At 65.0% G+C, this 57671-nt stretch carries 43 protein-coding genes and 1 tRNA gene (1 of these 44 running past the window's edge); 23 read left to right on the top strand and 21 right to left on the bottom strand.

What is annotated here, in order from left to right; all coding sequences use genetic code 11:
• Together VKM35_RS10825 and VKM35_RS10830 are read left to right on the top strand one after the other, a co-directional pair.
• Nucleotides 1-1238 (top strand): autotransporter assembly complex family protein (locus VKM35_RS10825; RefSeq protein ID WP_324321032.1); only part of this gene is annotated, 1238 nt, incomplete at its 5' end.
• A complete protein-coding gene (locus VKM35_RS10830; protein WP_324321033.1) occupies nucleotides 1235-4951 on the top strand; it encodes a translocation/assembly module TamB domain-containing protein in 3717 nt (1238 codons plus the stop codon). The genes VKM35_RS10825 and VKM35_RS10830, both read left to right, overlap by 4 nt.
• A gap of 169 nt (nucleotides 4952-5120) precedes the next feature.
• On the opposite strand, the gene VKM35_RS10835 is transcribed toward VKM35_RS10830, so the two are convergent.
• The gene (locus tag VKM35_RS10835) at nucleotides 5121-6956 is read right to left on the bottom strand and encodes an autotransporter domain-containing protein (protein ID WP_324321034.1); all 1836 of its coding nucleotides are present in this window, start codon (nucleotides 6954-6956) and stop codon (nucleotides 5121-5123) included.
• 252 nt (nucleotides 6957-7208) lie between these two features.
• Here VKM35_RS10835 and VKM35_RS10840 point away from each other — a divergent pair, with 252 nt between their 5' ends.
• On the top strand, nucleotides 7209-7733 hold the full coding sequence (locus VKM35_RS10840; RefSeq protein ID WP_324321035.1) for an RNA polymerase sigma factor: 525 nt from the start codon (nucleotides 7209-7211) through the stop codon (nucleotides 7731-7733).
• The gene (locus VKM35_RS10845) at nucleotides 7730-8113 is read left to right on the top strand and encodes a hypothetical protein (protein ID WP_324321036.1); all 384 of its coding nucleotides are present in this window, start codon (nucleotides 7730-7732) and stop codon (nucleotides 8111-8113) included. Before VKM35_RS10840 ends, VKM35_RS10845 begins: the two co-directional genes overlap by 4 nt.
• Nucleotides 8114-8142: 29 nt before the next feature.
• Here the strand turns inward: VKM35_RS10845 and mnmG are convergent, their stop codons facing one another.
• On the bottom strand, nucleotides 8143-10023 hold the full coding sequence (gene mnmG, locus VKM35_RS10850) for a tRNA uridine-5-carboxymethylaminomethyl(34) synthesis enzyme MnmG (protein WP_324321037.1): 1881 nt from the start codon (nucleotides 10021-10023) through the stop codon (nucleotides 8143-8145).
• A 572-nt stretch (nucleotides 10024-10595) separates the two neighbouring features.
• Between mnmG and VKM35_RS10855 the strand changes: the two genes are divergently transcribed.
• The 5 genes from VKM35_RS10855 to VKM35_RS10875 all read left to right on the top strand — a co-directional run bounded on the left by VKM35_RS10855 (nucleotide 10596) and on the right by VKM35_RS10875 (nucleotide 21164).
• Entirely contained in the window at nucleotides 10596-11630 is a 1035-nt protein-coding gene (locus VKM35_RS10855) for a hypothetical protein (RefSeq protein ID WP_324321038.1), read from the top strand.
• 11 nt (nucleotides 11631-11641) lie between these two features.
• Nucleotides 11642-12142 carry a hypothetical protein gene (locus VKM35_RS10860; RefSeq protein ID WP_324321039.1) on the top strand — a complete coding sequence of 167 codons (501 nt, stop codon included), beginning with the start codon at nucleotides 11642-11644 and terminating at the stop codon, nucleotides 12140-12142.
• A gap of 209 nt (nucleotides 12143-12351) precedes the next feature.
• Entirely contained in the window at nucleotides 12352-13572 is a 1221-nt protein-coding gene (locus VKM35_RS10865) for a hypothetical protein (protein ID WP_324321040.1), read from the top strand.
• A 150-nt stretch (nucleotides 13573-13722) separates the two neighbouring features.
• Nucleotides 13723-19038 carry a hypothetical protein gene (locus VKM35_RS10870; protein ID WP_324321041.1) on the top strand — a complete coding sequence of 1772 codons (5316 nt, stop codon included), beginning with the start codon at nucleotides 13723-13725 and terminating at the stop codon, nucleotides 19036-19038.
• A gap of 17 nt (nucleotides 19039-19055) precedes the next feature.
• On the top strand, nucleotides 19056-21164 hold the full coding sequence (locus VKM35_RS10875; protein ID WP_324321042.1) for a hypothetical protein: 2109 nt from the start codon (nucleotides 19056-19058) through the stop codon (nucleotides 21162-21164).
• A 520-nt stretch (nucleotides 21165-21684) separates the two neighbouring features.
• Here VKM35_RS10875 and VKM35_RS10880 read toward each other — a convergent pair.
• Nucleotides 21685-22530 carry a hypothetical protein gene (locus tag VKM35_RS10880; RefSeq protein WP_324321043.1) on the bottom strand — a complete coding sequence of 282 codons (846 nt, stop codon included), beginning with the start codon at nucleotides 22528-22530 and terminating at the stop codon, nucleotides 21685-21687.
• A 113-nt stretch (nucleotides 22531-22643) separates the two neighbouring features.
• On the opposite strand from VKM35_RS10880, the gene VKM35_RS10885 reads away from it, so the two are divergent.
• The 3 genes from VKM35_RS10885 (at nucleotide 22644) to VKM35_RS10895 (ending at nucleotide 25082) form a co-directional block, all read left to right on the top strand.
• A complete protein-coding gene (locus VKM35_RS10885) occupies nucleotides 22644-23582 on the top strand; it encodes a DMT family transporter (RefSeq protein WP_324321044.1) in 939 nt (312 codons plus the stop codon).
• Nucleotides 23579-24532 carry a pyridoxal-phosphate dependent enzyme gene (locus VKM35_RS10890; protein ID WP_324321045.1) on the top strand — a complete coding sequence of 318 codons (954 nt, stop codon included), beginning with the start codon at nucleotides 23579-23581 and terminating at the stop codon, nucleotides 24530-24532. The genes VKM35_RS10885 and VKM35_RS10890 overlap by 4 nt, the downstream gene beginning before the upstream one ends.
• A 118-nt stretch (nucleotides 24533-24650) precedes the next feature.
• Nucleotides 24651-25082, top strand: coding sequence for a PH domain-containing protein (locus VKM35_RS10895; protein ID WP_324321046.1), 432 nt, complete (start codon nucleotides 24651-24653; stop codon nucleotides 25080-25082).
• An 86-nt stretch (nucleotides 25083-25168) separates the two neighbouring features.
• On the opposite strand, the gene bioC is transcribed toward VKM35_RS10895, so the two are convergent.
• From bioC to bioB, 5 genes are read right to left on the bottom strand one after another with little or no spacing between them, the layout of a single operon-like run.
• Complete coding sequence (bioC, locus tag VKM35_RS10900; RefSeq protein WP_324321047.1) at nucleotides 25169-26062, bottom strand: malonyl-ACP O-methyltransferase BioC; 894 nt, start codon at nucleotides 26060-26062, stop codon at nucleotides 25169-25171.
• Nucleotides 26059-26826, bottom strand: coding sequence for a pimeloyl-ACP methyl ester esterase BioH (gene bioH / locus VKM35_RS10905; RefSeq protein ID WP_324321048.1), 768 nt, complete (start codon nucleotides 26824-26826; stop codon nucleotides 26059-26061). Before bioH ends, bioC begins: the two co-directional genes overlap by 4 nt.
• Nucleotide 26827: 1 nt before the next feature.
• Nucleotides 26828-27193, bottom strand: coding sequence for a DUF7079 family protein (locus VKM35_RS10910; protein ID WP_324321049.1), 366 nt, complete (start codon nucleotides 27191-27193; stop codon nucleotides 26828-26830).
• Nucleotides 27194-27203: 10 nt separating this feature from the next.
• Nucleotides 27204-28394: an 8-amino-7-oxononanoate synthase gene (gene bioF / locus VKM35_RS10915; protein WP_324321050.1), complete on the bottom strand. Its 1191-nt coding sequence runs from the start codon at nucleotides 28392-28394 to the stop codon at nucleotides 27204-27206.
• A gap of 7 nt (nucleotides 28395-28401) precedes the next feature.
• Entirely contained in the window at nucleotides 28402-29460 is a 1059-nt protein-coding gene (bioB, locus tag VKM35_RS10920; RefSeq protein ID WP_324321051.1) for a biotin synthase BioB, read from the bottom strand.
• Between the two features lie 43 nt (nucleotides 29461-29503).
• Between bioB and VKM35_RS10925 the strand changes: the two genes are divergently transcribed.
• The gene (locus VKM35_RS10925; RefSeq protein WP_414636631.1) at nucleotides 29504-30235 is read left to right on the top strand and encodes a double zinc ribbon domain-containing protein; all 732 of its coding nucleotides are present in this window, start codon (nucleotides 29504-29506) and stop codon (nucleotides 30233-30235) included.
• Between the two features lie 111 nt (nucleotides 30236-30346).
• On the opposite strand, the gene ubiA is transcribed toward VKM35_RS10925, so the two are convergent.
• A complete protein-coding gene (ubiA, locus tag VKM35_RS10930; RefSeq protein ID WP_324321053.1) occupies nucleotides 30347-31261 on the bottom strand; it encodes a 4-hydroxybenzoate octaprenyltransferase in 915 nt (304 codons plus the stop codon).
• Nucleotides 31262-31353: 92 nt separating this feature from the next.
• Between ubiA and VKM35_RS10935 the strand changes: the two genes are divergently transcribed.
• On the top strand, nucleotides 31354-31584 hold the full coding sequence (locus tag VKM35_RS10935) for a hypothetical protein (protein ID WP_324321054.1): 231 nt from the start codon (nucleotides 31354-31356) through the stop codon (nucleotides 31582-31584).
• Between the two features lie 94 nt (nucleotides 31585-31678).
• Nucleotides 31679-31755: transfer RNA gene (locus VKM35_RS10940), tRNA-Arg, on the top strand.
• A 218-nt stretch (nucleotides 31756-31973) separates the two neighbouring features.
• Here the strand turns inward: VKM35_RS10940 and VKM35_RS10945 are convergent.
• Entirely contained in the window at nucleotides 31974-32486 is a 513-nt protein-coding gene (locus VKM35_RS10945; protein WP_324321055.1) for an AtaL-like protein, read from the bottom strand.
• A 139-nt stretch (nucleotides 32487-32625) separates the two neighbouring features.
• Here VKM35_RS10945 and VKM35_RS10950 point away from each other — a divergent pair, with 139 nt between their 5' ends.
• Complete coding sequence (locus VKM35_RS10950; protein WP_324321056.1) at nucleotides 32626-33186, top strand: DUF1003 domain-containing protein; 561 nt, start codon at nucleotides 32626-32628, stop codon at nucleotides 33184-33186.
• 181 nt (nucleotides 33187-33367) lie between these two features.
• Here the strand turns inward: VKM35_RS10950 and VKM35_RS10955 are convergent, their stop codons facing one another.
• The 6 genes from VKM35_RS10955 to VKM35_RS10980 form a co-directional block, all read right to left on the bottom strand.
• Nucleotides 33368-34228, bottom strand: coding sequence for a type 1 glutamine amidotransferase domain-containing protein (locus tag VKM35_RS10955; protein ID WP_324321057.1), 861 nt, complete (start codon nucleotides 34226-34228; stop codon nucleotides 33368-33370).
• Nucleotides 34229-34259: 31 nt separating this feature from the next.
• On the bottom strand, nucleotides 34260-34745 hold the full coding sequence (locus VKM35_RS10960; RefSeq protein ID WP_324321058.1) for a hypothetical protein: 486 nt from the start codon (nucleotides 34743-34745) through the stop codon (nucleotides 34260-34262).
• Nucleotides 34746-34907: 162 nt separating this feature from the next.
• Nucleotides 34908-35669, bottom strand: coding sequence for a hypothetical protein (locus VKM35_RS10965; protein ID WP_324321059.1), 762 nt, complete (start codon nucleotides 35667-35669; stop codon nucleotides 34908-34910).
• Nucleotides 35670-35717: 48 nt separating this feature from the next.
• Complete coding sequence (locus VKM35_RS10970; RefSeq protein WP_324321060.1) at nucleotides 35718-37148, bottom strand: esterase/lipase family protein; 1431 nt, start codon at nucleotides 37146-37148, stop codon at nucleotides 35718-35720.
• A gap of 215 nt (nucleotides 37149-37363) precedes the next feature.
• Nucleotides 37364-38458: an alkene reductase gene (locus VKM35_RS10975; RefSeq protein WP_324321061.1), complete on the bottom strand. Its 1095-nt coding sequence runs from the start codon at nucleotides 38456-38458 to the stop codon at nucleotides 37364-37366.
• 175 nt (nucleotides 38459-38633) lie between these two features.
• Nucleotides 38634-39038 carry a YchJ family protein gene (locus tag VKM35_RS10980; protein ID WP_324321062.1) on the bottom strand — a complete coding sequence of 135 codons (405 nt, stop codon included), beginning with the start codon at nucleotides 39036-39038 and terminating at the stop codon, nucleotides 38634-38636.
• An 85-nt stretch (nucleotides 39039-39123) separates the two neighbouring features.
• On the opposite strand from VKM35_RS10980, the gene VKM35_RS10985 reads away from it, so the two are divergent.
• The 6 genes from VKM35_RS10985 (at nucleotide 39124) to VKM35_RS11010 (ending at nucleotide 44833) form a co-directional block, all read left to right on the top strand.
• Nucleotides 39124-40212 (top strand): PA0069 family radical SAM protein, encoded by a 1089-nt coding sequence (locus tag VKM35_RS10985; protein WP_324321063.1) that lies wholly within the window; start codon nucleotides 39124-39126, stop codon nucleotides 40210-40212.
• 276 nt (nucleotides 40213-40488) lie between these two features.
• Nucleotides 40489-42384 (top strand): hypothetical protein, encoded by a 1896-nt coding sequence (locus tag VKM35_RS10990; RefSeq protein WP_324321064.1) that lies wholly within the window; start codon nucleotides 40489-40491, stop codon nucleotides 42382-42384.
• Between the two features lie 132 nt (nucleotides 42385-42516).
• Nucleotides 42517-43002, top strand: coding sequence for a ribonuclease domain-containing protein (locus VKM35_RS10995; protein ID WP_324321065.1), 486 nt, complete (start codon nucleotides 42517-42519; stop codon nucleotides 43000-43002).
• Complete coding sequence (locus tag VKM35_RS11000; protein WP_324321066.1) at nucleotides 42999-43433, top strand: barstar family protein; 435 nt, start codon at nucleotides 42999-43001, stop codon at nucleotides 43431-43433. Before VKM35_RS10995 ends, VKM35_RS11000 begins: the two co-directional genes overlap by 4 nt.
• Nucleotides 43434-43538: 105 nt before the next feature.
• On the top strand, nucleotides 43539-44246 hold the full coding sequence (locus VKM35_RS11005) for a UPF0149 family protein (RefSeq protein ID WP_324321067.1): 708 nt from the start codon (nucleotides 43539-43541) through the stop codon (nucleotides 44244-44246).
• A 392-nt stretch (nucleotides 44247-44638) separates the two neighbouring features.
• Complete coding sequence (locus tag VKM35_RS11010) at nucleotides 44639-44833, top strand: hypothetical protein (protein ID WP_324321068.1); 195 nt, start codon at nucleotides 44639-44641, stop codon at nucleotides 44831-44833.
• A 243-nt stretch (nucleotides 44834-45076) separates the two neighbouring features.
• Here the strand turns inward: VKM35_RS11010 and VKM35_RS11015 are convergent, their stop codons facing one another.
• A complete protein-coding gene (locus VKM35_RS11015; protein WP_324321069.1) occupies nucleotides 45077-47125 on the bottom strand; it encodes a M13 family metallopeptidase in 2049 nt (682 codons plus the stop codon).
• A gap of 268 nt (nucleotides 47126-47393) precedes the next feature.
• Between VKM35_RS11015 and VKM35_RS11020 the strand changes: the two genes are divergently transcribed.
• Nucleotides 47394-47870 (top strand): RcnB family protein, encoded by a 477-nt coding sequence (locus VKM35_RS11020; RefSeq protein ID WP_324321070.1) that lies wholly within the window; start codon nucleotides 47394-47396, stop codon nucleotides 47868-47870.
• An 81-nt stretch (nucleotides 47871-47951) separates the two neighbouring features.
• Here the strand turns inward: VKM35_RS11020 and VKM35_RS11025 are convergent, their stop codons facing one another.
• From VKM35_RS11025 to recC, 4 genes are all read right to left on the bottom strand, one after another.
• The gene (locus VKM35_RS11025; RefSeq protein ID WP_324321071.1) at nucleotides 47952-48884 is read right to left on the bottom strand and encodes a hypothetical protein; all 933 of its coding nucleotides are present in this window, start codon (nucleotides 48882-48884) and stop codon (nucleotides 47952-47954) included.
• 74 nt (nucleotides 48885-48958) lie between these two features.
• Nucleotides 48959-50845 (bottom strand): exodeoxyribonuclease V subunit alpha, encoded by a 1887-nt coding sequence (gene recD / locus VKM35_RS11030; protein ID WP_324321072.1) that lies wholly within the window; start codon nucleotides 50843-50845, stop codon nucleotides 48959-48961.
• Complete coding sequence (gene recB / locus VKM35_RS11035) at nucleotides 50842-54474, bottom strand: exodeoxyribonuclease V subunit beta (protein ID WP_324321073.1); 3633 nt, start codon at nucleotides 54472-54474, stop codon at nucleotides 50842-50844. Before recB ends, recD begins: the two co-directional genes overlap by 4 nt.
• On the bottom strand, nucleotides 54471-57671 hold the 3' portion of the coding sequence (recC, locus tag VKM35_RS11040; protein WP_324321074.1) for an exodeoxyribonuclease V subunit gamma. Its footprint extends 96 nt past the window's final position; the window shows 3201 of its 3297 coding nt (coding positions 97-3297); its start codon lies beyond the right edge, outside the window; its stop codon occupies nucleotides 54471-54473. Before recC ends, recB begins: the two co-directional genes overlap by 4 nt.

Below are 57671 nucleotides of genomic sequence, written 5' to 3' on the forward strand. Positions count from 1 at the left end.
CTGCCGACATCGCGCTGGCGTGGCGCAGCGGCGATCGCTACCGTCTCGGCGCAGCCACATTCGAAGGCCAGCAGTTCGAGCCCGGCCTGCTCGATAAACTCGTGCCGTGGAAAATTGGCGAGCCCTACGATCAGGCCCGGCTGTTGCGCCTGCAACAGAGCCTGGTCGATCTCGACTATTTCAATGCCGTCAGCGTCACGCCCGAGCCCGGCAAGGCGCGCGACGGCCAAGTGCCGATCAAGATCGCGCTTGCGCCGGCCAAGCGCAGCATCTACAGCGCCGGGTTGCGCTACGGCACCGACAGCGGCGCGGGCGTGTCGGCACGAGCCGAACGGCGCTGGATGAATCGGCGCGGGCACAAAGCGCTGATCGACATCAATCTCGCGCAGAACAAGAGCGACGCGACCGCGCAGTACCGCATTCCCGCCTTCAAGTGGCTGGACGGCTGGTATGCGATCAGCGCCAGCGCGCGTTCGGAGCAGATCGAGGACAGCAAGACCGAATACGTCGAACTCTCGGCCACGCGCAGCGGCCGCTGGCACAACTGGAACCTGCTCGCCGGCGTGACCTTCAAGCGCGAGCGTTACGATGAGGTCGCGAACGTATTGTTCGGCACCTACGGGTATTCCACGCTGGTGTATCCCTCGTTGTGGGCGCAATGGAAAGAAGCCGACGACCCCGTCTATCCGCGCCACGCCAAAGGCCTGACTGTGGAAGTGCGTGGCGGCAGCCGCGCGCTCGGCTCGGATGTCGACTTCCTGCAGGCGCGCGTCGAGGGCCGCTACATCCGCGCGTTCGGCGCCGACAATCGCCTTCTGCTGCGCGGTGAATTGGGCAGCATCGCCAGTGGCGATTTCGATCTGCTGCCACCGTCGCAACGTTTCTATGCCGGCGGCGACAAGAGCGTGCGCGGCTTCGGCTACAAGGAAATCGGCCAACATTTCGGCAACGTGGTGATCGAGCGCGACGGTCGCACGTTGATCAATCCGGTGGTCGGCGGCAAACACCTCGCGGTCGCCAGCGTCGAGTTCGAACACATGTTCACGCCGACCTGGGGCATGGCGGTCTTCGCCGATGCCGGCGATGCCTACGATAAAAAATTTCAGGCAGCGTTCGCGATCGGCGCCGGCCTGCGCTGGCGTTCGCCGGTCGGCCCGGTGCGTCTGGACATCGCGCGCGGCGATCAGGACGATCGACAAACCCTGCGCCTGCATCTCGTGATCGGGCCGGACCTGTGAAGGCCTGGCGTGTCATCCGCTGGCTGTTTGCGCTCGCGCTGATCCCGTTGCTGATCGCCATCGCCACCGGCGGCTGGCTGCTGCGCAGCGACAGCGGCCGCGACTGGCTGCTGTTACGCGTCAACACGGTATTGCCAGCCGGCGCGACGCTGCGCTGGGAGCATATCGACGGCACCTTGGCCGGACCGCTGGAAATCCGCGGCCTCCATTACGTGGACGGCGATCTGCGTTTCGACGCCGCGCGCCTACGCATCGATCACGGGCTCTGGCCGTTGCTGTCGCGTCGGCTCGACATCCATTCACTGGAACTCGAGCACGCGCAGTTGTCGCTGCCGAAAAACGACAAGCCGTTCGAACTGCCGCGTTGGCCGGACATATTGCCGAAGCTCGACCTGCCGCTCACCGTGACAGTGACGAAACTCTCGCTAAATGATCTGCAGGTATCGCGCGCCGGGCAGTCGCTGATTCATATCGATAGCGTCGATGCCGCTGGTAGCGTGGGCGTCGGCGCGCTCGACCTCGATCATCTCGATCTCGCCAGCGATCGCGGCAGCCTGCATCTGACCGGCACCTATGCACCGCGCGATCATTTCCGCACGCAACTCGCTGGCGACGCGTTGCTGACGGTCGTGGGTGGGTCGCCCACGCGTGCGGTGCTCAAGGCCAGCGGCGATCTCGACGATTTCCGTCTCGCGCTCGACGCCAACGCGCCGGAGCCGTTGACGCTGCGCCTCGCGCTCAAGGACGGCAGCAGTACGCCGCACTGGTCCTTCGAGGGGAAAAGCGAACGCCTGTTGCTGGAATCCTTCGGCCTGCCCGCAGATCAACCGCTTTCCTTCGATCTGCAGGCGACCGGCCAGAGTGGCGACGCGCAGCTGCAGGGCCGGATCAAACGCGGCGAGCTCACCATGGCGATCGCGCCATCGCGTCTGCGCCTCGACGCCGGCGTGATCACGCTCGATCCGTTGCTCGTCGATCTCGTGCAGGGGCGCGTGCGTGTCGCCGGAACGCTGGCGCTGGAAGGCGAAAATCCGCGCTTCGATCTGCGCGTCGGCAGCACGGCACTGCGCCTCGATCCGCAGGCCGGCACTGTCGGTTCGCTGCCGGTGCTGGCACACGGTGATGCGCAGATCGCCGGACTCCTGCGCGACTGGACGCTCAAGGGTGACGCCGGATTCTCCCGTGGTCGCGACAAGGCCACCTTGACACTTGCCGGTCATGGCGATGCGCAGCAATTGAAACTCGATTCCCTGCTCGCGAAATCGCCGACCGGCGTGTTGCAGGGCAAAGGCGAGCTGCGCTGGCAGCCGCGCCTCGCTGCGAATTTGAATGCAACGCTTGCGGGCTTCGATCCCGGCTATTTTTTCCCCGACTATCCCGGTGCGCTTACCGGCAAGCTGATGGCAAACGGCGAGCAACGCGGCGATGATCGCTGGCAGGGCGATCTGCGCGTCGACGATCTCAGCGGCAGTCTGCGGCAGCGCGCGCTGGCCGGACGGGCGCGCCTGCATTGGGATGGCAGCGCCGGCGACGGCGAGATTCGCCTGGGCATCGGCAACAGTCGTGTCGATGCCAGCGGCCGCATCGGCGATCGCGTCGACGTGCAGGCGAATTTCGCACCGCTCGATCTCGCCGATGTTTTTGCCGATGCCAGTGGTCGTGTGCGTGGTCACATCGAGATCAATGGCGCGCGTTCCGCGCCGGGCTATGTCGTCGACCTGCAAGGCGATGAATTGCATTGGGCCGGTCTCGCCAGCGCGACGTTCCGCGCGCAGGGCAGGTTGCCGGCGAGCGGCCGCGATGGCCATCTGCAATTGAGCGCGAACAAGCTGACGCTGGCCGGCGAGAATTTCGACACGCTCGCCGTTACGCTCACCGGCAGCGTGTCGGCACTGCATGCGCGTGGCGACATCGCTGGCGATATCGGCCGGCTTGGCTTCGACGGCAGCGCGAATGGCGCCGGCGAAAACAGGCAGGGGCAAATCCAGTCGTTGCGTCTGGCGCCGAAGGTCGGACCGGTGTGGTCGCTGTCGGCGCCCGCGAAATATCGTTATGCGGCCGGCAGTCTCCGTCTCGATCGCGCCTGCCTGCAGGCGACCGCGCCTGGAGGAAATCTGTGCTTGCAGGCGAACGGCGAACAGGCCGCGTTGACCGGTGAGCATCTGCCGCTGGCTCTGCTCGCGCCGCTGCTCGCCGACCCAACGCTCAAGCCGTTTGGCGAAGCTGCGCTCGAGGGTCACTTCGCACGTCGCGCCGGCGCCTGGGGTGGCACGTTGGCATTGCGTTCGGCCGAGGGCGGACTGCGTCTGGATCCAACGTCGCCGCGCGAAGTGGTGAGTTATTCCGACCTGCATCTTGACGCGCAGCTGCAGGGCGAAAGCCTCGGCGTGAAACTCGCGGCGCAACTGCCGGAGAAGGGCAGCATCTCCGGCGAATTGCACACAGGCTTGCGCGGCGACGCGACGCTCGCTGGCGAGCTGACGCTGGACATCAACCGTCTCGATTGGCTGGAGTTGTTTTCCGTCGACCTGGCCAATCCAAAAGGACGCATCGACGGGCACCTCCTGATCGGTGGGCGCGTCGCGGCGCCGACGCTCAGCGGGCAGGCGAAATTGAGTGCGTTCGTCGGCGAACTGCCCGGTCTCGGCGTCAAATTGCATGAGGGCGAAATCCTCTTGCGCGGCGATGCCAGCGGCCAGACGCGGATCAGCGGCCAAGTGACGTCGGGCGCGGGTCGTTTGCTCGCCGACGGTCTGCTCGATCTCGGCAACAAGGAAAAGCCGCTGCAGCTGCGTCTGCACGGCGACAACATCACCGCCGCCGACACGAGCAATTTCGAGGCAGTGATCAGTCCCGATCTCGATCTCGCCTATGGTCATGACGTGCTGCAATTGCGCGGCGTCGTCACGGTGCCGTCAGCGCGCGTAGATCTCGAGCGTCTCGACAGCAGTCTGTCGGCGTCGCCCGACGTGGTGGTGCTCGATCCACGCGATCCCGCCGGCGTTGGCACGTTCCTGGTCGATACCGATGTCGAGGTGCGCCTTGGCGATCAGGTGCGATTGAAAGGCTTCGGGCTCGACGGCCGCATCGGCGGCGCGCTGCGCCTGCGCGATCAACCCGGGCGCGCGCCGATCGCCAACGGCACGCTGGACGTGCGCGGCAAGTACACCGCGTATGGTCAAGCGCTGCAGATCCGCCAGGGCCGGCTGACTTACGTCAACGCCGCCTACGACAATCCAGTGCTCGATATCCGCGCCGAGCGCGTGATCGAAAACATCACCGTCGGCGTGCGTGTGCGCGGGACGGCGTTGGCGCCGGAAACGGCGGTGACCTCGTCGCCGGCGATGCAGCCGACCGAGGCGCTGTCGTGGCTGGTGTTTGGCCGGCCGCTGACTTCGACCAACGGCGACGAAGCGCGCAGCTTGAGTGCGAGCGCGATGGCCTTGGGCGCGGGCGGCAATCTGATCGCGCAGCAACTCGGCGCGAAGCTCGGCCTCGACCAGGCCGGCATCGCCGAATCGCAGGCGCTGGGCGGTGCGACGCTGTCGATCGGCAAGCGCATCTCACCGAAACTGTTCCTCAGCTACGGCATTTCGTTGATCGGCACCGGCCAGGTGATCACGCTCAAATACCTGATCCGGCGCGGCTTCAACCTGCAGCTTGAATCGGGTACGGAATCGGCAGCTTCGCTCAACTGGCGCAAGGAAAAATGATGGTGCCGTGCTGGCACGCATTCGTCTCGCGGGATTGCGCGCGAATGCGGCATGGCAAGCGTTTGCCGATGTTTGCACCGGCGGCGCTGATACGCGCGTCGGCTTTCCGGTGACACCAACAAGAACGCCGCCCGAAGGCGGCGCTCTTGTTGCGGCGGTTGCGTAACGATCAGAACGTCATGCTGACGCCGACGTTGATCGAGTTGCGGTGCTGGGTGTCGTCGCCGAGGTGGCCGCGGTAGGCGAAGAACGCCTGCGAGTGCTCGTTGATCTGCATGTCGAAACCGAGGTCGGCTTCCACCCAGTTGTTCGACGGCGCGATGCCGTCGAGCTGGAAGTGGCCGTTCATCGAATTCGAACCGGCGAGCACGCTGGTGGCGTCGTTCTTGGTTTCGCCGGCGTAGGCCAGGCGGCCGTACGGGGTGATCTTGTGGCTGCCCATGTTGGCCGCGCCTTCGATCTGATAGCCGACGCGCCAGACCAGCGAGTCACGATCGAAACCGCCGAAGTTCATCGCGGTGCTGTCGCCGCCTTCTTCCGCATAGCTCTTCACCGACACTTTCTGCCAGACGGCATTGGCGAACACGCCGTGATGCAGGTCGCCGGTGCCGAAGTCGTAGCCGCCGCCGAATTCGAGGGCAAGGTGACGGGCATCGGTGTTGCCAGTTTCGTGGCGGGTGGTGGTGTGCAGGACGATGTCGCGACCGATATCGAGGCCGTTGCTGCCGCCCGAGACGATGCCGTCGATGTAGCCATTGCCGAAGGTCTTGGTGGCGTAGACCGAGGCCAGCACTTCCGTGCCGTCGAGCGAGCCGGCACCGAAATCACCGTTGGAACGCGCGACGCTGATCGCGCCGCCGAAGTTCACCGAATCGCTGTAGCGGAAATCGGCGCCAGCGGTGATCGTGGCGAGATTGCTGTCGGTTTCCGGTGAATTGCTGGTGCGGTCGTAGTTCTGGCTGCCGATCTGCAGATTGGCGTAACCGAAGGTATCGCCGTCCGGACGCTCGGTACCGCGCAGGTGGAAGATCTTGTTGTTGATGACGCTGCTGTGGTCTTCATAAACCTGCAGCGGCACTTCGCCGGCAAGCGAGACCTGGCCGGGCGCTTCGATCGTGGCGATCACGACGCTGGCCAGCGTTGCATGGCCGGCTCCCGTCGGATGCACGCCATCGGCGAACAGATAGGTGTTGTTCGCATTCGGTGCCACCAGCGTGGCCGTGCTGCAGGCGACCGAGCTGGGCACGGTGCAGGCCGGGTTGCTGACATTGGTGAAGCCATAGAGGGTCGGGTTGGCCATCACTTCGCTGACCAATGCATAGGTATTGATCGGAATGATGCCGACGCGGGTCAGGCTCAGGCCCTGGTTCAATGCGGCGTTGTAGCTGACCGAGGCGAAGCTCGCGGCGCCCGCAGCGGTGGGACCGGCAGCGACGAACTGCGGCGTCGCGCCAAGATCGGGCAGGTTGAACACCACGATGTAATTCGCGCCCGCGGCCTGCAGGGTCAGCACGTTGGTGATCACCGACGTGGCGACGCCGGCGGTGCCGGCCTGGATCTGCGCCTGGGTGGTCCAGACGCCGCCGCCGAGGTTGGCGAAGATGTCATTGGCGCCCATCCACACGGTGTACAGCGCATTGCCATCGGCACGGCCGCCGCGCGGGGTGAGGTATTGCGCCAGCTGCTGGCCCAGGCGCGGTGCGCCCGGATTGATGCAGGGGCCGGAGACGTTGGCGCAGGCGCCGCCGTAAGCGTAGTTGCTGCCGCCGGCGAGCGAATTGGTCTGGTTGTAACCGAATGCGGCGGCGATGATCTGCGCGGCGACCGGATCGGGATTGGTGGTGAAACTGTTGCCGGCTGGCAGAGCCGACAGCTGGGCGATGTTGCCGGCGTCGGAAAGGCTGTCACCGAACGTGACGACGCCGGTGAATTCCTGGGCTTGGGCGACGCTGGCGCCAGCGAGGGCAAGAGCGAGGGCGCCGGCCAGTTGATGGATGCGGGGCATGAGGTGACTCCTGGAGACGGGTGGGCAGTTCGACCGGTCGCGCTACGGTGCTGATGCGGCGCCGGGCAACCCGGTCCGCCTCCCCTCCCCTAGCCTTTCGCGGCCCACTCCGACGGTACTTGAGCCGTCGGATGTAAAGAACACATTAATACAAAGGCCGGAGCCATACCACAGGGCATGGAGCGATCGTCCGGCCCATCTGGTCAGCGCCCCCCGCCGTAACGTTTTTCGAGCCCGCGCGTATTGGGTGTCATGGAACAGGCACTGAGCTTCAGCGAACTCTATCGACAGCATGCCGAGGCGGTTTTCCGCCTGGCCTGGGTGCTCAGCGGCGAACGCGGCGAGGCCGAGGATCTGACTGCAGAAACCTTCGCCCGCGCCTTCGCCAGCAACAGCCGTATCGAGCAGGCGACGGTGCGCAGCTATCTGTACGCGATCGTGCGCAATCTGGTCGCATCCCGACAGCGACGACCGTTGCTTGAATTGACCGGCGACGAGGAACAGATCGACGGCGCGATTGACGCGGACCCGGGACCGGAGCAACGCGCCGAACTACGCCAGCGTCTCGCCCATGCCAGCGCCGGTTTGGCGTCCTTGCGTGAGCCCGATCGGCAGGTGCTGCTGCTCTGCGGCGTGCATGGCATGAGCAATCAGGAAATCGCCGATGCGCTAGGGCTTGAGCCGGGTCACGTTCGCGTGCGTCTGCATCGCGCCCGACGCCAACTCGCCGCCTTCATCACTTCACCTTCCACCCTCAATTCCGGGAGCCCGTCATGACCGTGCATGAAAACGTCATCCTTGATCTGCTGCCCAGCGTGCGCAGTGGCCAAGCCAGTGCCGAAAGCCGCGCGCTGGTGGAAAGTTATCTCGACGCGCATCCGCAGATCGCGAAATTCGCCGCGCTGATGCCCACGCCCGATCCGGGTCTGGAGCTGCGCGCACTGGGCCGGACGCGGCGTGAACTCGGCCGCGCGAGTTGGGAAAAAGCGCTCGCGATCACCTTCACGCTGCTGCCTTTCAGCTTCGCCACCGACGGCACGCATTTTCGTTTTCTGCTCGCCGACCAGCCAGGCATGATCGTTGGCCTGGCGGTCTGCGCAGCGGTGTTCTGGGCGCGCTATTTCCTGGCGGTGAAGCGCCGGCAGACATTGTGCTGATGCCAATCCATCGGCGCGCCGCGTGCCGCTCAGGCCACGCGGCGACGCTTGCTCAGATGCACCAGTAGCAGCGACAGCGCGGCCGGCGTCATGCCCGGAATACGCTGCGCTTGACCGAGGGTTTCCGGCTGTACCGAGGTCAGTTTTCCCTGCAGTTCCGCCGACAGGCCGGGAATACCGGTGAAGCTGAAACCCGCTGGAAAACGCGTGTCTTCGTGCTTCTTCTGGCGGGCGATATCGTCGCGTTGGCGCTCGAGATAGCCGGAATATTTCACGCCGATCTCGACCTGTTCGGCGACTTTTCCGTCGCTCACGCCCGGCCCCAGCGAGGGCAGCGCCATGAGTTTTTCGTAATCGAATTCCGGGCGCTTGATCAGGTCAAGCACCGTCGTTTCCCGCGTCAGTACGACGCCGGTGTGCTCTTCGACTTCGCGACCAAGCGCGTTGTTTGGCGCTGCCCAGAGCGCCGCCAGACGCGCGTTTTCGCCTGCGACCGCTTCGGTCTTGATCGAGAATGCAGCCCAGCGTTTTTCGTCGATGATCCCGAGTTCGCGCGCGGTCGGCGTGAGTCGCGCATCGGCGTTGTCCTCGCGCAATTGCAGACGGTATTCGGCGCGTGAAGTGAACATCCGATACGGCTCGGTCGTGCCGTGGGTGATCAGGTCGTCGATCAATACACCGATGTAGGCCTCGTCGCGGCGCGGCGCCCACGGCTGGCGCGATTGCGTAAAACGCGCGGCGTTCAGGCCGGCGACAAGCCCCTGCGCCGCTGCCTCTTCATAGCCGGTCGTGCCATTGATTTGACCGGCAAAAAACAGGCCTTCCACGCCTTTTGTCTCCAGCGACGCCTTCAGTCCGCGCGGGTCGAAATAATCGTATTCGATCGCGTAGCCGGGGCGGGTGATGTGCGCGTTTTCAAAGCCCTTGATCGACTGCACGAGTGCCTGCTGCACGTCGAACGGCAACGACGTCGAGATGCCGTTTGGATAGATTTCGTAAGTGTCCAGGCCTTCGGGCTCGATGAAGATCTGGTGCGAAGTCTTGTCGGCGAAACGCACCACCTTGTCTTCGATCGAGGGGCAATAGCGCGGGCCAATTCCCTCGATCACACCCGAATACATCGGCGAGCGATCGAGCGCGCCACGGATGATGTCGTGCGTGCGTTCGGAAGTGTGCGTGATCCAGCAAGAGACCTGGCGGGGATGTTCGTTGCCCGTGCCCATGAAGCTGAAAGTCGGAATCGGCGCATCGCCGGGTTGTTCGGCCAGGCCGGTGAAATCGATCGTGCGTGCGTCGATGCGCGGCGGCGTGCCGGTCTTCAGGCGATCGACGACGAACGGACCTTCGCGCAGGCGCTGCGCCAGCGTCGTTGCGGGCGGATCGCCGGCGCGGCCGCCGGCGTAATTGCTCAGGCCGACGTGGATTTTCCCGGCCAGAAACGTTCCCGCAGTCAGCACCACCGCGCGCGCATCGAAGCGCAAACCCGATTGCGTTATCACGCCATGCACGCGGCCGTTTTCGATGACGATGTCGTCGACCGCCTGCTGGAACAGCGAGAGATTCGCCTGGTTCTCGACCAGACAGCGGATCGCGGCCTTGTACAGCACGCGGTCGGCCTGCGCGCGCGTCGCGCGCACCGCCGGGCCTTTCGAGGCGTTGAGCGTGCGCCACTGGATGCCGGCGCGGTCGGCGGCCTGCGCCATCGCGCCGCCGAGGGCGTCGATTTCCTTGACCAGATGACCTTTGCCGATACCGCCGATCGCCGGATTGCAGCTCATCTGCCCGACGGTTTCGATGCTGTGCGTGAGCAGCAGCGTGCGTGCGCCGCCGCGTGCGGAGGCGAGGGCGGCTTCCGTTCCGGCATGCCCGCCGCCGATCACGATCACGTCAAATTGGTTCTGTTTTGTCATTTCCATTGCCTTGTTTCCGGCCGGGTCCGCCCCCTGCCAAAGCGCGGCACAGCGATCCCGGTTAGTGGTACTGCCCTAGCCGCGTATTCATTGGCTATCACGGCGCCCGGACCCCACCGGCCGCGCGCTGCCAGCCGGTCCCAAAACCCCGACGAAAGTGACCAAATTTGGCGAAATGTACGCCATTCTGGATTCCGGCCGGTTCATGCAACTTGAGTGGGGGTCGGCAGGAAGGCCGGAATATCCTGCTGGCCATCACACTCGACGGCCAGAACGCGGGTATATTGTGACCGTTATCACATCAAGACGTGTCGTTAAGTTATTGAAAATATTAGATTATTACAACGGCACGATAGTTGCTTATTAGAACAGATTCCGCGTTGAGATCTGTTTCACATGCTGAATTTTTCCGCCAGACATCCCAAATGTACGCGCCGGGCGCCCCGTCAGGCTCCGTCGCGCCCGTTTTTTGGCGGCTGCATTTCAGTCGCCGCGTCGATGTCGTTTATGCGGGTTTCCCTTGCAAGCCTCCTGCGCGTGGCACCGGGCGCAGATTGCAGGGGAGGCCCGGCATGGCCCGCCTGACGACCTCCCGCAACTGGCGCTGGTTGGTGCTGGCGACGGCCTTGTTCGCCGCCCCGGCATTCGCTACCGGCACCGTCGCCGGTACCGTGATCGATAACACCGCGACCCTCGACTACAGCGTCGCCGGTGTGCCCGCTGCGCCTGTCACCAGTGCGCCGGCCACGCTGGTCGTCGACGAACTGATCGAACTCACTCTGACTTGGCAGGACGGTTCCGCCGTCGCGGTCAGCACGCCCGATGTCGACGATGCACTGACTTTCCTGCTCACCAATACCGGCAACGGCGACGAGGCGTTTGGGCTCACGCGCAACAACGCCGTCGCCGGCGACAACTACGACCCCACCAACGGCACATCCGGCGCGATCTTTCTCGAAAGCGGTCTCGCGCCTGGCTTCCAGGCGAGCGGCGCGAATGCCGACACGCTGTACGTGCCCGGCAGCAACGATCCGAATCTCGCGCCCGATGCCGCGCAGATCATCTACGTCGTCAGCAACACGCCGAGCGCACTCGCCAATGGCAACACCGGTTCGGTGCGTCTGGATGTCGCGTCGCTGACGCCGGGTGCGGCCGGCTCGCCGCCCGGAACCTCGTTGTCGGCCGCATCGTCGCCGGCGATCGCGGGCGGGAAAAGAATCGCGGTCGCCGTGGTCGGCGCCGGCAATGCGCAGGCGCGGGCGGTCGGCACGTACGTGGTTGGCGGGCTGTCGGTGATCGTCACCAAGACGGTGTTGTCGATCGTCGATACGCATGGCGGCAACAGTCTTGAGCCGGGCGCGACCATCACCTACCGCGTGCTGATGACGCTGTCCGGCGCCGGCACCGCCGACAACCTCGTGATCACCGATCCATTGCCGGCGGAAGTCACCTACGTCACCAATTCCATTCTCGTCAACGGCGCCGCGCGCACCGATGCCGCCGACGCCGACAACGCACAGTTTTCCGCCAACACCGTTTCCGTTTCGCTGGGCAGCACGCCAGCGCCTGCCACCGTCACTGTCGATTTTCGCGCCACGCTCAACTGAAAGGAGTTGCCATGAAAGCCAAGTCGTTCATCCCCGCAATTTTCGCCGCCCTCTTGCTGGCCAGCTTGCATTCGGTCGCCTTCGCCGCACCGCCGGCCGGCGCGGTCGAACTCAAGAGCATCGCCGAGCAGGACGTGACCGTCACCGAAAATGGCAAGCAGGTCAGCAAGCGCCAGCCGGTGAAGAAGGCCGTGCCCGGCGATGAAGTGATCTACACGACCACGTTCCGCAACCTGATCAGCAAGCCGGTCGGCGACATCGCGGTCACCAATCCGTTGCCCAACAACACGACCTACGTTGCCGGCAGCGCGTTCGGAGAAAATTCCGTCATCACGTTCTCCGTCGATGGCGGCAAGACCTTTGCAGCGCCAGGCGCGCTGAAAGTCAAAGGCGCGGACGGCGCGCTGCGCGCTGCGCTTCCGGCGGACTACACGCATATCCGCTGGGTCTATCAGGGCGCGCTCGCCGTCGGCAAGACCGGCAGCGTCGGCTTCCACGCGCGGATCAACTGAGCGCGCCGCCATGAACCCCCTTCTTTCGCAAAGCCAGGCCGGCCTTTGGCCGCGTCGACTTCAGCATGCGTCGATGACGCATCCACCCTGGTTCCGACCTCCCAAGGCCGGCCGCGGGCCACCCCGCGCTGCCGGCCCTCCCTGACAAACAACCTGCAGCAATCACCTGTTTCCGCTTTTCGCTACTTCATTCAATCGAGGACACACTCATGAAACGCACTACCTCCAACAAGTCTCCACAGCTGAAGCTGACCGCGCTCGCCGCGGCCGGCCTGCTGTTGGGCTTCAGCCAATACGCAGCTGCCGCAGGCACGCTGTCCAACACCACCATCGGCAACCTGGCGACGCTGAACTACAGCGTCGGTGGCGTCGCGCAGACCGCGATTGGTTCTTCGGCGGCTGGTAACACCACCGGTGCCGGCACCGCGACGACGTTCCTGGTCGACAACAAGGTCAATGTGACCGTCGTTGAAGGCAACAGCACGTTCACCAGCGTCGTTCCGGGCGCGTTGACCCAGGTCACCACGTTCACCGTCAACAACCTCGGCAACACCGTGCAGGATTACGCGTTGAGCACGGCCAACCTGGCGTCCGGTACGGTGCTGTTCGCCAACACCGACAACTTCGACGGCACCGGCTGCAACTTCATGGTCGACGCCAACAACAACGGCCTGGCCGATGACGCCACCGGCACCTTTATCGACGAACTGATCCCGGATGCGTCCAAGACCGTATTCGTGGTCTGCAACATCCCGGCCACGCAGGTCAACAACGACTACGCAGTGGTCAGCCTGACCGCGACGACGGCGGTGGGTGGTACGGCGGCTTCGCAGGGTGCGGCTGTGACCCAGACCGCCGGTGCCGATACGGCTGGCGTGGATGTGGTGTTTGCCGATATCGCCGGTACCGACGATGCGGTGCGCGATGGCAAGGGCTCGGCGCGTGATGCGTACAAGGTCGTTTCCGCGACTCTGAGCGTGTCCAAGGTGGTGACGCCGATCTGCGATCCGTTCAACGGCAACACCAACCCGAAGAACATCCCGGGCGCGGCGGTGCAGTGGGCGATCACGATCCGCAACACTGGTGCCGCTGCGGCGACGCTGGCGACGGTTACCGACACCTTGAACGCCGCGTTGGCGTTCGACACCAAGCTGATCAGCGGCGCTGGCGCTCCGCCGGCAACCACCTGCACCAACGCAGGCGGTGCTTCGCTGTCGGCCTCGGGCTTCGGTGCGGTTACCGGCGTCGGTGCGACCACCTACGCAGCTCCGGGTATTGCGGGTCAGGCGACGACCGCTGGCGCGACCATTGCCGGTCAGAACATCACCATCAACTACGGCACCCTCGCGGCGCCGGCGGTGTTGTTGCCGGCGGGTAGCCTGGCTGCGGGCAACTTCATCACGGTCTACTTCAACACGTTCGTGCAGTAAGCGAACGCGACTGAAACCGTGACGGATCGTCTTCCGCCAAGTGGTTCCCCCTCCCGCACGGTTCGCCGTGCGGGAGAGGCTGTTTGCAGCTGGCTGGCCTCCGTGCCAGCCCGCTTTGCTCTGCGCGCGATCCGTGCACAGAGCAAAGCGGTGCTCGTTGCCTCCCTCGTTCTGCTGCCGCTGACCGCGTGGTCGGCGACGCCGCCGAACACGCCGGTCACCAACACCGCCACCGCGAGCTACCAGATCGCCGGCACGCCGATCAGCACCAGCGGTTCGGTAACGGTGACCACGGCGGCGCGCACGCCGGCGACGATCGAATTCCTACAGTACGCGGCCGCCGGTGGTGGCAGCGCGGTGCAGGTCAACGCCACGCAATGCAATGGCGGCCCGCTGCCATCGCCGAATTATCCGTTCCCGCCGGCGGCCACACTGACTGTGCCGGGCGCGATCAATCTCGCGCCGGCCACCGTGTATCGCAAGGGCGAGCCGGTGTTCATCCGCGTCACCGATTTCGACCACAACGTCAACGCGGCGGCGATCGACACGATCACCGTCACCGTCACCGCGCCCACCGGCGACAGCGAAACCCTCACGCTCTCGGAAACCGGCATTTCCACCGGTGTTTTCGTTGGTTATCTGATGTCGACCGCTGCGCCGGCCGCCGTGGGCAATTGCCAGTTGAGCGTGGCCAGCAACCAGATCATCACCAGCAGCTACACCGATCCGCTCGACGCCACCACGACGGTGAGCGCGAACGCTTTGGTCGATCCGTTTGGCACCGTGATCGATTCCGCCACCGGCCTGCCGGTCAACGGCGCCAGCGTGACGATCATCGACATCGCCACCGGCCTGCCCGCGACCGTGCTCTGCGACGATCTCACCACGGTGTTGCCGCAGCCGGTGACTTCGGGTTCGCCGACGGTTTGCGATGCAGTGATCACCCCCGGTGGCTTCCGCTTCCCACTCGTGCCGCCAGGAAATTATCGTCTGGTGATCACGCCGCCGGCCGGCTACGTCGCGCCGTCGACGGTGCCGGGTGCGAGCATCCCCGGCAGCCACAGCATCGTCGGTGCGCCCGGTAGCGGCGCGTCGTACGGCGGCAGCTTCACGCTGACGCCGGGACCGGCGGTGGTGATCGATCTGCCGATGGATGCCGGCGGCGGCGAATTGCAGATCACCAAGACTGCGGCGAAGACCAGCGTCGGCATCGGCGAATACGTGCCGTACATGCTGGTGATCAACAACACCGGTTCGGCGCCCAGCGCCGGCGTGCATATCGTCGATTACCTGCCGCGCGGCTTCCGTTATCAGCCGGGCTCAGCGCGTCGCGATGGTGTGGTGCTGGCCGATCCGGTGATCTCCGCCGATGGCCGCACGCTCACCTTCGATCTCGGCAGCATTCCGGGCAGCGCTTCGGTCACGCTGAAATATGTCGCTGTCGTCACCGCCGGCGCACCGACGGGCAAGGCCGAAAACATCGCGGCGGCAGCGGGTGGAATTTCCAACACCGCGCGCGCCAGCGTCAACGTGGTCGAAGATCTGATGCGTTCGCGCGCGATCCTCGAAGGCCGCGTGAGTTTCGATGCCTGCGACGCCCGCGGCGATGATCGCAACGGTCTCGCCAACGCGCGCATCGTGCTCGAAGACGGCACCTACATCCTTACCGACGAACACGGCCGCTGGCACGCCGAAAACATCCGGCCGGGCACGCACGTCGTGCAGCTCGATCTGGAATCGCTGCCCGCCGATGTCGAACTGGAAACCTGCGGCGGCAATTCCCGCAGCGCCGACAAGGGTCACGCGCAATTCGTCAACCTGCGCGGCGGTAGTTTGTGGCGCGTCGATTTCCATCTGCGCAAGAAAGTTGCCGACGCCGGCAAGGTCAGCCAGCAACTGCGCGCGACGCGCGACGCCGGCCAGGTCGCGCTGCAGCTGCAGCTCAAAGGCGACGCCGCCATCGCCAATGCATCCGCGACGCTGATGCTGCCGGCACAGGCACATCTGGTCGCAGGCAGCGTGCGCCTCAACGGCAGTGCGATCGATGCGGAAGAAAGCGACGGCGTGCTGGTCCTGCGCCTGCCCGCGCAGAACGCCGGCTGGACGGCGCAGCTGCAGGCAACGATCACCGCACCGGAGAACGCGCCCGCGAAAATTTCCTCGGTGGTGCGTGTGCTCGGCGCCGACAAGGCTGCGACCAGCATTCCGGCCGTCACCGCCGACGCCGATGCCAGGACCGACGCCGTGGAAGCGTCGGCACCGATGCTCGTCGCAGCATCGACAACGGTTGCTGCGGCAGCGGTTGACGATGGCCACCAGAATCTCGTCGAACAACTGCCCTACGACAAGGACTGGCTCGCCGCGGCGACGCCGGGCGCCGAATGGCTGCATCCGCAGGCTTCGTTCAAGCCGGCGCTGCCGGCAATCAAGATCGCGATCAAGCACGCGCCGACGGATACCGTCAGCGTGCGTGTGAACGGCGAAAAGGTCAGCGCGCTCAATTACGACGGCGCGCAGAGCAACGCTGCCGGCACGGTCAGCCTGTCGCTCTGGCGCGGTGTGCCGGTCAAGGAAGGCGACAACACGCTGGACGTGTCCGTGGTCGATGCCAGCGGCAAGGAAGTGCTGCGGCAGACGCGACACATCAGCTATTCCACCGACATCGCCAGCGCGGTGTTCGTGCCCGAGCTCTCGCGTCTGGTCGCCGATGGCAAGACCCGCCCGGTGATCGCGATGCGCTTCCTCGACAAGAACGGCCAGCCGGCGCGTCGCGGCATGAGCGGCGAGTTCGATATCAACTCGCCGTACCAGTCGGCGAACCAGCTCGATGCGATCCGCCGTGACCCATTGGGCGGCAAGGTCGGCGACCACGCGCGTTTTGAAATTGGCCAGGACGGCGTCGCGCTGATCGAACTTGCGCCGACCACGCAGTCGGGCGAGGCCATTCTCAAGTTCAACTTCAACGAACGCCGCGATGTCCAGGAAGTGCGCGCCTGGCTGGTGCCGGGCCAGCGCGACTGGATCCTGGTCGGTTTCGCCGAGGGCGTGATCGGCGCCAAGAACATTTCCGGCAACCACGACGCTTTCGCCAGCACCGGCGACGACGAGCAGTTGTTCGACGGCAACCGTGTCGCCTTCTACGCCAAGGGCACGATCAAGGGCGACACGCTGCTGACGATCGCCTACGACTCGGCCAAACGCCGTGGCGATGGTGGTGCGACGCTTGGCCAGGCGATCGATCCGAACCGCTATTACACGCTGTACGGCGATTCCACCCAGCCGTATTTCGATGCTGCCAGCCAGCGCAAGCTGTACCTGAAGATCGAGCGCAAGCAGTTCTATGCGCTGTTCGGCGATTTCGACACCGGCCTGACGGTCACGGAGTTCTCGCGCTACAGCCGCACCGTCAACGGCCTGAAGTCGGAATACCGCGGCGAGAAGTTCGGCTACAACGCGTTCGCGACGATGACCGCGCAGGCCTACGTCAAGGACGAGATCCCCGGCGACGGCACCTCGGGACTTTATCGCCTGTCGCGGCGCGACATCGTCGAAGGCAGCGACAAGATCCGCATCGAGACGCGCGATCGCTTCCAGTCGCAGAACATCCTCAAGACCCAGGTGCTGACGCGCTACCTCGACTACGACATCGACGTGCTCAACGGCACCTTGTTCTTCAAATCGCCAGTGCTCACGCGCGATGTCGATTTCAATCCGATCTACATCGTCGCCGAATACGAAGCCGGCGATTCCCGCCACGAGACGCTGACCTGGGGCGGCCGCGCGAATTTCCGTCCGACCGAAAACGTCGAGATCGGCGCGACCATGATCCACGAAGGCACGAAAGGCGCGACCGGCAACCTGCATGGCCTCGATGCCATCGTGCAACTCGACGACAAGACCAAGCTGGTTGCCGAATACGCGCAGAGCAATCGTCACGACGCGACCGAGCGTCTCGAAGGCGATGCCTGGAAAGTCGAGCTGACGCGCCACGACGAGAAGCTCGACGCCAAGGCCTATATCCGCCAGCAGGATGCGGGTTTCGGTCTTGGCCAGCAGGCGGGCGGCGAAAGCGGCACGCGCAAGATGGGCGTCGAAGCACGCGCGCGTATTTCCGACGACTTGACGCTGCAAGGCCAGGTCTATCGCCAGCAATTGCTGGGCTCGGACGTGCAGCGCGATGTCGCCGAGATCCGCGCTGACCAGAAGTTCGACAAACTCACTGGCTACTACGGTGCGCGTTATGCCCGCGACACCGATGGCAGCGGCGATGCCCGCACCACCGAACAACTGCTCGCTGGTCTCGCCTACGAGATGCCGAACAAGAAGATCACGTTGCGCGCCGGCGCCGAGATCGGCGTGGGCGCACAGAACGACAACACCGGCTTCCCCGATCGCCTCACTCTGGGCGTCGATTACGCGCTCAGCGACCGCACGACCCTGCTCGCCGAGCAGGAGTTCGCGCGTGGCGACAAGCTGCAGACCAGCATGACCCGCCTGGGCTTGCGCACGCGGCCATGGAAAGGCGGTGAAGTGGAAGCTTCGCTGGGCGACCAGTCTTCGCTCGATGGCGGCCGTGTTTTTGCGAATCTCGGCCTGGTGCAGCGCTGGGAAATCAACCAGCACTGGCGCACCGATATCGCGATCGATCGTTCGCAGACGCTGTCGGGCACGGCGGTGCCGTTCAGTACCAACCTCGCGCCGACCTCGGGCAGCGTTGAAGGTGACTACACCGCGGTCAGCGCCGGCCTGAACTACAACAACCAGGCTTGGTCGGCGAATGCGCGCATCGAGAAGCGCGTCTCGGATATCGGCGACAAACTCGACTTCCTGCTCGGCGCGCAGCGCACGCTCGACGACGGCCGCGTACTCGCCGCCGGCCTGCTTTATCTCGACACCAGCAACGACACCGGCCAGTCGCACAAGCTTGACGCGCGCTTCTCCTATGCCAGCCGCCAATCCGCGAGCGCCTGGACCTGGCTCAACCGTTTCGACTACATCGACGAATCCAGCCAGGACGCGATCGGCAATCTCAAGGCGCGCAAGCTGGTCAACAACACCAACCTCAACTGGATGCCGGGTCTGCACACGCAGGTCGCGCTGCAGTACGGCGCCAAGTACGTGTTCGACAGCATCGACGGCAGCGACTACAGCGGCTACACCGACCTGATGGGTCTGGAAGTGCGGCATGATCTCGGCGCGCGCTGGGATGTTGGCGCACATGCCTCGATGCTGCATTCCTGGGGCCCGGGCGTACGCAATTTTGGCGTCGGCGCCTCGCTGGGTTACAAGTTGGGCGGCAACACCTGGCTCGCGGTCGGCTACAACTTCCTGGGCTTCGACGATGCCGATTTCAGCGGCGCCGAATCCCGCGTGAAAGGCGCCTATCTCGCGATCCGCATCCGCTTCGACCAGGATCTGCTGAAGTTCGACCAGCACACATCGCAACCTGTCCGCAGCAAGCCATGAGGGAGCCCGTCACGTCCATGTCCACTCTCGCGCCGCGCTTCATGCACCGTTTCCGCTGGTTGCGCGGGCAGGGTTCGCGCGCGCTGATCGGCATGATGCTGCTGACGATCTTCGCGAGCTTCGGCGTGCCGGTGGCGAAGGCGGATCTGCGTGCGGCGCCGGTCTGGTACGACCAGAACGCGGTCAACACCACGCCCGATTGGCATTACCGCATCCCGATCAGCGTGCCCGCAGGCGCGACGGTCAACAGCACCGTCAAGTTCGACGTCGATTTCGCCGCGCAACTCACCGCGCTGGGCATCAACGGCACCTTCGACATCAACTCGCCGCGCGTCGTGCGCAGCACCGGTGCGTTGGCGACCAATCAGGAATACACCGACACCGTTTTCGCCGGCGCAACCGACGCGACCGGCAACTCGCGCGGCGAAGTTCGCTTCATCCTGCAGGACGCCGGCGCGGTTACCTACTATCTGTATTTCGACATCACCGCCAACGGCGCCAAACCGGCGAATCCGCAGGTCGCGATCAACGGCAACTTCGAATCCGATGCCAATGGCACGACGACGGTGCCAGAGGGTTGGGCAACGCGGGTGATCAGCGGCGCTCAGAACGCCGAGGTCCGCGCCAGCGAAAATCCGAGCATCACCGATGCCTCCAGCGGACAGACACGGACCACGGACGGCACGCCGCTCACCGGTGCCAATTCGTATCTGCTGGGCGAACGCACGGGCGCTCAACCCAACGGAAGTAATCCGGGCACCACCCTGACCAGAACGTTCGTGGTCCCCGCGACGACGCCGGGCAATCTGACTCTGCGTTGGCGTCCGGAGGGCTGGGACAGCTCCGCGAATGCTGCCACCACCTTCGATTTCATCCGGATCGAGGTCGTTGGCGCCACCACGACGGAAGTCGTCGGTCCGACGGCAGCCAACTACGTCACCAAGCCATTCAGTCCCAACTTTGCTTTGCAGACGGCAACCAATGCCCGCTCCGGCTATGGCCAGTACAACGGCTTCGACTGCACCACCACCGCCGTCCACCAGAACGGCATGACGGTGGGCTGCAACAGCGAGCCTTGGTTCACCGTGACGCAAAGCCTCGCCGCTTGGGCTGGACAGACGGTGACGCTGCGAATCCGCACCTTCACCAACGACGCCCAGTATCGCAGTTGGTACCACGTCGACGACGTCGAATGGTCCGTCGTCACCGCCACGCTCGGCACGCCGCAAGCCTTCGGCACCAACATCACCTTGCCGGCGGCGGCGGCGACGTTCACCGGCGGGCAGAAGCTGTCGATCACCGCGCAGGTCGATGCGCAGCCGACCGCGGCGGGAAATCCGGTCACTGCCGATGTTTTCGACAACGTCGGCACGCTGGTCGCGACCGGCATCATTCTCTACAACGACGGTACGCATGGCGACGTCACCGCCAACGATGCGATCTGGTCGAACAACGGCCTGACGCCGGCGAGTCCGACCTACACGATTCCGGCTGGCGCACCTTCGGGCGCAAATTGGTTGCTGCGCGTTTATGCGCGCGATGCCTCGACCAGCACGATCGGCGCGACTGCCGGCCTCGTGCATATTCCCGCACAGGCCAACGCGCCTTTCAGCCAGGCGAATTTCTACAACGTCGACGAGATCAACTTCACCGTCAACACGCCGCTGCTGACCAATCTCAAGACGGTCGCGGTGATCAGCGATCCGTTCAACGGCGCGGTCAATCCCAAGAACATTCCCGGCGCGTTCGAGCGCTACACCATCACCATCACCAACTCGGGCTCGGGCACGGTCGACAACAACACGATGGTGATCGTCGATCCGGTTCCGGCGAACACCGAATTGTTCACCGGCAATTTCTCCGGCGGTGCGCCCTACAGTTTTGTCACCAGCACCGGCACCGAAGCTACCGGCCTGACCTGCCCGTTCACCGCGCTGGGCAACCTCACCGACTGCGTGGATTTCTCCAACAACGGCGGCGTCAGCTGGACCTACGTGCCCAACGGCACCTTCGATCCGGCGGTGACCCACGTCCGCTTCACGCTGACCGGCGCGATGGCCGCCGATGCGCCGCTGGGCGCGCCCTCGCCGAACATCGCGATCGGGTTCCAGGTGCGGATCAAGTAGCGGTCCGGCGCGGAATTCGCTGCTGAGCCGACGACCGGGCGTTCGCTGCACCCTCGCCCGAGATCGCTGACATGAAAGGCCAGTGTTGGCACGCTTCCTGCTTACACCCGAAAGCACCTGCCGCGGCCAACGCCGGGGGGCGTCGACTCGACTGAACAGGGGCGAGTCAGGCGCGCGGCGGGGACGCCAGGCCGGTAGCTCCGGGGGGAGCTACCGGCTTTTTTTTGCCTGGAATTTGCCGCGCGTGTTTTTGTAGGAGCGGCGCGAGCCGCGATTTCTCACAGGCAGCGACGCAGATTGCTGGAAATCGCGGCTTGCGCCGTTCCTACGAACCGGAAGGAATGCCGACGCCCGGCGGGGTCGGTGGAACAGGGGGGATCCAGAGGAACCCCGGCCGGGCGCCGAGCAAGCGGGAAATCTCGACCCAGCGTCAGAAAGCGACGCATTGGGTCAGCTCACGGTCCAAGCATGCGACCAAGCGACGGCACCCCGCAAGCGCGGGGCATCGCCACACCAGCAATCAGCCGTCGCGACCGCGCCCATTGTTGCGGCCACGCCTTGGCGATTCGGGCTCCGGGCTGCCGGAGGCGGGCGCTGTCGAAGGCGCTGGGGCCGGCGACCAGCTCGGCATCGGCTGCGGTGTTCGCTGCTGCGCGGGTTGTTCGGGCCAGCGCTCGCGAATCGGCTGAATGCGCCGGGGCGGCGGTTGATCGCTACGGGGCGGATTGTTCGGGCGTTGCGATGGCTGGTCAGGCAGCGATTCGCCGAGGCGGACCGGACGATTGAAGTCCTCGTACGGATCCGGGCGCGGGACGCGCCGTCGTTGCCCCGCACCCGGGTCAGGCTGCGCCGCCACTGGCGGCATCGGCGCGATCGGTGGCGTCGCGTAAGGCGGTTGCTGGCGATGCGGCGGATGCGTCGGCCAAGGACGATCATGCCCGTTGAACGATCCGCGATAGCCGTAACCCGGGCCTTGACCGTAATACCGGTCGTATCGGTGCTGATAGAACGGCCAGCCGGGATTGCCGAAAAAGAGCGAGAAACCGCTGTAACCGAAAGGCTGATAAAAGCTGCCGAAATCGTAGGCGGCGCAATTGCGGTACTGCACCGAGCAATAACCATCGAAACCCGATAGCCCGATCGCCCCGAAGAACGGATCGAAACCGAAACCATAAACGCCATAGCCATCGTCAAACCGACTCGGCTCGGGCGCGTAGTAATAGTCACCGCGACCATCGCCAGCCGGCGAGTAATAACTGCCGTCGCGATAGACCGTGCCGTTTTCGGCGTACCCACCCGATGTGCTGGCGCAACCCGACAAACCCAGGGTCAGCGCGATCAGTGCGAGAACATGTGACTGTGCCATGGCGCACCCCCGTGTCGAGTTTCGAGTCTTGGCGCGATGCGGTGAATTACCGCTTAATCTATCCCCCTCATACACGGCGCCACGGCGCCGTTTCTTTCGCACGGGGATGAACGATGACGATGCATCAGGCGTCGGGCCGATGGAAACTCGGTCTGGCGCTGGCCCTGATCACCGCAGCCTGCTGGGCGACGCTGCCGGTGGCGCTGAAGATCACGCTCGAACGACTCGATCCGATCACGCTGACCTGGGTTCGTTTCCTGGTCGCTGCGCTGGTGCTGGCGCTCTGGCTTGGTATTCGCGGCGGCACGGCGGTGTTCGCCACGCTCGATCGCCGCCGCTGGATGCTGCTGACGGTCGCTGCGCTGATGCTTATCGGCAATTACGTGTTCTACCTGCTCGGCGTGCAGCACACCTCACCGGCGAATGCGCAGCTGCTGATCCAGCTCGCGCCCCTGCTGATGGCGCTGGGCGGCATCTTCGTTTTCCGCGAATCCTACCGGCCGGGACAATGGCTGGGTCTGGCGATCATCGCCGTTGGTCTGGGTCTGTTTTTCGGCGATCAGCTGCGCGCTACCGCGCAGACAGGGCAGGGCTACCTGCTGGGTTCGGCTTACGTCATCGTCGGCGCAGTGGTCTGGGCGGCGTACGCGCTGATCCAGAAACAACTGCTGCTGCGGCTGTCGTCATCGGCCATTCTTCTCTTCATTTACATGGTCGCCGCCGGTGTGCTGCTGCCATTTTCGCACCCGCGCGAGTTGCTGGCGTTGGATTCAAGACATGCGCTGCTGCTGGCGTATTGCGCGATCAATACCCTGGTCGCGTACGGTGCATTTGCCGAAGCGCTGGCGCATTGGCAGGCTTCGCGGGTATCGGCGGTTCTCGCGACCACGCCGCTGCTGTGCCTGGCGACGGTGGCATTGGTACACGCATTCGCTCCGGCCAGCATCGCCGCCGAACACGTCGCGCTGTTCGGCTATGCCGGCGCCGCGCTGGTGGTGATCGGCTCGACGATGAGCAGTCTGTTGGGCAACAAACCTGAGGTGATCGAATGAGCCAAACCAGTCCGCCGATCTTCGCCGATATCCTCGCCGCCGCCGCGCGCATCGCGCCGCATGCGCATGTCACGCCGGTGCTGCGTTCGCGTTCGCTGGACGAACTGGCTGGCGCGCATTTGCATTTCAAGTGCGAAAATTTCCAGCGCATGGGCGCCTTCAAATTTCGCGGCGCCTGCAATGCCGTGTGGTCGCTCAGCGATGCCGAGGCGGCGGCCGGAGTGGTCACGCATTCCTCCGGCAATCACGGCGCGGCATTGGCCCTGGCCGCGCACACGCGCGGCATCGCTGCGCACGTGGTGGTGCCGGCAGGTGCGGTCGCGGTGAAAATCGCGGCGATCAAGGCCTACGGGGCGACCGTGCACGAATGCGCGCCAACCATGGCCGCACGCGATGCGATGGCCGCCGAACTGCAGACGAAACTCGGCGCGCGGCTCGTGCATCCGTTTACCGATCCGGCGGTGATCGCTGGCCAGGGTACGGCCGCGCTGGAATTGCTCAAGCAGGCCGGCGAACTGGATATCGTGCTGACGCCGGTTGGTGGCGGCGGCCTGATCGGCGGCACCGCGATCGCGGTCGCCGGCATCGCGGCGGACACGCGCGTGCTTGGTGCCGAGCCCGAAGGCGCCGCCGATGCCTACGAATCGCTGCGTCGCGGCGAGCGCGTCACTGATCTGAAAGCCGATACGGTCAGCGACGGCCTGCGCGGGGTGATCGGCGAGATAAATTTCGATCTTCTACGCGCGCATCGCGTCGAGGTATTGCTGGTCAGCGATGCGGAAACGCTGGCGGCGATGCGCCTGATCTGGTCGCGACTCAAGATTCTGGCCGAGCCTTCCGCCGCGACCGCGCTCGCGGCCGTGCTGCGCCATCGCGAACGCTTCGCCGGCCGGCGCGTCGGCCTGATCGTCTCCGGTGGCAATGCCGATCTGGAGCAGTTGCTGCGCTGAGCGCTGCGCGACCGTTGTGCTGGATCCTGCCGCATGTTTGACTGATCGCCGTACGTCGGCCGGACTCCGGAACGAGATCGACGCGAACGAATTTCCGGATGCAGAAGGATGCATTGCAATGACCGATGAAAACATCGAATGGACGGGTCATCCGTCGCAGTGGCAGAACGCCTGGTGGTTCCTCGCCTGCGTGTTGTTGTTGCCGATTCCGTACGCGCTCTGGCTATGGCTGGTCACGCGCAACACCGTCTACACGCTCACCGATCAGCGCCTGAAGTTCACCCGCGGCGTGTTCAACAAGACCACCGAGGACTTGGAGCTGTATCGCGTGCGCGACAGCAAGTTCCAGCAGAATTTCTTCGAGCGCATGTTTGGCCTCGGCGAAATCATCCTCTACACCACCGATGCCAGCACGCCGGTGATCAATCTGACCTTCATCCCCGATGCCGAAAGCGTGCGCGAGAAAATCCGCGTCCTGGTCGAAGCCCGCCGCGACGCCAAGCGCGTGCGTTCGCTCGATATCGGTGGCGAGGAGCCGGGCTTGCATTGATGGTTGCATGTAGGAGCGATGGCAATCGCGACTGCTCGGCATGCGGCATCAGTCGCGATTGCCATCGCTCCTACAAGGCAGAAGCGTCACCGCCGCCGCAACGGAATCCGGTCGGCGGGAAAACTGGCGATATCGGCGCTGCCTTCGCGGCGGGGCGCGCCGGGTTCGGGTGACCAGGCCATCGCGGTGATCACTTCCCAACTGCTGGGTAGCAGGCCGTTGCGGCGTTCGCTTTCATACGCCTGCAGCATGGCCGCGTGCCTTGCTTTGCCGCCCAGCCCACGTGGACGCTGCGGGCGGGCATCGTTGGCGCCGATAGCGCGCAATTCCTGCAACAGGCCGCGGACATCGGCATAGGTCAGCGTGAACACATCGCGATCGAGTACCGGATTGCGGAAACCCGCGGCGATCATCGCGTCGCCAACCTGCTGGATCGCTGCGAACGGCGACAGCGGCGGATGTTTTTCACCGGCGGCGAGATAGGCCTCGCGCAATTCGATCAAGGTGTCGGGCCCGAACGTCGAGAACACCAGCAAACCCTGCGGCTGCAGCACGCGCCGGAATTCCGCCAGCGCCACTGGCAGGTCGGGCACCCACTGCAGGCAGAGACTGGAAAAGATCAGGTCGACGCTGCCGTCGACCAGCGGCAGCTGCGATGCTTCCGCGCAGATGCGTTTGATCGGTCGCCAGAACCGGGTCTGCTTCGGCACTTGCCGCAGCATTGGCAGCGCAAGATCGAGCGCGACCACTTCCGCGCCCGGCCATTTTTTTTTCATCGCCGCGCTGGCATGGCCCGGGCCGCAGCCGATGTCGAGGATGCGCGCCGGCTTTTTTTCCTCAAGCACGTCGAGTTGTTCGAGCAGTCTCGTTTCCACTTCCCGCTGCAACACCGCGACTTCGGCATAGCCGGCGGCGGCGCGGCCGAAGCTGCGCTTGAGCCGGTGCAGGTCGAAACCGCGTGGGCGCAGCGGCGTGCTCACGCCGGCAGCGACAGCGAAAACGCCTCGATCGCGTCGGCGACTTCATCGGCATGACTGAGGAAGGGCGCATGCCCGCCGTGTTCGATCTGCACGAACTGCGACTGTGGCGTGAGTGCGACCGCGGCTTTCATCGACGCCGGCGATACGAGCCTGTCGCGGCGGCCGGCGATCCACAGGCTCGGTACCGACAGCACTGGCAAGCCCGCGCGCAGATCGCTGTCCTGCAGGCGCGCCAGGCCTTCACGCAGCACCTGCTGCGGCGGCTCGCCGAAGGCGTAAACAATCTCGCGCAACTGCCGCAATTCGTCGCGGACGTGATCGGAGCCCTGCGCTTCCAGCATCAGGAAGCGATCGAGCGTGGTGCGGTAATCCCTTTCCAGATGTTCGGCAAAGCCTGCGAACAGCGCCGGATCCATGCCGCCATCCCAACCGTCGCCGCGCACGAAACGCGGCGTCGATGCCAGCATGATCAAGCCGCGCAATGAATCTGGCAGTTGCTGCGCGCCCTGCAACGCCACCAATCCGCCCAGCGACCAGCCCAGCCAGAGTGCCGGCGGCGTTTCGCTGGCGATTTGCGTGGCCATGCGCGCCAGTTCCAAGGGCAACAGACTGTCGCGACTACGGCCGTGCCCGGGCATGTCGACGATGTGCAGCGTGTAGCGTTCGCGCAGACGTTCGACCAGCGGCGCGAACACACCGCCATGCATCGCCCAGCCATGAATCATCACCAGCGCAGGGCCGGTGCCAACGGTTTCGATATACATGTCAGGGAGAGGCCGCGTGCGATCGGAGTGCGGCGATTATCGCATCCACCTGTGACCACCGTCTGCGCATCTCGCGCCGTCCAAACCACCACGAGGGCCGCATGCGCGCATGCCAACCCTGCGCGCGCGCATGGATCCGCGCGCACAGCCACTGGTGATCGAAACCCTCCCAGACACCGGCCGATGCCGCCAAGTTGTACGCCAGCACCGGATGCACGTCCTCGAACAACAACTGCGCGAGTTCGTCGCGGCTGAACGGCGCCGCCGCCAATACGCGTGCGCATGGCGCGATCAGGGCATCGATGTCGGTGTCGAGATACAGGTCCGACAAAGCAATCCAGACCCGCTCGCGCGCGGTCTCGTGCATACCGCCCGGCTCAGGCTTCGGCGGTGTGCGGGTGATTGCAGATGATGGTCAGCGCCGACACCAGAGCATCGATTTCATGCTCGCTGTGTGCAGCGGTGATGGTGATGCGCAGGCGCGACTGGCCATCGGGCACGGTCGGCGGGCGGATCGCGCTGACCAGGAAACCCTGGCTTTCTAGACGACGCGACACCGCCAGCGTGCGCGCGTTGTCGCCAAACACCAGCGGCTGGATCGGCGTGTACGACTCGGCCAAGGGCAGGCCGGCACCCAGTGCGCCACGACGAAAACGCGCCACCAGCGAAGCGAGTTTGGCGCGCCGCCAGGCTTCGCCGCGAATGAGTTTGAGCGAGGCGCGCATCGCCGCGGCCATGCCTGGCGCAGGCGCGGTGGTGAACAGATACGGGCGCGCGGTTTCAGCGATATGGCCGATCAAGGCCTCGCTACCGAGCAGCATCGCGCCCTGGCCTCCGAAAGCCTTTCCGAACGGCAGCACCAGCAGCGGGACGTCCTTCGCGGTGAGATTGGCGACGGCGGTGCTGCCGCGGCCGTCGGGGCCGATCACGCCGATGCCGTGGGCGTCGTCGACGTAGAACGTCGCATCCTGCGAACGCGCCAGCAGCGCGAGGTCGCGCAGCGGCGCGAGATCGCCATCCATGCTGAACACGCCATCGGTGGCGAGCATCGCGGCGCCGTCGCGATGGCTTTGCAGCTGCCGCATCGCCGCCTCGACATCGCGATGCGGATAACGCTTGAGTTCGCAGAAGGCCAGACGCGCGCCATCGAGCAGGCAGGCGTGGTTGAGCTTGTCCTGTACGCAGACATCGCCGGGCTCGAGCAGCGATTGCATCACCGCGAGATTGGCCAGGTAGCCGCTACCGAACAGCAGGCCGCGCGGATAACCCATCCATTCCGCGCATTCGCTTTCGAGCGCAGCGTGTTCGGCGTTGTGGCCGCTGACCAGCGCCGAGGCGCTGCTGCCGACGCCATACCAGGCCGCGGCCTGCTGCATCGCCGCGATCACGTCGAGATGCTGGGAAAGACCGAGGTAATCGTTGCTGCAGAAATTGAGCAGGTCGTTGCCGTCGACCTTGATGCGCATGCCTTCACGCGCCTGCACCACGCGCCGCGTGCGCACCGATTCACTGGCGATCCGCTCGGCACGGGCGGCGGCAACGCGATCGCTGAGGCGCTGGCGGATCATGCTCTGCTCAGGCAGCGCAGGTATGGGGCTTGTCGTCGGCGCAGGCCGGCGATATTTCCGACTGCAGCACGTCGGCATGCACGGTGCGCGCGCCGTGATCATGCGGCGTCTGCGTCACCTGCATCGGCACCAGGCCCAGGCGCACGAACAGCGCCTGGTCGGCTTCGACATCGGGATTGCCGGTGGTCAGCAATTTCTCGCCGTAGAAAATCGAGTTGGCGCCGGCGAGGAAACACATCGCCTGCAACTCTTCGCTCATCTCGGCGCGACCGGCGGACAGGCGCACCACCGACTGCGGCATGATCACGCGCGCCACGGCGATCGTGCGCACGAACTCGAACGGATCGAGCAACGCGGTGCCATGCAGCGGCGTGCCTTCGACCTGCACGAGACGATTGATCGGCACCGAGCCGGGATGTTCGGGAAGATTGGCCAGCGTCTGCAGCAGGCCGGCGCGCTGTTCGCGCGACTCGCCCATGCCGACGATGCCGCCGCAGCAGGTTTTCAGGCCGACGTTGCGCACGTGTTCGAGCGTGTCGAGGCGGTCCTGGTACTCGCGGGTCTTGATGACGTCGCCGTAGAAATCCGGCGCGGTGTCGAGGTTGTGGTTGTAGTAGTCGAGGCCAGCGCTCTTGAGCGTGCTGGCCTGGTCGCCGTTGAGCATGCCCAGCGTGGCGCAGGCTTCGAGACCGAGCGCTTTCACCGCGCTGACCATCTCGGCGACCTTGGCGACATCGCGGTCCTTCGGCGAGCGCCAGGCGGCGCCCATGCAAAAGCGCGAGGCGCCAGCATCTTTCGCCTGCTGCGCCTTGGCGACGACTTCATCGAGTGTGAGCAGTTTGTGCGCCTTGACGCCGGTGTTGTAGCGCGCGGCCTGCGGGCAATAGGCGCAGTCCTCGGGGCAGCCGCCGGTCTTGATCGACAGCAGGGTCGAGACCTGGACTTCGCGCGGATCGAAATTTTCGCGGTGCGCGGTGGCGGCGCGATGCATGAGGTCGGGGAAAGGCAGCGCGAGCAGCGCCAGCACTTCGTCCCGGGACCAGTCATGACGGAGGACTGCAGGCATGGGGGGGTTCCGACAGCGGCCAAAATGGCGAGCAGGCAGTCTGGTGAGCCGCCCCAGTCCTGTCAACACGAACACCATGGCGAAACTTGCGAGCTGGATCACGCAATGCAGCTTTGCTCTGCTGGCCTCGCGCTGTCTGGTCTGTGGCGAGCGCGGTAGCGCGACACGCGATCTGTGCCCGGCCTGCGCCGCCGCCCTGCCCTGGAATCGTCGGGCTTGTGATCGCTGCGGCCTGCCCTTGCCGGGTTCGGACGCTCTCTGTGGCGCCTGTCTGCTGACGCCGCCGCCGTTTGCGCAGACCCGTGCCGCCTTCATTTATGCCGCGCCTGTCGATCGCCTGTTGCCGCGCTTCAAGTTTCACGGCGATCTTGCCGCCGGTGCCTTGCTGGCCGAACTCATGGCAAGCCGGTTGCTCGATGCCGAGCGACCGCAGGGTTTGGTGCCGGTGCCCTTGCATCGTCAGCGCCTGCGTCAGCGCGGTTACGACCAGGCGCTGGAGTTGGCCAAGGGACTTGCCGCGGCGCTTGATCTGCCGATTATCGGAGACGTGCTGCGCCGCGTCGGCGCGACGGCGGCGCAGTCGGAGCTCGACGCCAGCGCGCGGCAACGCAACGTCCGCGGCGCATTCACGTGCCGGCGCGATGTACTGCCCGCGCATGTCGCGCTGGTCGACGACGTGATGACCACCGGCGCCACCGTCCGCGAATGCGCACTCACGCTGCGCCGCGCCGGCGTCGCGCGTATCGATGTCTGGGCGGTCGCGCGTGCTCCGTAGGAGCGCTCATGAGCGCGACTTGCGCAAATCGCCGTGCCGTCAACCGATGTCGTCAATGGGGAATCGCGAGCGGGACCGCGATTCGCGCAAATGGCGACAGCGTCGATCAAATTACGCCGCCGCAACCGCTGGCTTCATCAGCAACGCCAGCGCAATCCCCGCGAACACCAGCATCCCGACCCATTGGTTGTTGATGAAGGCGGCGAAGCAATGTTCGCGACTGCGATCACGCGCCTGCGCGAATTGCCAGACGATGAAGCCGGCAGCAACGGTCAGGCCGACGTAATAATTCAAGCCCAACTCGGCGCGCGAACCAACCAGGATCATGGTGACGAGGAAGCCGCCGTAGATCACGCCCTGGGCGATGAGATCGGCATCGCCGAACAGAATCGCGGTGGATTTCGCGCCGGCGCGCAGGTCGTCTTCGCGGTCGACCATCGCGTACCAGGTGTCGTAACCCGTGGTCCACAGCAGGTTGCCGAGAAACAGCAGCCAGGCCAGCGGCGGCACCCAGCCCTGCACGGCCGCGAACGCCATCGGAATGCCCCAGCCGAACGCCAGGCCCAGATATACCTGCGGCAGATAGGTGTAGCGCTTGAGGAAGGGATAGCTGGCGGCGAGAAACGCGCCGGCGACGCTGAGATAAATCGTCAGCCAATTGGTGAAGGTCACCAGCGTGAACGCGACCAGCATCATCAGCACGAAGACAATCAATGCTTCGCGCGGCGACACCGCACCGCTGGCCAGTGGCCGCGTCCGCGTGCGCTCGACCTGCGGATCCAGCCAGCGATCGGCGTAGTCGTTGATCACGCAGCCGGCCGAGCGCGTCAACCAGACGCCGACGCTGAAGATCAGCAGTATTTTCAGCGGCGGCATTCCATCCGCCGCCAGCCACAGCGCCCACCAGGTCGGCCACAGCAGCAGCAGCGTGCCGACCGGGCGATCGCCGCGGATCAGCAGCCAGTAGTGCGGCAGGCGTTCGCGCCAGTCGAAATGCGGCGCCGGCGGGGTCGGGACGTCGGTCATCGCGCTAGCCTAACAAAGCCCGGCAAACTTCCTGCACATTGCATTCGCCCCGCGGCGACCGCATCGTGATCCTGTCACCCGGAGGAGTCGCAATGAACGCAGGACAAGGTTCGACCGGCAATGTCATCGCCGCCGTCTGCAGTTTCTTCATTCCTGGCCTCGGCCAGCTTGTCCAGGGTCGCCTGTTCAAGGCGCTGGTCATGTTCTGCCTGGCCAGCGTGTTGTGGATCGTGTTGATGGGCTGGCTGGTGCACCTGTGGTCGATCATCGACGCTGCCATGTTCACGCCCGTACAGCTCAGGCCGGCCGGTCGCGGGGCCTGATGTACAATGCCCGCCGCCGCGGTTCGCTGCGGCGACGGGCCGTACAGCCCGGCCGGAATGATTCCGGCGCCAGTCTCGCCAGAGTTTCCAATACGCGCCCGTAGCTCAGCTGGATAGAGCACCACCCTCCGAAGGTGGGGGTCACAGGTTCGACTCCTGTCGGGCGCGCCACTCATGCCGAGCTTCGTCGGAGCGGGCATGACGAAGTTTGCCGCGGCGGAAACTACACCTAAGCCCATAAGCTTGCGTTGATCAGACCGCGGCAGAAGCTACGGCCAATCTCATACGCTTGCATTGACGAGAAACGAGTCCCAGCCGCGCGCAAGTCGCGCTCATGAGCGCTCTCAGGGGAGTTCCGCGACTTGCGTAAGTCGCGGTCATGCCCGCTCCTACAGCGCCATCCCCGGCGGCGCATGCAAGGCAATCAAGGTTTCCAGCGCACCATGCTCGTGCAGTTCGCGCACGGTGCTGACGAAGTCACGGTCGGCGCCGAGGTAGGCGCTTTGCAGGGCCGCACGTTCGTCGGCGCTGATGTCGGGGGCGTCGGCGGTGGCGGCGGATTTGTAGCGGAAGCGCAGCAGCAGCACGCCGGGCGCCGGTTCTTCCAGGCTCACCAGTTTGCTCGCGCCGGCCAGCGCTTCCGGTGCCTCGACGATCTGTTCGAAGCCCGCGCCCATCGCTGAAAACAGCAGACGCTCGCGCACGATGATCTGGCCGCGGCGGGTTTCGCGTCGGACTTGTCCCGGTGCAAGGAAGTCGATCTCGGCGCCATCGAGGCCCTCGTCGAAAATCTGCGGGCGCAGCACCAGCAAGGCCAGCGCATCGGCGACTTCCTGGCGCGGAATCACCGGCACGTCCGGGCTGCGTGGGTCGTTGACGATGACGATGTGTTCGAAATCCATGGCGAATCCGGAAAGTGCGTGCCTCGGGATTCTTGGCCCGGCGTCGTGGAATAGCAATGCATCGTGGCCTCGTGTTGTGGATCGATCAGGCGGCGACCGGGCGCACAATGCCCGGGTCCTTTCCCGGCCGGAGCCCGACATGACGACTACCCGCGATTTCCCTGCCCTCGCCAAACGCTGGCTGGGCGCGCGCGCCGATCAGGCCAGCGAACTCGAACGCGTCGTGCTCGAGCGCGTGCAGCAGCGCCAGATCGTCAGCCGCGACATGACTGCGGATATCAGGGAAATGAGTTTCGGCGATCGCATCGCCGACCGTGTTGCGAGTTTCGGCGGCTCCTGGACTTTCATCCTGATGTTCATCGCCTTCCTGGTGCTGTGGACCGCGATCAACACGCATTGGCTGCTCAATCAGCCGGTCGATCCCTTCCCTTACATCTTCCTAAACCTGTTGCTGTCGATGGTCGCGGCGTTGCAGGCGCCGGTGATCATGATGAGCCAGAACCGGCAAAGCGCCCGCGACCGCGCGATGGCCGAGCACGATTACGAGGTCAACCTCAAAGCCGAAATCGAGATCATGGCCCTGCACGAAAAACTCGAGGCGATGCGCGCCGAGCAGCTGGAGGCGATCCTCGCCGGACAGCAGCAACAGTTGAAGATGATCACCGAACTGATGCAGAGCCGTGGCGCGACGCCGTCGTAGGAGCCAGCTTGCTGGCGGCAGGAGATGACTTGATCCACGCAAGCAGGTGAGCTTGGGATAGTTGCTGCCGGGGTAATGACCGTCGCAAACAGACGGGTGAAGGGTAGTCTCTGCTTAGGTAGGCTTGGTCGCCAGCAAGCTGGCTCCTACGGGCATCAGCTTGTCGCCGGCAAGCTGGCTCCTACGACGATGTCAGCATCGCGATAAACGCCTTCGTGAACGCATGCACGTCGCCGGGCCAGCGCGCGGAGACATAATTTCCGTCGCGAACCACCCAGGCAGCGCGGTCGTCATCGATGCGGTCGCGGAACAACCCGCTGCGTTTCCGGAACCCTTGCGGTGCGGCGTCGGTGACATCGCAAAAATCCTCCGGTCGCGCCAGCGCGCGCGTGACTTCCGCCTGCACGCTCATGAAACCGGCAGGCTGTTTTTCGCCGTCGGGATAGGTGCGGTAATACGCCGGATCCCAGAAGCGTCCGAACCAGCGCGTGGCATCCCAGGCTTTTTTCTCCAGCGCCCAGGTCAGCGCGGTCGTACGTCGACCATGCAGCACCGAGTGACCCGTGCCTGGGTTGCGACTACGCGCCAGCACCAGCACGCCGTGGCAGATCGCTGCGACCGGCCGCGCGGCGGCGAACGCGGCGACGGCGAGTTGCTGCACCTGCGCGCTCTCCAGGTATTCGCGCATGCCGCGGGCGCGGTGGCCGCCGGGAAACAGCACGCCATCGATACCCTGCATGCCGTTTGCCAGCATCAGTGCATACGATTGCGGTGCGCGAAATTCCGGCGCGGCGAGCAATTTTTGGTAGGCCGCGCGCGCATCGGCATTCGCGCGCAGGCTCAGGCCGAGCAGACGGATTTTTTTCAGGCCGGGAATCCAACCCCAGGGGTCGAGACCTTCGCCCGTGAGCATCAGGTCGTCGGCGCTGGCCGCAGCGCCATCCGGCGTCGCGAACACCACGTGCATTCCCGCCGCGCGCAGCATCTGCCAGGGCACCGCGACTTCACTGGGGTCGAAATCGCGGCGCGGCAACGGGATCAATACCGTGCGTGTTTTCGCAGCAGCGGACGACTCAGTGGTAATCGGCGCTCTCCACCCGCCAGCTGCCATCGTCATTACGCGCGAAGGTGAACTCGCCTTGGTAGGAATCCTTATCGCCGATCTTCACCGAATCGAAGCGCTGCTCGGTGCCGTGGCGCGACAGGGCGGCCGCGGCGGCGAGGGTGATTTTTTCCAGCAGCGAATCAGCGCGGCGCTTTTCCTTTTCCTGTGTAGCGCGTTCTTCGCTCTTGAGCGCGGCGACGATGGTGGCGCCGTCGGCGGTATAGGCGAAATCGAAGTCGGCATGCGCGGCGTACAGCGTGCGCTTGTCGTCGGTAACGCGTTTGATGTCGCGGAAGCGGAAATTTTCCGCGACCATGAACTGCATCGGATAGGCCTCGGCAGCGCCGACATGCGCGGTGATCGCCTTGCTCATCGCATCTTCGCTGGGCCGGAACGTACAGGCGGCAAGCAACACGACGACCAGCAACATCAGAATCGGCAACAGGCGGCGCATGGGCAACTCCTTTTCGATACGGCAATCTGCATCATCGCGCGAATCAGCTTCTGGTCAACGCGAGCACGCGGCCTTGGGTGCGGTTTCTGTTGAAGCCTGATCAACGCAAGCCTATGAGCTTGGGTGTAGTTTCTGCCGCGGCAAACTTGGCCATGCCCGCTCCTACGGTTTCCGGGAGTCGAGAATCAGCTGCGCGAGATAGCCGTCGCCTTTCTCGATCAATTCCACCGGCGTGTACTGGAAGCCCGAGCTCACCATCGCTTCGCCGACGCACCATTCGCGCTGGTCGCGGGTCAGGGCGCGGCCGCCGCTGGCGACAGCCTGCAGGATATGCGTTGTCGGGACGTGGCTTTCCGGCTCGACCATCGGCGCGCCGGCAGCCACGGCTTTCACGCTCTGGTTTTTCAGCAGATCCAGGCGCGCCAGCGCGACCGCGACCGGATCGCCGCCATCCTGCAACTGCGGCACCGCCGTCGCGAGCGCGCCGAGCAAGGTGTCGCGTTGCGCCATCACCGACAGGCGCTTGCGCTCGTCGGTAATGCGCTGCTCCTTGAGCTCGGCCATGGCTTTTTCCATGTCGTGCAACTCGGTGGTCTGGTCGACCAGCGTCTTGGTGCCTAGCTTGGCCATGACCTTCTTGCTCAGCGTCTCGTACAGCGGCAGATCGCTGAACTTGAGATCGCGGGCCGCGGCCTGCCAGGCCAGCGCCACCTGGTTGGCGGTCTGTGCGCGCTCGCTGCCGACGGGGGCGGCTTCCTCCACAGGCTCCGGCGTTTCGCCAGCGGCGGTTTCAGCGGCACGGACACCGGCCAGTGCTTGGATGCCAGCGTCCAGGCGATCGCAGAGCTCGGTCTTGTGGAAGTCGCGTTGCGCTTTGCGCAGCTCGATCCGGCAGTCGATCAGCAGATTGCGTAAATCCTTCATGCCGGCATTGTAGTGCCGATTGCGCCGGCGCCGACGGCCTGCCCCGGCTCAGGGCGTGAGCAGGAAATACAGCAGGTTGTTCTGGAAATACGGGTTGGCGGTCAGGCGCTCGTGGGTTTCACAGAGAAAAAAGGTCTGCGCGATCGGCAGCGGCTGGAAATCCGCAGACGCAGTCGCGTGCGCACCGGGTAGGCGGCCTACCTGCGAGCTGCGCGTCACCAGCCCGTCGCCGGGATCGGCGAGCAGGCGTTCGTAGTCGATGCGGTCGACGCTGCGGTGACCGTCGTGTTTCTTGCCCGGTTCGCCGATCCGGCTCGGTGCGGTTTCTGCGGGTCGAAACACCAACTTCGATCCCGCCGGATCCTCGACCAGCATCGCCCGCGCCGCGGTCATGCGGCAATCGCCGCCGAAGGTAGCGATATCGACGGTGCTGGCCGGAACCGGGGCGGTCAAGGCCAGTTGGAAACGCCGCGCGCGATGCAGGTTATGCACGAATGTCGCCTGCAGGTCCGCCACGGATTTGTCGCCGGCCTCGGGCGTGGTGCTGGCGGCGCGCACGCGCGCGATCACTTCCGGCGAGTACACCGACCAATGCCGCGCCTGCCACATCGCCGGGTCGTAGATATCGATGTCGAGCGGATTGCCGTCGGTATCGACGATCGATTTGACCATCGGATGCGGCAATGCCTCGAACGGCGTCACCAGCGTCGCCATCACTTCCACCGGCACCGTGCGCACGGCCAAGCGCATGCCATACATCAGGCGCTCGACGCTTTTGACCGAGCCGAGGTTGGGCGTGCCGAGCATGATCAGGCGGCGGATGCGCTGGTCGCCTTCGTGCCAGGGCGTGAACTGCTTGTCCTCGAGCACGTCGCGCGGCCCGTAGCGCAGGTAGTAGTTGGCGATCAGGCCACCGTTGCTGTGCGCGATGATGTCCACGCGCAGTTTCGGGTCGTGGTAGTCGACGCGGATCTGTTCGATCAGCGCATGCAGTTCGCGCACCGATTCGGTGTTGTCCTTGCGCCAGTCGTAAGTGAACACGTAGTAGTGCCGGCGCGCGTTGCCAGTGCCGGCCGGTTGCCCGGGGACGCCGCGATGGAACTGCCCGACCTTCTCGAGACTGTCGAGCAATGCCTCATAGAAGTCGACGCCGGCGATGCCGTAGAAAAGATCGCCGGCGACCAGGCCTCCGCCATCGCTGCTGTCCATTTTCGTCAGGTCGCGATAATCGCTGAACGCGAGCGTGCTCAAGCCACCGGGCCAGATCTGTTTGCCGGTCTTGGCATCGATCAGCGTCGAGCCCATCAGGCCCGGAATCAGAATCACCGGCGGCTGATCGGGATTCTCCACGCTGTTGGCGTAGAGGCGGGCGAGATCGGGCTTGTCGGTGGCGTCGACCGTGCCGTTCAGTCCGAGCGAAAGCAAGACCAGCAGGCCGGCGCGCAACAGCCAGGACAGGGGCGCAGGAGAGGCGCTCATGGATATCCTCATTCACGAAAGTGGCGCAGTGTGTCGATCCGCGATCGCGATCGACACTGCCACAAGTCAATAGGGTGTGCGGTTATCGGCATGCGCGCAAGCCGTACGCGCGGGTGTGGTGGTGTGGCACTCCCCACGCAGGAGCGCGCACGACCGCGATTTTCTCCAGTTGCGATACAGCCGAAGCAAATCGCGCTCATGAGCGCCCCTACGGCTTACGAAGCAGCGACCGCCTCGGCCAGCGCCGGATAATCGGAATATCCCGCCGCGCCCGGCGTATACAGCGTCGCCGGATCGAAGGCCGACAAAGGCGCGTCCTCGCGCAAACGCCGCGCGAGATCCGGGTTGCCGAGGAATGGCCGACCAAACGCGATCACATCGGCGAGGCCGGCCGCGAGATCGGTTTCGGCGCGGTCGCGGTCGTAGTCGCCGGCAAGGATCAACACGCCCTCGAAGGCCGCGCGAACCCTGCGCACAAATGCCGCTGGCACCGCGCCCGGTGTCGCGATCAGGTGCAGGTAACCGATGCGACGCTTGGAAAGTTCGGCGACGAGCGCGAGGAATTCCTCTTCTTCGCCTTCGTAATTCGCGGCGAGATCGTTGAACGGATTGAACGGCGACACGCGCACACCGACGCGGTCGCGACCAATCGCCGCGATGCTGTCGTCGATGAGCTCAAGCAGGAAGCGACGGCGGTTTTCCGCCGAACCGCCATAGCCGTCACTGCGGACGTTGCTCTTCGGATTCAGGAATTGCCCGGGCAAGTAACCGTTCGCGGCGTGGATTTCCACACCATCGAGGCCGGCGCCGATCGCCAGCTGCGCCGCATGCACATAGTCGCCGCGGACGCGCGCGATGTCGTCGCCGTCCATCGCTTTTGGCACGGGATGCGATTGCATGCCGGCGCTGTCGGTCCACATCTGGCCGGCCACCGCCACCGCCGAGGGTGCGATCAACTGCGCGCCTTCCGGCAGATTGAGCGAATGACCGACGCGACCGGTGTGCATCAACTGCACCACGAGTTTGGCGCCGCGCGCATGCACGGCATCGGCGATCTTCTGCCAACCGGCTGCCTGCGTGTCGTTGAACAGGCCCGGGATGCGCGCATAGCCGAGACCATCGGGCGAAGGCGAGGTGCCTTCGGTGATGATCAGGCCGGCATCGGCGCGCTGCGCGTAGTAATCGCGCATCACGTCATTGGGAACATTGCCGAGCGCGCGCGAGCGCGTCATCGGCGCCATCGCGATGCGGTTGTTGAGCGTGAGCGCGGCATGCGGCAGCGGCTGGAACAGGCGGTCAGTGCGGGTCATGGCGAATCTCCTTGGACAGACCCCTGAACTGGGCATGCGGCGGGCACGGCCCAAGCCCCGGCGGCACGATGCAGTGTTGCGCGCATGGGATGACACTGATTCGCAGGAGCGGTCATGACCGCGATTTGCCAATCGATGGCGCCACAACTTGAAAGAATCGCGGCTCACGCCGCTCCTACGGCGTCACGAATTCACCATCGAGATAGAACCAGCGCCCATCCTCGCGCAGGAAGCGACTGACCTCGTGCAATCGCACCGCGCTGTCGCCACCGATGCGATAGCGCGCGACGAACTCCACGGTCACGGTGTTGTCGTTTTCGCGCGCATGCCGTCGCACCTCCAGGCCCAGCCACGTCGTCTTCGTGTCCAGCGCCAATGTCGCAAGCGCGGGCCGCGTGTCCGGGTGCCAGGTCGCGAGCAGGTAGTCGCCCAAGCCCAGCACATAGGCGCTGTAGCGCGAGCGCATCAGCGTCTCGGCATCCGGTGCCGGCGCGCCACGATGCCAGCGCGCACAACAATCAGCGTAGGCGAGCGCATTGCCGCAGGGGCAGGGCGGGGGCGACTTTCCGGAGGATTTCATCGCGAAAGATTAACCCGCTTCAGCCGCAGAACACCGATCATCGCCAGTCTCAAACGCCGCGACGCACAGCATCGATCCTGCCGTCATGTCCGAATCCGACTCCAAGCCGGCCCGCATCAAAGGCCGTGGCAGCGCCAGCAATCCCGAGGGCCGCTTCGAGCTGACCACACGCGTGGATTTCGACGACGGCTGGTATGCCGATGGCGAGCCGCTCGCGCCGCCGCGCACCGAAGTCACGATCGAGCGCGCGCGCAGCATCATCAGCACGAACCAATCGCCGGACGTGCCTTTCGATCAATCGATCAACGCCTATCGCGGTTGCGAGCATGGCTGCGCCTACTGCTATGCGCGGCCGACGCATGCCTATCTCAACCTGTCGCCGGGCCTGGATTTCGAGACGAAGCTCTACGCCAAGACCAACGCTGCCGAACAATTGCGTGTCGAGCTGGCCAAGCCCGGTTACGTCTGCCGGCCAATCAATCTCGGCGCCAACACCGACCCCTATCAACCCATCGAGCGCCGTTACCGCATCACCCGCGAGATCCTCGAGGTGCTGCTGGAAACAAGGCACCCGTGCACCATCATCACCAAGAACGCGCTGATCGAGCGCGACCTCGACCTGCTCGCGGAGATGGCGAAGCACGATCTCGTGCAGGCGTTCGTCTCGATCACCTCGCTGGACAACAAACTGTCGTCGCGCCTGGAGCCGCGCGCGAGCGCGCCACACCGGCGCATTGCTGCGGTCGCCGCGCTCAATGCCGCCGGCGTGCCCTGCGGCGTGATGGTCGCGCCGATCATTCCGGCGCTCACCGACAACCATCTGGAAAACATCCTCGAACGCGCCGCCGCAGCCGGCGCGAAAATCGCCGGCTACACCGTGATCCGCCTGCCGTACGAACTCAAGCAGTTGTGGGAGGAATGGCTGCAGCAGCACTATCCCGAACGCGCCGAGCACGTGCTGAGCCTGATCCGGCAGATGCGTGGCGGCAAGGACAACGACGCCCGCTTCGGCACGCGCATGAAAGGCGAGGGTGTGTTCGCCGATCTGATCCGTACGCGCTTTCTCGCCGCCTCGCGCGCACATGGCATCCGCGGTCGCGGCGGCATTGCGCTCGACACCAGCAGTTTCCAGCCGCCGCGAAAACCGACGCCGCAGGGTGAGCTCTTCCCGTAGGAGCGACCTTGGTCGCGACTTGCTCAAGCCTGCATCAGCAGGAACCAAACCCAAGGTCGTGTGCTTGCGTGGTCAGAAACTCAGCCGTATCGCAATGCGAATAAATCGCGACCAAGGTCGCTCCTGCGAAAGTATCGTCATGCCCGCTCCTGCGAATCGGCATAGGCCATAAGTCATGGCTCTGCGATGCACCACACAAACTCATGCAGCGACCCGCGCGCGCGGCGAATTTCGCATGCAACAATCGGCCCCTCTCTTCGCACCGAGGTCCCGCCGATGCTGCCGTCCCGTTGCCTGTCGCTCGCCATCGTTTCTGCCCTGTCGCTATTGCCGGTCGCGCATGCGCAAAGCATCGCGCCGGTCGATCAACCCTATCCGGGCACGGTCACGCTCACGGTCGATGCCAGCGATCTGAGCCGACGCATTTTTCGTGTGCATGAAGAAATTCCGGTCAGCGCCGGATTGGTTTCTCTGCACTATCCGGAATGGTTGCCGGGCAATCATTCGCCCTCCGGCCCGATCGATCAGCTCGCCGGCCTGCTGATCACCGGCAACGGTCAGCGCCTGCAATGGAAGCGCGATCCGCTCGATGTCTACACGATCCGCGTGCAGGTGCCGGCCGGCGTCGACAAGCTCGCCGTCGATTTCCAGTTCCTGTCGCCGCTCGATCGCGCCCAGGGCCGTGTCACGGTGACGCCGGAAATCGTCGGCGTGCAATGGAATGCCGTCGTGCTTTATCCCGCCGGTTACTACGCGAAGCAGATTCCGTTCCAAGCGAGCCTGAAACTACCCGATGGCTGGAAGTTCGGCAGCGCGCTGGAAGTCGCATCGCAAGCTGGCGCGCGCACCGAGTTCAAGACCGTTTCGCTCGACACCCTGGTGGATTCGCCGCTGTTCGCCGGAAAATATTTCCAGCGTTTCGATCTCGACCCGGGCGCGAAAATTCCGGTGCATCTGAACGTGGTCGCCGACGATGCGGAGGATCTCGACATCAAGCCCGAGATCCTCGCCAAGCACCGCGAGCTGGTGCAGCAGGCGTACAAGTTGTACGGCTCGCAGCATTACGCGCATTACGATTTCCTGCTCGCGCTGTCCGACCGTTTCGGCGGCATCGGTCTTGAGCATCACCAGTCCAGCGAAAACAGCGCCGACACCGACTACCTCACCGATCCGAAAAAATATCTCGGCAACGACCTGTTGCCGCACGAGTACACGCATTCCTGGAACGGCAAGTTCCGCCGCGGCGCCGATCTCGCCACGCCCAATTTCAATGTGCGCATGCAGGACAGCCTGCTCTGGGTCTACGAAGGGCAGACGCAGTATTGGGGCTACGTGCTGTCCTCGCGTTCGGGCCTGCTCAGCGCCGAACAGGTGCGCGATTCGATCGCACTCGTCGCCGCCGCTTACGACAAGCGCGAAGGCCGCGCCTGGCGCGACCTCGAAGACACCACCATGCAACCGATCATCACGCATCGCGGCAGCCAGGGCTGGCGCAGCTGGCAGCGCAGCGAGGACTATTATTCGGAAGGCCAGCTGATCTGGCTGGACGCCGACACGCTTATTCGCGAGAAGAGCGGCGGCAAGCGTTCGCTCGATGATTTCGCGCGCACGTTCTTCGGCGCCGAGAATGGCCGCGTCGAACGCCTGACCTATACCTTCGACGATGTCGTCGCGGCCTTGAATGCCGTGCAGCCGAACGACTGGGCGAGCTTCCTGCGCGAACGCCTCGATGGCCACGGCCCGGGCGCACCGCTTGCCGGTCTTGCGCGTGGCGGTTGGAAGCTCGTCTACACCGACAAACCCAGCAGCGTCGCGGAAGCGTCGGAGCGCGAACGCAAGTCCGCCGACTTCACCTATTCGATTGGCCTCAGTGTTTCCAGCAAGGACATGCGCATTGGCGATGTGCTCTGGGACAGCCCCGCGTTCAAGGCCGGCCTCGCTTCGTCGATGACGATCACCGCCGTCAACGGCATGACCGCGACTACCGACGGCCTCAAGAAAGCGATCACCGCCGCGAAGAAGACCGGCGCGCCGATCGTGCTGCTGGTCAACAACCTCGACCACATCGACACGGTGACGATCGACTACCGCGACGGCCTCAAGTACCCGCACCTCGAGCGCATCGCCGGCACCCCCGACCGTCTCGGCGACATCCTCACCCCGAGAAAATAAAAAGCTTTTCGTAGGAGCGACCCTGGTCGCGACCAGATCAGATCGCGGTACCGCCAGACGGTCGCGGCCAAGGCCGCTCCTACGAAACCCGAATACCGTATCCTTGCCGCCACCTTCCCGCTGGCGCACGTCATGACCCGCAATCGATGGCTGATCCTGGCGATAGTGCTGGTGCTGGGCTGGCAGTTCTGGACGCATCGCGCGGCCACATCGATCACGACGCCGGCAACAGGCAGCAGCGCCTCGCGGCCGGCGACATCGCCGCCGCTATCCTCGGCAAACTCCGCGCCTTCGGCACGGCACAATGATTCCGTCGGCGACGACAATAACGACAACAACAGCGCGTCGGACGGCCTTCCTGCCGAAGCCCGCACCACCTTGAAACTGATCGCCAGCGGCGGCCCGTTTCCCTACGATCGCGACGGCGTGGTATTCGGCAATTTCGAAAAACGCCTGCCGAAACAACCGCGCGGCTACTACCATGAATACACCGTGCCCACGCCTGGTGCGCACAACCGCGGTGCGCGCCGCATCATCGCCGGCGGCGAGCCGCCCGGCGATTTCTGGTACACCGACGATCACTACGAAACCTTTCGCAAGATCGAGGCCGCCCGATGAGCGTGCTCTGGTTCGATGGCCTGCTGACCCAGCTCGATGACGCCGGCGTGTATTTCCTGCCCGACGACGACGTCGACGAATTGCTCGAAGCCGCGGCGATCAATCGTTTCCCCTGCCTGCGTGTCGATCTGCGCGACTGCGCCGACAAGGCCGACCTGCTGCGCCGGCTCGCACTTGCGTTGAATTTTCCTGCGCATTTCGGCAATAACTGGGACGCCCTCGCCGACGCGCTCGGCGATCTGCGCAAGCCCGACAGTGAAGGCCTGGTGCTGTTGCTGGAAAACAGCGAACGCCTGCGCCTGCATGCCCTCGCTGAATTCAAGACCGCGATGGAAGTGCTGCAGGCCAGCAGCCGCGACTGGGCGCGCAGCAAGCGCCCGTTCTGGGCCTTCATCGCCCTCACCGATGCCGAGTTCAACGCCCTCGCCTAGCCCGTAGGAGCGCGCATGAGCGCGACTTGATTCGGCCGCTTGTGCATATGATCGGCGGCCGCGCCGCTGCGCTACGATGCCGCCATGCCTTCGCCGGAGATCGCCATGACACCGCCGCCCTATCTTTCCGACGACCAGATCGAGCGCCTCGCCGATCTTCTTGATCAGCGCGCCGCGCCGTTCCAGGGTTTCAACCTCGAAGCGCTTGATGGCTATCTGTCGGCGATCGTCGTCAGCCCTGGCGACATTCCCGCCAGCGAATGGCAGCCCGCGGTCTGGGGCCCAAAGCCGCCGCGTTGGGAATCGCCCGCCGAGGCCGAGGAAGTAGCGATGCTGCTGAGCGGCCATCTCAACGGCGTCACCGCGCGCGCGCGCCAGGGCGAGGATCTGCCCGATCATCTCTCGCCGCTGCTGTGGCTTCCGGAAGATCCGATGGCCGAACAGAAAGACGATCTCGATGTCGGCCGCGACTGGGCCTTCGGTTTTTTCCGCGGCGTCGAATTGCGCAGCGATGACTGGGATACGTGGCTGGACAAGGAAGACTGGATCGACGAGATCTTCGCGCTGCTCGAACAACTCGGCACCGGCGAAATCACCTCCGACAATCCGCAGGAAGCCGCGACGCCTGTGACCTACCGCGAGCGCGTCGAGATCGTCGCCAGCCTCCCCGGCATGCTCGCCGACCTCTACGTCCACCGCATCGAACAGCTCACCCCGCGCACGCCGGCAAAGCGCGCCGACGGTCCCGACCGCAACGACCTCTGCCCCTGCGGCAGCGGCAAGAAATACAAGAAGTGCCACGGCCAGAATTGATTGCGCGACGGCGGCATGACCACGCCGCGATTCCGTAGGAGCGGCCTTGGCCGCGACCGCATCAGATTGCGGTGCTTCGCCTTTGTAGGAGCGGCGCGAGCCGCGACCGCATCAGATCGCCGGATACGAACACGCATTCGATCAACGCAGGCACATGACCGCGGGTGTAGTTCCTGCTGAGGTCTGATCAACGCAAGCCAATGAGCTTGGGTGTAGTTTCTGCCGCGGCAAACATGGTCATGCCCGCTCCTACGGCCGACCGACAAATAACTCCCCGCATTCACACCAATAGGCGCACCCTGCATCACCGCGCCTCGCCCCGGCTCCCGCCGCCGGCGTTTCGACGCTCCCGTCGCCGACCGGACGCGGCTCATCCAACGCCGAGGTTCTTCATGTCCGCCGTCACTCCCATCGCAGCGCCGACCGCAACCAGCACCGATATCCTGCGCGACCAGTTCGCTGGCCACATCATCAACGCCCTGATCATCGCTCCCCGCCAACCCGGCATCGCCCGCCTCGATGTCGACGGCATGGCCCGCTCCGCCTACGAATACGCCGACGCGATGCTGCGCGCGCGCAGCCCGTAGGAGCGATGGCAAATCGCAACCCGTTCCCCCGTAGGAGCGGCTTAAGCCGCGACAAAGCCTGCCTCAGCAGGAGCTACACCCAAGGCCGCCTGCTTGCGTTGCTCTGAGGCCTGTCGCAGCAACCAGGAGACACCGCGGCACGCGTTGACGCATTGGTCTTCGCCGCCCAGCGGGTACTTTCTCCGCAAAAGAAAACGGCCACCTCGCGGCGGCCGTTTCCATTTCGCAATCAGCAAAAACCGATCACCAGATCCGCACGCGATCTTCCGGCTTCAAATACATCTTGTCGCCCGGCTTGACGCCGAACGCGGTGTACCAAGCGTCGAAGTTGCTTACCGGTCCGTTGAGGCGGTACTGCGGCGGCGAATGCGGGTTGGACTTGATGAGGTTCACCAGGGCTTCGTCGCGGTACTTGCCTTTCCAGATCTGCGCGAAAGCGAGGAAGAAGCGCTGGTCGCCGGTGAGGCCATTGATGACGGGCGCGGCTTTTCCTTTCAGGCTCAGGTGATAAGCCGTGTAGGCCATCGACAGGCCACCGAGGTCACCGATGTTTTCACCCATCGTCAGCGCACCGTTGACGCAGGTGTTGGGCAGCGGGCAGAAGCTGTTGAATTGCGCGCCCAGGGCTTTCACCTTCACGTCGAAACGCTTGCGGTCTTCGTCGGTCCACCAGTTGCGCTGGATGCCGGCGAAGTCGGATTTGCTGCCCTGGTCGTCGAAGCCGTGGCCCATTTCGTGGCCGATCACCGCGCCGATCGCGCCGTAGTTCACCGCCGGGTCGGCGTTGAGATCGAAGAACGGCGCCTGCAGGATCGCGGCCGGAAACACGATCTCGTTGAAGGTCGCGTTGTAGTAGGCATTCACCGTCTGCGGCGTCATGAACCATTCGTCGCGATCAGGCTTGGTGCCCAGGCGCGCGTTCTGGTCGTCGGCGTAGTACTTGCGCATCGCCATCGTGTTGGCGATCAGGTTGTCGGGCACGATGCTGACCTTGCTGTAGTCGCGCCACTTCGTGGTGTAACCGATCTTCGGGCGGAACGTATCGAGCTTGTGATAGGCCTCGGCCTTGGTGGCATCGCCCATCCAGTCAAGCTTGCCCAGGTTCTGCCGCAGCGCGACGCGCAGGTTCGCGACCAGCTGGTCCATCGCTGCTTTCGCTTCCGGCGTGAAATGTTCGGCGACGTAAATTTCGCCAACCGCATCGCCGAGGCCGCCAGAACCACCGACCAGCGTCACGCCGCGCTTCCATTGTTCGCGCTGCGTCTTCTGGCCGTTGAGCACGGTGCCGTTGAACGCGAACGAAGCGTCGTCGATTTCTTTGCTCAGCAGTCCGGCGTGATTGTCGACGGCGTTGAAGGTGAGGTAATCGCGCCAGACGTTGAGCGGCGTGTCGTTGATTACCGCCAGCACCGGGCCGATCGCGCTCGGCGTGCTGACGTTCACTTCCTCGGGCGAGCCCAGGCCCTGCTCTTTCGCATGCGCGGCCCAGCCGTACCCCGGGTACAGCGTGTCGAGATCGGCGAACTTGGTCAGGTTGTAGGTTTTGTCGCGGTCGCGCAGCTGCGCGCGATCCCACTGCGGCTTGGCGAGCGCGGTTTCCAGCGCCAGCACCGCTTCGGCGCGCGCCTTGCCATTGCTGATGCCGGCGAAGCCGAGCATGCGCTGGATGTGTTCGACATACGCGGCGCGGATGGCGACGAAGCGCGGATCGGGATTGAGGTAGTAGTCCTTGTCCGGCAGGCCGAGGCCGCCGACGCCGACGCCAACCAGGTAGCGATCGGGATTCTTGCGATCCAGGCTCACGCCCATGCCCACCGGCGACGCGGTGCCATCGACATCGGCGTCGCCGAACGCGGCGACCAGCGCGGCCTTGGAATCGATCAGCGCGATCTTGTCGAGCAGCGGCTTGAGTGGTGCGATGCCGGCGGCATCGCGCGCGGCGGTATTCATGTAGCTGGCGTAGAAATCGCGCACTTTCTGCGCGTTGCTGCCCGGCGCGATGTCGTTGCGCTTGCCCAGTGCTTCGATGATGTCGCGACTCTGCGCCTCGGCCTCGTCGCTGAGCGCGTTGAACGAACCGAAGCGCGTTTCGTAATCCTTGAGCTGATACGTATCGAGCCAATGGCCGTTGGCGTAGCGATTGAAGTCATCGCCGGGCTTGACCGAAGTGTCGCGGGCACTGAGGTCGACGCCGAACGCGCCGAAAGTCGGTGCGTGTGCGGGTTTGGCGGCCTGCGCCAGCGGCGCGGACAAGGCGAGAGCGAGGCTCAGGCTGAGCAGCGAGGGCTTCATCATGGGGCTCCTGATTCAAGGGTCGGGTCGTTGGGAACGGCGACCTTAGCGCATCGGCGACGGCGCGCAAGGGCGGGAGGTCATGGGTCCGGCCTTGGCTGGGACTCGTTTCCGATCAACGCGAGCATATGAGCTCGGGTGTAGTTTCTGCCGAGGCAAACCTGATCACTCGCGTGAGCCCTGCGTGAGGGCGCGGCGACTGATTTTCCGGGGATTCATCCGGCCGGCGGCATCCTCGCCCCGGGCTTGAATCCCACCGAGGAATCACATGAAAAAGATCATCGCTCTTTCTTCCGCGTTGCTGTTCGCTACCGCCATGATCGCCACGCCGGTCTTTGCCAAAGACAAGGACAAGGACCACAAGCAGAACCATGGCCACGCCGGCCAGAACGATCAGGGTTGGCACGACCAGGGACACAACGACCGGGGCGACGACCACGGCTACGGTCACGACAATCGCGGCGGCAACGGCAATGGCCGTTTCGAAGACCACTACCATGCGAAAAAGCACTACAAGGCCAGAGTCGTCTATGTGCAGCCGCGCGGTTATCACCCTGGCCGCTGGAATGTCGGCAACCGCCTGCCGCCGGGGTATTACGTCCGCGATTACTACGTCGACTATCGTGCCTACCGGCTGGCCCCGCCGCCGTACGGCTACCGCTGGGTCCGCGTCGACCGCGACGTCTATCTGGTTTCGACCAGAAACGGCCTGGTACGCGATCTGCTGATCGACCTGTTCTATTGATCATTGCTGTTTGAGTAATCCGCACGCAAGAAAAAGGGCCGGCAATGCCGGCCCTTTTTTGTGCGCGGTTGGCTCACGAGGTTATTTCCAGGTGTCCGCAGGAAAGACGATGACCTGTTGTTCGCGGCCTTCCGGCGCGGGTTCATCAGGGCCGCTGTTGCTGCAGTTCTCGCGGCCGATGCGGCCCATTTCCCGGAAGAGTTCGCGGGCGTTCGCTTCATCGTCCTTCTTCTTGTCGCCCGTGCCAGCGGGGAAAGAGATCATCATCGTTCCGCACTTGCCGAAATTGTGCACGGCCATTTTCGGCACCAGATCCTGCACGGCGCGGTCGACGCGGGCAACGAATGCGTCCGCCGGCATGTCGGCGGCGGCCACCGATGCGCGCACCTTGATCAGGAACAGCTGGCTGTAGAAAACATAGGCCAGCGAACGCATCGCCTGCCCGTTGTGCATGAAGCGGAGCGGGCGTTTACGCCCGACCAGCGTGGTCGCCGGAATCAGATCCTTGAGAAAATCCGGTGAATTCTTGTCGGCTTCGACGACGGGCGCAGCGGCCGTTGTCGTCGCGGCTGCATCGTCTTTCGGGCTCGCCTTGGCTTTCTGTTCGATGTCATCCTTGTCGAGAAACGAGCGCGGCGCCGGCACCGAAAAATCGCCGATATCGTCGAATTGCACATTGGCGTAGACCTGTTGTTTCTCCATGTCCCGGATCGCCGCTTCGACCTCCTGCATCGCACCGGTCAGGGCATCGGCCTCGCTCGCCCGGCCCAATGGGTAGATATAGATATTGAATTGCAGATGCGCCGTCACATCCTTGAAGGCATAAGCCAGCGAAACGCCGTCGGCTAGCCGCGAGGGGTCATAGCTTTCATCGTGCAAGGTGTAGTCGCCGACGACTTTCGGATAGCTGACAACGCTCTTGTCGATGAATTGTTTGCTGGTATCCGCCGTCGGGCGCTTGGCCAGCGTGATCGGCGCGAGTGCGAGCAAGGCGATGCAGAAAATCAGGCGCATAAGGGCTCCGGTATGGATGGAGGAAGCATAGGCGATATCCGGAAATCGCGGCGACGCTCCTGCTGCGACTTCCGTCACGTCTCCGACGCGCGCAGGCGCGCTGCGAGACCACTCCAGCGTTGCGCCTGGCGCGCGATGCCTTCGCGCAGTGTGGCTTCGCTGGCCCAGAGAGTGACGGCTTGCCGGCAACGGGTGAGGCCGGTGTAGATCAGCTCGCGCGATACCGGCCGGGCGTTGCGTTCGGGCAGGGCGAGGAAGACGCGCTCGAATTCCGAGCCCTGCGATTTGTGCACGGTCAGTGCGAACGCGGATTCGTGCGCCGGCAAAGCGGCCGGCAGCCAGGCACGTGGACCACCATCGGCATCGAACCAGACGCGCAACTCATCGCCCGCGTCGCGCCAGGCGATGCCGATGTCGCCGTTGAACAAACCATGGCGATAGCTGTTTTCGGTGACCAGCACCAGGCGGCCGTGGAAAAAACCTTCGCCGCGTCGCGCTGGATCGAGCGCAGCGGCGATCACCGCGTTGAGCGTCTGGCTGCCGGCCGCGCCTTCGCGTATAGCAGCAAGCACGCGGAATTTTTTCGCCGCAGCGAGTGCGTCTTCCACGTTCGCGGCGGCACACACCGCCGCATACGCCGGCAACGCCTGCGCGAGCACGGCTTCGGCCAGCGCGCGGTCCGGGCCCTGGCGCCAATGCACGCCACGAAACAGATCATTGTCCAGGCCGGCGAGCGCCGCCTCGACGTGACCATCGCGCACCAATGCCGCCAGCCGCGGCACGTCGATATCTTCCGATTGACGATGGCTGTGGGTGAGGTGGATACGCGCCAGCCTCGTCGGAGCCAGCTTGCTGGCGACCGCTGTGGTCGCAGAGGAATCCGAAGCAGCAGTCGCCAGCAAGCTGGTTCCTACGGCATCTGCGGCATCGCAAAGTGCAGCCAACACATCACCGGTTTCCACCGACGGCAGCTGGTCGCGATCGCCGATCAACAGCAGGGTCGCATGCTCCGGAACCGCTTCGACGAGTTTGCACATCAGCGGCAGATCGATCATCGAGGCCTCGTCGACGACCACCAGATCCGCTGGCAGCGGATGCGCGGCGTCGTGGCGGAATGCCGTGCTGTCGGGACGCCAGCCGAGCAGGCGATGCAGAGTGCGGGCATCGGGCGCGAGCTGCACGGCAGCGTCGGCGCTGATCGTTGCGTCGGCAACAAGCCGCGCCAGCGAATCGCGTACCGATTCGGCGAGTCGCGCCGCGGCTTTGCCGGTGGGCGCGGCCAGCGCGATCCGCGGAAAATGCCCCGCTCCTGCGGCGGTGTGCTGGAAATTCTCGGCAAACAACACCAGCGCCCGCGCCACCGTCGTGGTCTTGCCGGTGCCCGGCCCGCCGGTGAGCAGCAGGAAGCGCTGCGACAGCAACGCGCGCGCGGCCTCGGCTTGCGCGCGCTGATCGCCGTCGGCGTCGGGAAACAATTGTGCGAGTCGCGCATCTGTCGCTACGTCCGCGATGACCGTCGAAGGCGCGGCGCGTTTGCTGATCGCTGTCGCCAGCCGCGTCTCGTACTTCCAATAACGACGCAACGACAGCGCTTCGCCCTCAAGAACCAACACCGTAGGAGCAGCGTGAGCCGCGACCATTTCTTCATCAGGCTGGTTTTCCGCGGGATTCGTCGCGGTCAGACCCGTTCCTACGAATGGCGATGCGCGCAGCAGCGCGCACCAATCGTCCAGCGCCGGCAACGTCGGTGGCTCGCGATCGCCGACGAGATCGAGCAGCAGCTCACCGACTTGCGCCAGCGGCAACTGGCTATGGCCTTGCGCGACCGCACGGCTGCACAGCGCCGCCGTAGCGAGGACGGCATCGGGCGTGTCCGGCCGCAGCCGGCGCAGGCTTTCGGCGAATGCATGATCCACCGTGCGCAGCCAGCCACCGCGATAAAGATCGGCAAGCAGGCTCATGCGTCGGCTCCCGACGGCAGCGCGAACAGGCGATCCAGCGATTCCAGCAGCGGCACCGGCAGCGTGAGCGCGTGGATGCCGGGGGAGTCGGCGGCGAGTGCGTCCAGGCCGCGACAGAAAAGATAGCGCACGCCGCCCAGATGCCGCGTCGGGTCGTAGGCGGTGCCGAGGCGGAAGCGCAGCCAACGATGCAGGGCCAGCGAATAGATCACGTATTGCAGGTCGTATTCGCTGTCGCGCACCGCCTGCGCCAGCGTTGCGGGCGCGTAGTCGCGCAGCTGGTTGGATTTGTAGTCGAGCACGTAATAGCGCCCGGCATGTTCGTAGACCAGATCGATGAAGCCGGTGAGCAAGCCTTCCAGGCGACGGCGCGCGCCGAAGGCCGTGCGTTCGCTGACCAGGCCATGCGCGTGCAGCAACGCGAGAAAATCCGTCACCGCGGTTGGTGCCAACGCGAGATGGAATTCCATTTCCGCGCATTGCGCCTCGCGCGGCAACGCGGCAAGGCGTGCGCCTTCCGGCAGACGCACGTTGACGGTGTTGGCGATCAATGCGGTCAGCAGCGGCACGCCTTCGTTCTGGTCGGCCTCGCTGGCGTAGCCCTGTTCGCGCAATGCCTGTGCGACCAGGTCGAGTTGTCCCGGCGGCGGCAATTCGCCGCGCCAGTCGCGCCACGCTTCGGTGTCGGCGAGTTCGAGCGCGGTGTGCAGGCTGTTGCCGAAGCGCGCACCGGCAAAACGTGATGGCGTGATTGCGGTCGCGATGGCCGGCTCGACTTCATCGCCAGCGCCGCGCTCTTCGGCGCCGGCATCGGCGCGCGCAAGTTGCGAAAAGCTGTAGATCCACCAATCGCGATCGAGCATGCGTTGGGCGATGGCCGCGGGAGGGACGACGGCGGTCGCGTCGCCCGGAATCGCATCGGCAAGCGCTGCGGAATCCTGCGCGCTTGCGTCAGCGGCGGGAACGACGGCGATGGCATGGGCGCTGCCAAGCGCGGCGGCGCGATCACGCAGCAGATCCAGACGCAGGCCGATGTTCGCCGCGTCGATTTTCATTGCTTTGTCGGCGTCGGCGTCGCGATGCAGCAGCCAGGCGAGCGCGGTTTTTTCCGCACCGGTGGCCGGCCCCCAGGCCAGCCAGGTCGCCAATCGTGCGCGGGTCAGGCCGACGTAAAGCAGGCGCAGATCTTCCGCGCGTTCTTCGGCCTCGTCGCTACGCTGTTCCTGCCCCTGCTTTTCCGGATACAGCTGTGCGACGCGCTGCGTGCCGTCGTGAAAACTCGCCATCGCCGGCGTGCTCGCATGCCGACCATTGCCGCCGGTGGCGACGAAAGGCAGAAACACCAACTCGAACTCCAGTCCCTTGCTCTTGTGCAGCGTGAGGATCTTGACGCGTTCGGCATCGGACTCCAGGCGCAGCAATTCGCCTTCGCTCTCGGCATCGGCATCGGCGATGCGACGATCGAGGAAATCGCAGAGACCGGCGAGGCCGAATATCCGGGCGTCGGCGTCCTGCAACGCTTCGGCGAGCTGCAGGTAGTTGGTCAGGCGCCGCTCGCCGTCGCGCAAGTTCAGCAGGCGCGCCGCGTTGTCCGCGCACAGATCGTTGAGCAGTGCGAGCGGGCCGTGGCGTTCGCTGCGCTCGCGCCAGTGCTGCAATCGGTCCTGCCACTGTCGGTGGGCGTTGTCGTCAGCGTCGAGCGCGGCGATCGCCAGGGCATCAAGACCGAACAATGGCGCCGCCAGAGCGGCACGCAGGCGCGCGTCGTCGCCGGGTTCGCGCAGCGCGGCGAACAGCCAGCGCAGATGCCGCGCTTCGTCGGTCTGGTACAGGCTGAGCTTGCCCGCCGCGACGCTGGCGATGCCGGCCGCGGCGAGTGCGCGCTGCATGCGTGCGCCGTCGTCGTGGCGTTCGACCAGGATGGCGATATCGCCCGCGCGTACACCGCCACAGTGGCCGTCCCGGCCCTGTCGCGTCACCCGACCGGCGGCGCCGGCGACGAGCAGTTCGCGGATCGCCGCGACGCAGGCGCCGGCAGCGCATTCGCGCGCTTTCTCGATACCGCCTTCCTGCTGGTCGAAGGTCAGCACCGTCAACGCCGGCATCGACACGCCATCGCGTTGCAGATGCGCATCGTCATTGCGGTCGCCAGCGATGACTGGCGTGAAGGCGATGCCGGGTTGCGCGAACGCGTTCGTGCCCGCGAGATCGAACAGCGCCTGCACCGCCGTCAGCAGCGCCGGCCGCGAACGGAAATTGTGCGTGAGCGAATGCCGTTGACCGGCGCCGACCTTGCCCGCCGCGGCGAGATAGGTGAAGACATCGCCGCCGCGGAAACGATAGATCGACTGCTTGGGATCGCCGATCAGGAACAGCGCGCGCTGTGCATCAGCGTCGTCGGGCGCCGCGAACACGTGCGCGAAGATCGCCCATTGCCGCGCGTCGGTATCCTGGAATTCGTCGAGCAACGCGACCCGATACTGTTTGCGCAGGCAGGCCGCGAACGCTTCGCCCTGCTCGCCGGCCAGTGCGTCGGCGACGCCACGGATCATGTCGTCGTAACCGAGCAGGCCGCGCTGCTGCTTGATCGCATCGAGGCGTTCGCGCGCGAAATGCAGCGCGTCGTGCACTAGCGCAACGCGCCGATGCTGTTCGACCTCATCGTGGAAATGGCGCGCGGCCAGCCAGTCTTCAATCGCGGCGAAAAACGGCGAGACCGGCGTGACGCCTTTCTTGCTGGTGGCATCCTTCAACGCCGTATCGGTGAAGCGGCCAATCTTGCCACTGTCGATGATGGGATCATCGACAAATCCGCCGTCCCGCCAGGAACGCAGGGCACGCCAGACCGCCTCGAAGGTTTCGCTGCGGATGGTGTTGTTATTGAGCGACTTGTCGGCGAGGGCTTTGCCCACCAGGGCATACGCGGCTTCGCCATCTTTGAGGAACGCTTGCGTCAGGCGCTGCCGGGCGAGCATCAGAGCCGCATCTGCATCCGTTTCCTGATGTTCTGGCTGAGGCAGCAATACGTCCACCGTCAGCAAGCCGCGCAGGCTCCGCGCCAATTCCTTTGGCGCCCCCCAGATATCGCGCAGCAGCCGCGCGTCCTGTTCGTTGCGCGAGCGCAGGCGCCAGAATGCGGCCGCGACTTCCTCGCGCAGCGCGGTCTCATTTTCTATCAGCGCGCGCTCGATCAGCGGCTGCCCGGCCTCGAGCGCATGGTCGGCGAGCGCGCGACGACAGAAACCATGGATGGTGTGGATCGGCGCCAGATCCATCGCGGCGACCGCGACGCGCAGCCGGTGGCGCAGGGCGTCGCGACCTTCGCGGGCGATCGCGGCATCGAGCAAGGCCTGCGTTGATGCCGCCGCCGGATCGTCCTGCGGCAGCGCGCTGTCCAGGCGGGTGAGGGCGAGCAGCAGGCGCTCGCGCAGACGCTCGCGCAACTCCTTGGTCGCGGCTTCGGTGAAGGTGACCGCGAGGATTTCCGAAACCGGAAGGCGCTGCTCGATCACCAGGCGCGAATGAATCGTCGCCAGCGTGAAGGTCTTGCCGGTGCCGGCGCTGGCTTCGATCAGCTGCAGACCGCACAGTGATACCTGCAGACCGAGGTCCTGGTCCAGCGCGGTCACGGGATTCCTCCCGGCGTGCCCGCGAGCGCATCCAATACCTCGCGGGCGGCGGCGAGGAAGGCGTCCGCTGCATCCGACGGCGATGCGTCATCGAAAGGATCGCGGCCGCGCAGCGTGAGGCGCACGGCTTCGTCCTCGCCTTCGCCATGACCGCCGCGCTTCTTCCATTCTTTCTTCGCCTCTGCCCAGCCGTCACGACCCGCGCGAAAATTTTTGTAGAGCACATGCGCGGTCTTTGGCATGAATGGCAGCAATTCGCGCGTCGCACCTTGTTGCAAGGCGAGCAGTGCACGCAGGCCGGCGCGTGCACTGGCGGCGGAAACCGGCGTTATTTCCTGCGGCGATTCGCCGCGTACGAAGCGATGGATGGGTCGCGTTTCGCCCAACGCGGCCCAGACCAGCGCATCGATGCCGAGGGTGAGCAGGGTTTTTCCGTGGCCCCTGCTCGCGCTGAACTGCAACAGGCCGCCGTCGTGGATCGCGGCGAGATCGCCGGTCAGCACGATGCCGTCGAGATCGAGCTCATATCGCCGGACCTGCGTCGCGCCCTGCGCCAGTCGCCGCCAGGCGACGGCCTGCGGCGTCAGTTCCGCAAGTATCTGCTTCAGTTCGATGTGGCCGTCGGCGCCGGGCGCGAGGCGGCCTTCGGCGAGCAGGCGCGCGCGCAATGCGTCGCTGTCCGGCGGCGCGTCGGCGATCAATGCCGCGAACACGCGCTGGCGCAGCGAATGCGCGCGCAGGTGATCGTCGTCGCCCTGCGGTTCGGCATCGGGCAGCGCGTCCTCGACGGAATCCAGATGCAGGCCGAGACCGTGACGCAGATATGCGCGCGGCGGATGCGCGAGCGTGCGTAGCAATTCGGCGCGCGTGACGATGCGCGGTGCGGCATCGGATTCCCGTGCAGGCAGTGCTGCGGAAAATACCGGCAGAACCGCGCGCGCGCTTTCGCTGGCATCCGCCGATGGGCGCCAGTTCGCCCGGTAGCTCATGCGCCGGGCATCGCCTTGCCCGAAAGCCGCGGGTGCGAACGGTTGCAGCGGATGCGCGACGACAAGATCCTTGCGCACCTGTACGGGAGCGGCGAAATACTGCGCGGCCGCGTCGGCGAGTTCGGCTACCACCACCGACGGCGGCAAGGTCTCGCCGCTGCGCGGATCCTGGCCCAGCCAGCTGACGTAGAAGACATCGCCGGCGGCAGCGAACAATTGCAGGAACAGACTACGGTCGTCGTCGCGGATGGAGCGGTCGCCGTGCTGGCGCTGCGCCGTGGCGAGCGCAGCGGCGAGACGGTTGAAGCCACCGGCGGGATCGCGGCGCGGAAATTCGCCGTCGTTCATGCCCAGCAGGCAGATCACCCGGAACGGAATCAGCCGCATCGGCACCATCTTGCCGAAGGTCACGCCGCCGCTGAGCCAAGGTTGGCGCGTGTCGTCTTCATTGAGCGCGGACTGGAACCAGGCGCGCATCACCGCCGCCGGAATCGCCGTGGTCAATCCGGCGACGCGCGCCTGTTTGGCGAAATTCGCGATCAATCCATGCAGCCATTCCAGCGTGCGCTGATCGCCCGCGATGGTCGGGCGTTCGGGAAACACATCGGCGAGCAGTTGCGTCAGTCGCGTCTGCCAATCGTCGGCCGAATGCGTACCCTGCAACTGTCGTTGCCAGCGCGCGAACACGCGCAGGCCTTGCAGCAGGGCATCGAGCGTGGCGATGGCGGTGCCTTCGAGCAAGGGCAGCGGCGCGACGCCGGCCGTGCTTTCGTCGCTGTCCAGCGCATGGCCGAGCAGCAGGCGATCGATCGCCCAGGCCCAGGTGTAGGCCGATTCGTCCGGCGCATCGAGTGCGAGCCGGTGCGCGGCATTGAGGCCCCAGCGTGCTCCTGCGGCCTGCAGCCAATCGCGCAGGCTGTCGAAATCCCGGCCCTCGAGATCGAAGCGCTGCGCGATCGCCGGCACCGCCAGCCATTCCAGAACTTCGGTCGCGGTGAAGCGTGCTTCCGGTAGCGACAACAGTTTCGCGAACGCTTCGGCTAGCGGTTGCGTGGCGAGCACGCTGCCGTCGCCGATGGCATAGGGAATCGCCAGCGCGCCTTCCGCGCCGCCGAACACGGCGGCGATATGCGGCGCATAGGCATTGATGTCCGGCGTGAGTACGGCGATGTCGCGCGGCTGCAGGTCGGGATTTTTTTCCAGCAGGTCGCGCAGCTGGTCGTGCAGCACCTGCACCTCGCGCAGACGCGTGTGGCAGCTGTGCATCTGCAACGTGTGATTGCCGGCATCGCCACGATCGAAGGCCGGGCATTTTTCGTCGCCGCGCATCATCGGCGTCGGCAGGCGCGCGAGCAGGTCGCGCTGCAGTTGATGCAGCAGGCCCGGGCGCATGACCGGATCGGGCGGCGTGTAGACAGCCTGCTCCCAGGTGGGATGCGCGACTTCATAGGAAAACAGCAGCTGCACGAAATCGCGACCGGCGGCGCCGTTGTCGCGCAGCAGCGGATTTTCGCGATCGGCGAACACCGCGTCGGCGCTATCGCGCAGGCGTTCACGGGCGCTGCGCAGGTCGCCCCACCAACCGGCGACGGGCGAGACGAAGAAGAACTGCAGCACGCCGGCGCGCGCCGACGAGGCGATTACGCGCAGCACATCCGGCGAGACGTTCTGGCAGGCGAACGCGAATACACGCACCGGCAAGCCCGTCGGCGGCGGCGAATCGTCTTCGCCGAAACGCGACAGATAGGCCTGCAGGCGGGCCGCGCGATGCGTTTGTCCGCGAGTCGCGCGCCGCCACAATTCCGCCTGCCAATCGTCGCGATCGGCACCGGCATCCCAGCGGATCAGCCAGGCGCGCCGCCAGGCCTGGTATTTCTCGAACATGCCGGCAAGCTCGCCCGCCAACGTCCATGCCGCAAGCGCGCGGTCGTCGCCCGCAAGCACGGCGCGCAGCGGCGCGAAAACTTCTGCCGCCATCGCCACGTCATCGGCGAGCAGCGACCACAGCCGCCAGCGCAGCGTCGCGGCCTCGGCGAGAGCGAGATCGCTGCTGCCATCGACATTGGCATCGAGCGCGCGCGCAACGAATTCGCCAGGCGTGAGGAATTCGATATTGGCAGCGATGCCGTGGCGTTCGGCCAGTGTTTTCTGCAACCAGCGGCGCATCGCCGGCTGCGGAATCAGGATCGTGTCGGGAGCGAGCAAAGA

Source organism: Arenimonas sp., from assembly GCF_035312645.1.
Lineage (GTDB): Bacteria > Pseudomonadota > Gammaproteobacteria > Xanthomonadales > Xanthomonadaceae > Arenimonas.

What these genes read in the sequence shown, in the direction of transcription:
- VKM35_RS11000 (WP_324321066.1), top strand. Translation starts at nt 42,999, where the DNA reads ATGAGCGTGCTCTGGTTCGATGGCCTGCTGACCCAGCTCGATGACGCC.
- VKM35_RS10950 (WP_324321056.1), top strand. Translation starts at nt 32,626, where the DNA reads ATGACGACTACCCGCGATTTCCCTGCCCTCGCCAAACGCTGGCTGGGC.
- VKM35_RS10845 (WP_324321036.1), top strand. Translation starts at nt 7,730, where the DNA reads ATGACCGTGCATGAAAACGTCATCCTTGATCTGCTGCCCAGCGTGCGC.
- VKM35_RS10860 (WP_324321039.1), top strand. Translation starts at nt 11,642, where the DNA reads ATGAAAGCCAAGTCGTTCATCCCCGCAATTTTCGCCGCCCTCTTGCTG.
- VKM35_RS10885 (WP_324321044.1), top strand. Translation starts at nt 22,644, where the DNA reads ATGACGATGCATCAGGCGTCGGGCCGATGGAAACTCGGTCTGGCGCTG.
- VKM35_RS11020 (WP_324321070.1), top strand. Translation starts at nt 47,394, where the DNA reads ATGAAAAAGATCATCGCTCTTTCTTCCGCGTTGCTGTTCGCTACCGCC.
- VKM35_RS10855 (WP_324321038.1), top strand. Translation starts at nt 10,596, where the DNA reads ATGGCCCGCCTGACGACCTCCCGCAACTGGCGCTGGTTGGTGCTGGCG.
- VKM35_RS10910 (WP_324321049.1), bottom strand. Translation starts at nt 27,193, where the DNA reads ATGCACGAGACCGCGCGCGAGCGGGTCTGGATTGCTTTGTCGGACCTG.
- VKM35_RS11005 (WP_324321067.1), top strand. Translation starts at nt 43,539, where the DNA reads ATGACACCGCCGCCCTATCTTTCCGACGACCAGATCGAGCGCCTCGCC.
- mnmG (WP_324321037.1), bottom strand. Translation starts at nt 10,023, where the DNA reads ATGACAAAACAGAACCAATTTGACGTGATCGTGATCGGCGGCGGGCAT.
- VKM35_RS10865 (WP_324321040.1), top strand. Translation starts at nt 12,352, where the DNA reads ATGAAACGCACTACCTCCAACAAGTCTCCACAGCTGAAGCTGACCGCG.
- VKM35_RS10875 (WP_324321042.1), top strand. Translation starts at nt 19,056, where the DNA reads ATGTCCACTCTCGCGCCGCGCTTCATGCACCGTTTCCGCTGGTTGCGC.
- bioF (WP_324321050.1), bottom strand. Translation starts at nt 28,394, where the DNA reads ATGATCCGCCAGCGCCTCAGCGATCGCGTTGCCGCCGCCCGTGCCGAG.
- VKM35_RS10965 (WP_324321059.1), bottom strand. Translation starts at nt 35,669, where the DNA reads ATGAAGGATTTACGCAATCTGCTGATCGACTGCCGGATCGAGCTGCGC.
- VKM35_RS10980 (WP_324321062.1), bottom strand. Translation starts at nt 39,038, where the DNA reads ATGAAATCCTCCGGAAAGTCGCCCCCGCCCTGCCCCTGCGGCAATGCG.
- VKM35_RS10840 (WP_324321035.1), top strand. Translation starts at nt 7,209, where the DNA reads ATGGAACAGGCACTGAGCTTCAGCGAACTCTATCGACAGCATGCCGAG.
- VKM35_RS10945 (WP_324321055.1), bottom strand. Translation starts at nt 32,486, where the DNA reads ATGGATTTCGAACACATCGTCATCGTCAACGACCCACGCAGCCCGGAC.
- VKM35_RS10895 (WP_324321046.1), top strand. Translation starts at nt 24,651, where the DNA reads ATGACCGATGAAAACATCGAATGGACGGGTCATCCGTCGCAGTGGCAG.
- VKM35_RS10970 (WP_324321060.1), bottom strand. Translation starts at nt 37,148, where the DNA reads ATGAGCGCCTCTCCTGCGCCCCTGTCCTGGCTGTTGCGCGCCGGCCTG.
- VKM35_RS10975 (WP_324321061.1), bottom strand. Translation starts at nt 38,458, where the DNA reads ATGACCCGCACTGACCGCCTGTTCCAGCCGCTGCCGCATGCCGCGCTC.
- VKM35_RS11010 (WP_324321068.1), top strand. Translation starts at nt 44,639, where the DNA reads ATGTCCGCCGTCACTCCCATCGCAGCGCCGACCGCAACCAGCACCGAT.
- VKM35_RS10890 (WP_324321045.1), top strand. Translation starts at nt 23,579, where the DNA reads ATGAGCCAAACCAGTCCGCCGATCTTCGCCGATATCCTCGCCGCCGCC.
- recD (WP_324321072.1), bottom strand. Translation starts at nt 50,845, where the DNA reads ATGAGCCTGCTTGCCGATCTTTATCGCGGTGGCTGGCTGCGCACGGTG.
- bioB (WP_324321051.1), bottom strand. Translation starts at nt 29,460, where the DNA reads ATGCCTGCAGTCCTCCGTCATGACTGGTCCCGGGACGAAGTGCTGGCG.
- VKM35_RS11015 (WP_324321069.1), bottom strand. Translation starts at nt 47,125, where the DNA reads ATGAAGCCCTCGCTGCTCAGCCTGAGCCTCGCTCTCGCCTTGTCCGCG.
- VKM35_RS10960 (WP_324321058.1), bottom strand. Translation starts at nt 34,745, where the DNA reads ATGCGCCGCCTGTTGCCGATTCTGATGTTGCTGGTCGTCGTGTTGCTT.
- ubiA (WP_324321053.1), bottom strand. Translation starts at nt 31,261, where the DNA reads ATGACCGACGTCCCGACCCCGCCGGCGCCGCATTTCGACTGGCGCGAA.
- VKM35_RS10995 (WP_324321065.1), top strand. Translation starts at nt 42,517, where the DNA reads ATGACCCGCAATCGATGGCTGATCCTGGCGATAGTGCTGGTGCTGGGC.
- VKM35_RS10835 (WP_324321034.1), bottom strand. Translation starts at nt 6,956, where the DNA reads ATGCCCCGCATCCATCAACTGGCCGGCGCCCTCGCTCTTGCCCTCGCT.
- VKM35_RS10880 (WP_324321043.1), bottom strand. Translation starts at nt 22,530, where the DNA reads ATGGCACAGTCACATGTTCTCGCACTGATCGCGCTGACCCTGGGTTTG.
- VKM35_RS10935 (WP_324321054.1), top strand. Translation starts at nt 31,354, where the DNA reads ATGAACGCAGGACAAGGTTCGACCGGCAATGTCATCGCCGCCGTCTGC.
- VKM35_RS10985 (WP_324321063.1), top strand. Translation starts at nt 39,124, where the DNA reads ATGTCCGAATCCGACTCCAAGCCGGCCCGCATCAAAGGCCGTGGCAGC.
- VKM35_RS10990 (WP_324321064.1), top strand. Translation starts at nt 40,489, where the DNA reads ATGCTGCCGTCCCGTTGCCTGTCGCTCGCCATCGTTTCTGCCCTGTCG.
- bioH (WP_324321048.1), bottom strand. Translation starts at nt 26,826, where the DNA reads ATGTATATCGAAACCGTTGGCACCGGCCCTGCGCTGGTGATGATTCAT.
- VKM35_RS11025 (WP_324321071.1), bottom strand. Translation starts at nt 48,884, where the DNA reads ATGCGCCTGATTTTCTGCATCGCCTTGCTCGCACTCGCGCCGATCACG.